The sequence below is a fragment of the Stenotrophomonas sp. RS-48 genome (genome assembly GCF_030053245.1).
GTDB classification, from domain to species: Bacteria; Pseudomonadota; Gammaproteobacteria; order Xanthomonadales; family Xanthomonadaceae; genus Stenotrophomonas; species Stenotrophomonas maltophilia_P.
Map to the genome: position 1 here is coordinate 1 of NZ_JASGBV010000082.1, position 55835 is coordinate 55835.

At 67.0% G+C, this 55835-nt stretch carries 53 protein-coding genes (1 of these 53 running past the window's edge); 18 read left to right on the forward strand and 35 right to left on the reverse strand.

The window, feature by feature from the left end:
• Positions 1-345 precede the first annotated feature (345 nt).
• The 5 genes from QMZ25_RS14595 to QMZ25_RS14615 all read left to right on the forward strand — a co-directional run bounded on the left by QMZ25_RS14595 (position 346) and on the right by QMZ25_RS14615 (position 6812).
• A complete protein-coding gene (locus tag QMZ25_RS14595) occupies positions 346-1845 on the forward strand; it encodes a S8 family serine peptidase (protein ID WP_283219853.1) in 1500 nt (499 codons plus the stop codon).
• Positions 1846-2130: 285 nt separating this feature from the next.
• A complete protein-coding gene (locus tag QMZ25_RS14600) occupies positions 2131-4140 on the forward strand; it encodes an alpha/beta fold hydrolase (RefSeq protein WP_283219854.1) in 2010 nt (669 codons plus the stop codon).
• Positions 4141-4265: 125 nt separating this feature from the next.
• Positions 4266-5138, forward strand: a complete 873-nt coding sequence (gene hchA, locus QMZ25_RS14605; RefSeq protein WP_283219855.1) for a glyoxalase III HchA — start codon at positions 4266-4268, stop codon at positions 5136-5138.
• Positions 5139-5143: 5 nt separating this feature from the next.
• Complete coding sequence (locus QMZ25_RS14610) at positions 5144-5848, forward strand: PA1136 family autoinducer-binding transcriptional regulator (protein WP_283219856.1); 705 nt, start codon at positions 5144-5146, stop codon at positions 5846-5848.
• A gap of 109 nt (positions 5849-5957) precedes the next feature.
• Positions 5958-6812, forward strand: coding sequence for an endonuclease/exonuclease/phosphatase family protein (locus QMZ25_RS14615; protein ID WP_065181299.1), 855 nt, complete (start codon positions 5958-5960; stop codon positions 6810-6812).
• Between the two features lie 18 nt (positions 6813-6830).
• Here QMZ25_RS14615 and QMZ25_RS14620 read toward each other — a convergent pair whose 3' ends face one another.
• The 7 genes from QMZ25_RS14620 to QMZ25_RS14650 all read right to left on the reverse strand — a co-directional run bounded on the left by QMZ25_RS14620 (position 6831) and on the right by QMZ25_RS14650 (position 15137).
• Positions 6831-7094 (reverse strand): hypothetical protein, encoded by a 264-nt coding sequence (locus QMZ25_RS14620; protein WP_053517461.1) that lies wholly within the window; start codon positions 7092-7094, stop codon positions 6831-6833.
• A 220-nt stretch (positions 7095-7314) separates the two neighbouring features.
• Complete coding sequence (locus QMZ25_RS14625) at positions 7315-8736, reverse strand: efflux transporter outer membrane subunit (RefSeq protein ID WP_053517459.1); 1422 nt, start codon at positions 8734-8736, stop codon at positions 7315-7317.
• Positions 8730-9467: an SDR family oxidoreductase gene (locus tag QMZ25_RS14630; protein WP_053517458.1), complete on the reverse strand. Its 738-nt coding sequence runs from the start codon at positions 9465-9467 to the stop codon at positions 8730-8732. Before QMZ25_RS14630 ends, QMZ25_RS14625 begins: the two co-directional genes overlap by 7 nt.
• Positions 9468-9531: 64 nt before the next feature.
• A complete protein-coding gene (locus QMZ25_RS14635; RefSeq protein WP_053517457.1) occupies positions 9532-12702 on the reverse strand; it encodes a multidrug efflux RND transporter permease subunit in 3171 nt (1056 codons plus the stop codon).
• 127 nt (positions 12703-12829) lie between these two features.
• Positions 12830-14053: an efflux RND transporter periplasmic adaptor subunit gene (locus tag QMZ25_RS14640; RefSeq protein WP_197600416.1), complete on the reverse strand. Its 1224-nt coding sequence runs from the start codon at positions 14051-14053 to the stop codon at positions 12830-12832.
• A gap of 89 nt (positions 14054-14142) precedes the next feature.
• Complete coding sequence (locus QMZ25_RS14645; RefSeq protein WP_053517454.1) at positions 14143-14913, reverse strand: SDR family NAD(P)-dependent oxidoreductase; 771 nt, start codon at positions 14911-14913, stop codon at positions 14143-14145.
• Entirely contained in the window at positions 14910-15137 is a 228-nt protein-coding gene (locus QMZ25_RS14650; protein WP_053517540.1) for a hypothetical protein, read from the reverse strand. Before QMZ25_RS14650 ends, QMZ25_RS14645 begins: the two co-directional genes overlap by 4 nt.
• Positions 15138-15284: 147 nt before the next feature.
• Between QMZ25_RS14650 and QMZ25_RS14655 the strand changes: the two genes are divergently transcribed.
• Positions 15285-16316 (forward strand): LysR family transcriptional regulator, encoded by a 1032-nt coding sequence (locus QMZ25_RS14655; protein ID WP_065174970.1) that lies wholly within the window; start codon positions 15285-15287, stop codon positions 16314-16316.
• Positions 16317-16334: 18 nt separating this feature from the next.
• Here the strand turns inward: QMZ25_RS14655 and QMZ25_RS14660 are convergent, their stop codons facing one another.
• Positions 16335-17231 carry a LysR family transcriptional regulator gene (locus QMZ25_RS14660; protein ID WP_053517329.1) on the reverse strand — a complete coding sequence of 299 codons (897 nt, stop codon included), beginning with the start codon at positions 17229-17231 and terminating at the stop codon, positions 16335-16337.
• A gap of 122 nt (positions 17232-17353) precedes the next feature.
• Here QMZ25_RS14660 and QMZ25_RS14665 point away from each other — a divergent pair, with 122 nt between their 5' ends.
• Positions 17354-18079 carry an SDR family oxidoreductase gene (locus QMZ25_RS14665; protein WP_111185460.1) on the forward strand — a complete coding sequence of 242 codons (726 nt, stop codon included), beginning with the start codon at positions 17354-17356 and terminating at the stop codon, positions 18077-18079.
• Between the two features lie 112 nt (positions 18080-18191).
• Here QMZ25_RS14665 and QMZ25_RS14670 read toward each other — a convergent pair whose 3' ends face one another.
• From QMZ25_RS14670 to QMZ25_RS14695, 6 genes are all read right to left on the reverse strand, one after another.
• Positions 18192-18887: an OmpA family protein gene (locus QMZ25_RS14670; RefSeq protein ID WP_053517326.1), complete on the reverse strand. Its 696-nt coding sequence runs from the start codon at positions 18885-18887 to the stop codon at positions 18192-18194.
• Between the two features lie 141 nt (positions 18888-19028).
• Positions 19029-20444: a deoxyribodipyrimidine photo-lyase gene (locus QMZ25_RS14675; protein ID WP_283219857.1), complete on the reverse strand. Its 1416-nt coding sequence runs from the start codon at positions 20442-20444 to the stop codon at positions 19029-19031.
• Between the two features lie 85 nt (positions 20445-20529).
• Entirely contained in the window at positions 20530-21150 is a 621-nt protein-coding gene (locus tag QMZ25_RS14680) for an inorganic diphosphatase (protein WP_065174967.1), read from the reverse strand.
• A gap of 10 nt (positions 21151-21160) precedes the next feature.
• Positions 21161-22525 (reverse strand): metallophosphoesterase family protein, encoded by a 1365-nt coding sequence (locus tag QMZ25_RS14685; RefSeq protein WP_283219858.1) that lies wholly within the window; start codon positions 22523-22525, stop codon positions 21161-21163.
• Entirely contained in the window at positions 22522-23634 is a 1113-nt protein-coding gene (locus tag QMZ25_RS14690; protein WP_283219859.1) for a phytase, read from the reverse strand. Before QMZ25_RS14690 ends, QMZ25_RS14685 begins: the two co-directional genes overlap by 4 nt.
• On the reverse strand, positions 23634-26195 hold the full coding sequence (locus tag QMZ25_RS14695) for a TonB-dependent receptor (RefSeq protein ID WP_283219860.1): 2562 nt from the start codon (positions 26193-26195) through the stop codon (positions 23634-23636). The genes QMZ25_RS14690 and QMZ25_RS14695 overlap by 1 nt, the downstream gene beginning before the upstream one ends.
• A 163-nt stretch (positions 26196-26358) precedes the next feature.
• Here QMZ25_RS14695 and upp point away from each other — a divergent pair, with 163 nt between their 5' ends.
• The gene (gene upp, locus QMZ25_RS14700; RefSeq protein WP_053517320.1) at positions 26359-26991 is read left to right on the forward strand and encodes a uracil phosphoribosyltransferase; all 633 of its coding nucleotides are present in this window, start codon (positions 26359-26361) and stop codon (positions 26989-26991) included.
• A 52-nt stretch (positions 26992-27043) separates the two neighbouring features.
• Here upp and QMZ25_RS14705 read toward each other — a convergent pair whose 3' ends face one another.
• The 6 genes from QMZ25_RS14705 to rsmD all read right to left on the reverse strand — a co-directional run bounded on the left by QMZ25_RS14705 (position 27044) and on the right by rsmD (position 31857).
• Positions 27044-27931 (reverse strand): MBL fold metallo-hydrolase, encoded by an 888-nt coding sequence (locus QMZ25_RS14705; protein ID WP_074901296.1) that lies wholly within the window; start codon positions 27929-27931, stop codon positions 27044-27046.
• A 120-nt stretch (positions 27932-28051) separates the two neighbouring features.
• Positions 28052-29782: a gamma-glutamyltransferase gene (gene ggt / locus QMZ25_RS14710; RefSeq protein ID WP_283219861.1), complete on the reverse strand. Its 1731-nt coding sequence runs from the start codon at positions 29780-29782 to the stop codon at positions 28052-28054.
• Positions 29779-30060 carry a YfhL family 4Fe-4S dicluster ferredoxin gene (locus QMZ25_RS14715; RefSeq protein ID WP_053517316.1) on the reverse strand — a complete coding sequence of 94 codons (282 nt, stop codon included), beginning with the start codon at positions 30058-30060 and terminating at the stop codon, positions 29779-29781. The genes ggt and QMZ25_RS14715 overlap by 4 nt, the downstream gene beginning before the upstream one ends.
• A gap of 132 nt (positions 30061-30192) precedes the next feature.
• On the reverse strand, positions 30193-30684 hold the full coding sequence (locus QMZ25_RS14720) for a hypothetical protein (protein ID WP_053517314.1): 492 nt from the start codon (positions 30682-30684) through the stop codon (positions 30193-30195).
• Between the two features lie 58 nt (positions 30685-30742).
• Complete coding sequence (coaD, locus tag QMZ25_RS14725) at positions 30743-31252, reverse strand: pantetheine-phosphate adenylyltransferase (protein WP_053517312.1); 510 nt, start codon at positions 31250-31252, stop codon at positions 30743-30745.
• A gap of 26 nt (positions 31253-31278) precedes the next feature.
• Positions 31279-31857 (reverse strand): 16S rRNA (guanine(966)-N(2))-methyltransferase RsmD, encoded by a 579-nt coding sequence (gene rsmD, locus QMZ25_RS14730; RefSeq protein ID WP_053517311.1) that lies wholly within the window; start codon positions 31855-31857, stop codon positions 31279-31281.
• 651 nt (positions 31858-32508) lie between these two features.
• On the opposite strand from rsmD, the gene htpG reads away from it, so the two are divergent.
• Positions 32509-34401, forward strand: a complete 1893-nt coding sequence (gene htpG, locus QMZ25_RS14735; protein WP_053517309.1) for a molecular chaperone HtpG — start codon at positions 32509-32511, stop codon at positions 34399-34401.
• A gap of 70 nt (positions 34402-34471) precedes the next feature.
• On the opposite strand, the gene QMZ25_RS14740 is transcribed toward htpG, so the two are convergent.
• Positions 34472-34771, reverse strand: coding sequence for a hypothetical protein (locus QMZ25_RS14740; RefSeq protein ID WP_283219862.1), 300 nt, complete (start codon positions 34769-34771; stop codon positions 34472-34474).
• Between the two features lie 129 nt (positions 34772-34900).
• Between QMZ25_RS14740 and ftsY the strand changes: the two genes are divergently transcribed.
• The 3 genes from ftsY to QMZ25_RS14755 are packed head-to-tail and all read left to right on the forward strand — an operon-like array spanning position 34901 to position 37582.
• Positions 34901-36202 carry a signal recognition particle-docking protein FtsY gene (ftsY, locus tag QMZ25_RS14745; protein WP_283219863.1) on the forward strand — a complete coding sequence of 434 codons (1302 nt, stop codon included), beginning with the start codon at positions 34901-34903 and terminating at the stop codon, positions 36200-36202.
• On the forward strand, positions 36195-37307 hold the full coding sequence (gene mutY / locus QMZ25_RS14750) for an A/G-specific adenine glycosylase (protein ID WP_283219864.1): 1113 nt from the start codon (positions 36195-36197) through the stop codon (positions 37305-37307). The genes ftsY and mutY overlap by 8 nt, the downstream gene beginning before the upstream one ends.
• A gap of 5 nt (positions 37308-37312) precedes the next feature.
• Positions 37313-37582: an oxidative damage protection protein gene (locus QMZ25_RS14755; protein WP_065174958.1), complete on the forward strand. Its 270-nt coding sequence runs from the start codon at positions 37313-37315 to the stop codon at positions 37580-37582.
• Positions 37583-37600: 18 nt separating this feature from the next.
• Here QMZ25_RS14755 and QMZ25_RS14760 read toward each other — a convergent pair whose 3' ends face one another.
• From QMZ25_RS14760 to QMZ25_RS14805, 10 genes are all read right to left on the reverse strand, one after another.
• Positions 37601-38050: a DUF6491 family protein gene (locus QMZ25_RS14760; RefSeq protein ID WP_053517332.1), complete on the reverse strand. Its 450-nt coding sequence runs from the start codon at positions 38048-38050 to the stop codon at positions 37601-37603.
• A gap of 107 nt (positions 38051-38157) precedes the next feature.
• Complete coding sequence (locus QMZ25_RS14765) at positions 38158-38976, reverse strand: ATP-binding cassette domain-containing protein (protein ID WP_065174957.1); 819 nt, start codon at positions 38974-38976, stop codon at positions 38158-38160.
• Positions 38969-40210 carry a lipoprotein-releasing ABC transporter permease subunit gene (locus QMZ25_RS14770; protein ID WP_065174956.1) on the reverse strand — a complete coding sequence of 414 codons (1242 nt, stop codon included), beginning with the start codon at positions 40208-40210 and terminating at the stop codon, positions 38969-38971. Before QMZ25_RS14770 ends, QMZ25_RS14765 begins: the two co-directional genes overlap by 8 nt.
• A gap of 23 nt (positions 40211-40233) precedes the next feature.
• On the reverse strand, positions 40234-40683 hold the full coding sequence (locus tag QMZ25_RS14775; protein WP_111185440.1) for a hypothetical protein: 450 nt from the start codon (positions 40681-40683) through the stop codon (positions 40234-40236).
• A complete protein-coding gene (locus QMZ25_RS14780; RefSeq protein ID WP_053517299.1) occupies positions 40634-40882 on the reverse strand; it encodes a succinate dehydrogenase assembly factor 2 in 249 nt (82 codons plus the stop codon). Before QMZ25_RS14780 ends, QMZ25_RS14775 begins: the two co-directional genes overlap by 50 nt.
• Before the next feature lie 90 nt (positions 40883-40972).
• Positions 40973-41758: a succinate dehydrogenase iron-sulfur subunit gene (locus tag QMZ25_RS14785; RefSeq protein WP_283219865.1), complete on the reverse strand. Its 786-nt coding sequence runs from the start codon at positions 41756-41758 to the stop codon at positions 40973-40975.
• 67 nt (positions 41759-41825) lie between these two features.
• On the reverse strand, positions 41826-43616 hold the full coding sequence (gene sdhA / locus QMZ25_RS14790; RefSeq protein ID WP_053517296.1) for a succinate dehydrogenase flavoprotein subunit: 1791 nt from the start codon (positions 43614-43616) through the stop codon (positions 41826-41828).
• A gap of 31 nt (positions 43617-43647) precedes the next feature.
• Positions 43648-44034, reverse strand: a complete 387-nt coding sequence (gene sdhD / locus QMZ25_RS14795; RefSeq protein ID WP_053517295.1) for a succinate dehydrogenase, hydrophobic membrane anchor protein — start codon at positions 44032-44034, stop codon at positions 43648-43650.
• The gene (sdhC, locus tag QMZ25_RS14800; RefSeq protein WP_004153151.1) at positions 44031-44423 is read right to left on the reverse strand and encodes a succinate dehydrogenase, cytochrome b556 subunit; all 393 of its coding nucleotides are present in this window, start codon (positions 44421-44423) and stop codon (positions 44031-44033) included. Before sdhC ends, sdhD begins: the two co-directional genes overlap by 4 nt.
• 56 nt (positions 44424-44479) lie before the next feature.
• Entirely contained in the window at positions 44480-44650 is a 171-nt protein-coding gene (locus QMZ25_RS14805) for a DUF1674 domain-containing protein (protein ID WP_074901279.1), read from the reverse strand.
• Positions 44651-44689: 39 nt separating this feature from the next.
• Between QMZ25_RS14805 and QMZ25_RS14810 the strand changes: the two genes are divergently transcribed.
• The gene (locus QMZ25_RS14810; RefSeq protein ID WP_283219866.1) at positions 44690-45562 is read left to right on the forward strand and encodes a folate-binding protein; all 873 of its coding nucleotides are present in this window, start codon (positions 44690-44692) and stop codon (positions 45560-45562) included.
• Between the two features lie 69 nt (positions 45563-45631).
• Here the strand turns inward: QMZ25_RS14810 and ugpC are convergent, their stop codons facing one another.
• The gene (gene ugpC, locus QMZ25_RS14815; protein ID WP_065181281.1) at positions 45632-46714 is read right to left on the reverse strand and encodes a sn-glycerol-3-phosphate ABC transporter ATP-binding protein UgpC; all 1083 of its coding nucleotides are present in this window, start codon (positions 46712-46714) and stop codon (positions 45632-45634) included.
• Positions 46715-47068: 354 nt separating this feature from the next.
• Here ugpC and zwf point away from each other — a divergent pair, with 354 nt between their 5' ends.
• From zwf to eda, 5 genes are all read left to right on the forward strand, one after another.
• The gene (gene zwf, locus QMZ25_RS14820) at positions 47069-48505 is read left to right on the forward strand and encodes a glucose-6-phosphate dehydrogenase (protein ID WP_345782739.1); all 1437 of its coding nucleotides are present in this window, start codon (positions 47069-47071) and stop codon (positions 48503-48505) included.
• Positions 48502-49509, forward strand: coding sequence for a glucokinase (gene glk / locus QMZ25_RS14825; protein ID WP_283219868.1), 1008 nt, complete (start codon positions 48502-48504; stop codon positions 49507-49509). The genes zwf and glk overlap by 4 nt, the downstream gene beginning before the upstream one ends.
• Positions 49506-50228 (forward strand): 6-phosphogluconolactonase, encoded by a 723-nt coding sequence (gene pgl, locus QMZ25_RS14830; protein ID WP_053517289.1) that lies wholly within the window; start codon positions 49506-49508, stop codon positions 50226-50228. Before glk ends, pgl begins: the two co-directional genes overlap by 4 nt.
• Before the next feature lie 58 nt (positions 50229-50286).
• The gene (gene edd / locus QMZ25_RS14835; RefSeq protein ID WP_065174951.1) at positions 50287-52203 is read left to right on the forward strand and encodes a phosphogluconate dehydratase; all 1917 of its coding nucleotides are present in this window, start codon (positions 50287-50289) and stop codon (positions 52201-52203) included.
• Positions 52204-52332: 129 nt separating this feature from the next.
• On the forward strand, positions 52333-52992 hold the full coding sequence (gene eda / locus QMZ25_RS14840; RefSeq protein ID WP_128989062.1) for a bifunctional 4-hydroxy-2-oxoglutarate aldolase/2-dehydro-3-deoxy-phosphogluconate aldolase: 660 nt from the start codon (positions 52333-52335) through the stop codon (positions 52990-52992).
• A gap of 107 nt (positions 52993-53099) precedes the next feature.
• On the opposite strand, the gene QMZ25_RS14845 is transcribed toward eda, so the two are convergent.
• The 3 genes from QMZ25_RS14845 to ispG all read right to left on the reverse strand — a co-directional run.
• A complete protein-coding gene (locus QMZ25_RS14845; RefSeq protein WP_065174949.1) occupies positions 53100-53747 on the reverse strand; it encodes a response regulator in 648 nt (215 codons plus the stop codon).
• Between the two features lie 201 nt (positions 53748-53948).
• Complete coding sequence (locus tag QMZ25_RS14850; protein ID WP_053517284.1) at positions 53949-54698, reverse strand: phosphatase PAP2 family protein; 750 nt, start codon at positions 54696-54698, stop codon at positions 53949-53951.
• A protein-coding gene (gene ispG, locus QMZ25_RS14855) for a flavodoxin-dependent (E)-4-hydroxy-3-methylbut-2-enyl-diphosphate synthase (protein ID WP_283219869.1) crosses the window boundary here: on the reverse strand, positions 54679-55835 show its 3' portion. 109 nt of this gene lie beyond the right edge of the window; 1157 of the gene's 1266 nt are visible here — the last part of the coding sequence; its start codon lies off the right edge, out of view; its stop codon occupies positions 54679-54681. Before ispG ends, QMZ25_RS14850 begins: the two co-directional genes overlap by 20 nt.

Consider the following 55835-nt stretch of genomic DNA (forward strand, 5'->3'; position numbering starts at 1 on the left):
CAACCGCCTGTACTATCAACAACTTAAATTCACATTGCGGTAGGGCCCACCTCCACCAACGAGCGGTCCTTCAAGGACCGGAGAAGCCCGGACATTCCCGCCAGAAGGGGATCTCCGGGCTTTTTTATTGCCTGCGGTACACACCGCTCGCCGCGCGTGTCGATCTCGACATCGGTAAATCAGTTCAGAAATTTCCTACCCCCGCACTGGGGGAGAACGGTCTGCGAAGCCGTTCGTTCAAGGTCGCCATCAGAAAGGAGACCGCGCGGACATACCCCCTTCATCTCGAGTCGAGCCCCCAGGGCACGACCGGCTCATCGCACCTTTCACAAAGGAACTGTATTCATGCGTACGTCGCTTCGGGTTTCCCTTGCCAGTGCCATCACCCTGGCCCTGGCCAGTGCCCCTGCCTTCGCCCAATCCACCGAACGGGTGTGGACGCGGGGCATGGACAACAACCAGCAGTACAGCAGTTTCATCGTCAAGTACCGCGATGGCAGCCGCAAACGCGTCTCTGCCGACACCGCCCAGGATGCGCTGAAACAGCGCTTGGGCGCGCAGCAGCGCAGCAAGCGCTCGGTGGGTGCGGCGCAGGCTGCGGCGGTGGCGCATCAGCGCCGCATGGGTGGCGGCGCCGATGTGATCAGGACAGACAAGGCACTGGATCGTCCGGAGGCCGAGATCCTGATGCAGCGCATCGCCGACGACCCGGACGTCGAATACGTGCAGCCGAACTTCATGATGAGTGCGTTCGCCACGCCCAACGATCCGCGTTACGCCGAACAGTGGCACTACAGCAATCCCGTCAGTGGCGCACGCGTGCCGGCGGCATGGGATCGCTCCACCGGCCAAGGGGTCGTGGTGGCGGTGATCGATTCGGGCTATCTCGACAACAACGACCTGCAGCCGAACCTGTTGCCAGGCTACGACATGATTTCCTCCACCCGGCCGTTCAGCAATCTGCAGTGCATCCTGGGCGGGCTGAATCCCGGTTGTGGCGGTTCCGACGATGGGGATGGCCGCGATGCGGATGCCTTCGATGCCTCGGGCATCGCGCACGGCACCCACGTTGCGGGAACCGTCGCGGCGGTAACCAACAACCAGATCGGCGTGGCCGGCGTGGCCTACAACGCGAAGGTTGTACCGGTACGCGTGCTGGGCAACCAGGGCAATGGCGGCTCGGATGACATCATCGACGGCATGCTCTGGAGCGCTGGCATCGCTGTGCCGGGTGTTCCCGCCAATGCCAACCCGGCCGAGGTCATCAATCTCAGCCTGGGCGGCCGTCGGCCCTGCTCGCCGGCCGAGCAGGATGCGATCGACGACATCACGGCCACCGGCACCCTCGTGGTGGTCGCGGCGGGCAACAGCAACCTCGATGTGTCCGAGTTCGCACCGGCGAACTGCAACGGCGTGATCGCGGTAGCCGCGAACGACCAGGGCGGGCGCCGCGCGTTCTACTCCAACTACGGTGCAGGCATCCATATCACCGCGCCCGGTGGCGAGACGTGGTCGTGCCGCGCCTCGGTGGGCGAGTTCCTGCCCCTGGCCACACCCCCGAACTCGACCAACTGCGCACCGACCCGCCAGCATCCGGCGCAGGGCGTTCTGTCCACGGTGGGCAACAATGCCTTTGACTTCATGTCCGGCACCTCGATGGCGGCACCGCACGTGGCCGGCGTCGTCGCGCTGATGCAGGCGGTGGCACCGGTGCCGAAGACCACCAGCCAGGTCAAGGACATCCTGCGCCGCACCGCCCATCCGATCGCGGCGGCCAACTGCCCGGGGGGTTGCGGTCCGGGCATCATCGACGCCGCAGAAGCTGTCAGGGAGGCCAGCAACTGAGGCCCGGGCGCAGCGGCCCGCCACAGCCGCTGCGCCATGCGTTGCCCGCCGGTCAGATCCACAGGCCACCTTCTCCCACATTCCCGGCACGAAACCCATGAACTGGTTCGACGGCATGGCCATCGGCTTCCTGCTCGGTGTCCTGGCATGTACTGCTGCGGTGGTCCTGGCAATCCGCAACAGCGATCTGGACGATTGACGACCGGCCGCTGAAGGAACCGGCGCACGCCGCTTCCGCCTTGACATACCTCCCGCTAGAGTGGCGCGACCGCGCAGGAGGATCGTATGGCAACCACGGGAATGGGCATCGTCGGCCGCACGGCTCTCGTCTTCACCCTGCTGCTGGCGCTGAGCGGCTGCGCCACCCTGCGCCAGTTCGGGCCCTCGGTGCAGGTCGCCTCGGTTACCCCCGGCCAGTACATCGCGCTCAAGCGCGGTGACATCCTCACCACCGGCAAGCTCAGCTCGGCCACCCTGGAAACCCTGCGCGTGGCCGGTCTGGACGAGGGTGTCTGCGCCAGGCCCGGTCCGCCCTGCATCGATGCAATGGAGGCCAGCATCGTCGTGCGCGAGGAAGACAAGCGCTCGGCCCTGGCCGAACTCTGGCTGCAGTACGCATTGACTCTGCCCGCCCCCAAGCGCGAGTACTCCGCCGAAGGCCGCGCCAAGGCCGTGGTCACCGAACTGGACGCCGGCTTCCAGCCGCGTCTGGATGCGTGGATGCAGGTTGCGAGGCAGGCCTACGCCTATCTGTTCTTCACCGAGCGCACCGCCAACCAGCGGGGTTTCGAGGATCGCCAGACGCAGGTGCGGGACTACTACAACCTGGCCGTGCAGGAAGCCTCCGTGCAGCTGTTCGAGGCCTACGCCACCGGCCGGGTGCACGGCGACACCAGCCGCTTCCAGCTGGGACGATGGACCTTTGTGCTGGCGCCATCAGACGACGGCTCGCCATTGGACGAGCGTACGCCGAGGGAGCTGGTTCCCGCCGCAGCGCTCTCGTTCACCGGCACCCTGCGCAGCGTGCATCGCCGGGATGGCTTCGGCGCCGAGCTGGTGGCGGTGATGGATGATCCCGGCAGCGACGTAGAGGCGCCTGCTGCCGCGGCCAGCGCCGCCGCGCCGGTACAACGCAGCTGGAGCGAAATGCCTTCGCCATCGATGTCGGTGCTGCTGCGGTTCTCCGGCGACAACCTGTGGGAAGTGCTGCACGACGACGAGCCGGAGGTGGAGATCCACGATCCCTACCAGGTTTCGGAAGTCACCCTGCATGGCCAGCAGGTGCCACTGGCGGCCAACTTCACGGCAGGCTACGCGCTGTGGCTCGCACGCTCCAACTTCAGCCGGCAATCGCTGCGCTCGCTTTTCGGGAGCAAGGGCGGCATCGATACGCCGCATCTGTACATGATGCAGCCCTACGACCCGAAGCGCCGTGTGCTGTTGATGATCCATGGCCTGGCAAGCAGCCCGGAGGCGTGGGTCAACGTCGCCAACGAGCTGATGCGCGACGATGAGATCCGCCGGGACTTCCAGGTGTGGCAGTTCTACTACCCGACCAACATGCCCATCGCGATGAGCCACGATGCGATCCGCCACATGCTGGCCGATGTGCTGCAGCACTTCGATCCCACCGGAAAGGCCGCGGCCTCGCATGACATGGTGCTGGTCGGGCACAGCATGGGCGGAGTGATCTCGCGGCTGATGGTGTCTTCGTCCGGCGACCATCTGGTCGAGACCCTGCTGGCAACCGCGCAGATGACGCCGGCACAGCGCGAGCTGCTGCGCACCCGCGGCGCGCCGGTGCTCACGTTCAAGCCGGAGCCGGAGATTTCACGGGTGGTATTCATTGCCACACCGCATCGCGGCACCGACGTCGCCGGCACCCGCCTCGGGCGCTGGATCGGCCGTCTGGTGCGGCTGCCACTGACCGTGCTGGAGGACGTGGCGACGATCGCCAACGACGGCCACGTCGATCGCGACGACGGCAAGCACGGCTACCAGATGAACAGCATCCAGAATCTCGACAAGGATGACCCCTTCGTCAAGGCCGTCGCCGATCTGCCGATGTCTCCGAGCGTGCGCTACCACTCCATCATCGCGCGCGCCAAAGCCGACGGACCGCTGGAGCAGACCAGCGACGGACTGGTGCCGTACTGGAGTTCGCACCTGCCGGGCGCCGAATCGGAGAAGGTGATCGTGTCCGGTCACAGCGTGCAGGAAGCCACGCCCGCCATCGTCGAGCTCAGGCGCATCCTGCATGAAGACATGCAGGCACACGACCGGCGCGATGAATAGCGCAGGCTGATCGCCGTTCCGCCACCAGCCGGGACGGCGGTTCAGCCGTTGCGGGAAATCCCTCATCGCACGTACGCACAGTGCCTCCTATGCTGGCCGCACCTCCCCGACAGCAGGCCAGCCACATGAACACCCAGGACCTCAGCCGCCAACCCCGTCCCGATCCGGCCGAGCGCGATGCCTTCTTTCCCTCGCCCTGGTCGCTCTCGCAGTTCACGTCACCCACCAGCAATCTGTCCGGCGCGGACTATGCCGACGCACGCCGGGATGGCCGCTGGAAGATACTGATGATCGGCGCCGATGAGCGCTACCTGCCGACCGCCAACGGCCACCTGTTCTCCACCGGCAATCACCCGGTCGAAACGCTGCTGCCGATGTATCACCTGGACAAGGCCGGCTTCGACTTCGATGTGGCAACCCTGTCCGGCAACGCCGTGAAGTTCGAATGGTGGGCGTTCCCCGGCGAGGACCGCGACATCGGCGGTCTGTACGAACGTTACCAGGCGCGGTTCCGCCAGCCGAAGGTGCTGGACGACATCGTGGCCTCGCTGGACGCGGCGTCGGACTATGCAGCCATCTTCATTCCGGGCGGGCATGGTGCACTGATCGGTCTGCCGGAGAGCCGCGCGGTCAGCAAGGCGCTGCACTGGGCGATGGCACAGCAGCGCTACATCATCACGCTCTGCCACGGCCCTGCAGCGCTGTTGGCTGCCAGGATCAATGAAGCGGGCGGTGATTCGCTGTTCCGTGGCTACCGCATCTGCGCCTTCCCCGATGCGATGGACCGGCAGACGCCGGACATCGGCTACATGCCCGGGCAACTGCCGTGGTTCTTCGGTGAAAAGCTCGCGCAGCAGGGCGTGCAGATCGTCAACGAGGGTATTGACGGCAGCGTGCTGCAGGATCGCCTGCTGCTGACAGGCGATAGTCCGTTGGCCGGCAATGCACTCGGCCAGTTGGCCGCACGCACCCTGCTGGACGCGCTGGCAGGTCGCTGAACACCGTGGCCGCGCTGGTGCCCATGCTGCTGGAACTGGAGCAGGCGCGTTCGATCGCCGGGATCGGCGCGCTGCTTCGCTCGATCGCCGCGCCCCTCGGCTACGATCGCGTGCTGGTGTTTGCGGCCGGCACCGGGCTGGAACGCGGCGCACACCGCGTGTACTGGATCGAGGGCGACTGGCTGGGCACAGGGCGTGAGACCGATCTTGCCCGCTACCTGCATGCCTGCCCGGTCAACCGCCACGTGCTCGACAGCGATGCCCCGTTCTTCTGGAGCAAGCGCGACGGCGCAAGGGGGGCCCGCTACCAGGTGGTCAGGCAGCCCCGCGGCGACGGCCTGCATGGCCTGCAGGTACCCGTGTTCGGAACCACGGGGCTAGAAGGGGCAATCAGTTTCGCCGGAACGATCATCGACGCTTCCGCGCCTGCCCGGCTGCTGCTGGAGTCTGCCGGCACAGCAGCATTCCGCGCTGCCCGCCGGCTGGCCGAAGCACCGGCCGAACGCCCCCTGGGCGAACTGAGCACGCGGGAACGCGAGGTTCTGCGCTGGGTCTCAGCCGGCCGGCGCCAGGCGGAGATCGCCGCCACGCTGGGGTTGTCCGCGCGCACCGTGGAGAACCACCTGCGCCGCGCGCGCCAGCGCCTGGGCGTTGCGACGACGGCGCAGGCCGTGCGCGCGGCCGCGCGACGCGGCGAGATCGAAGACTGAGCGTGCCCCCGTGCAGCCGCCAGGCCAATGACCCATCCCGGCATACCCTCCCCTGCCAATCCGTGCCATCCTTCATGGAATCGTTTACATGGAATGGAGGGATTCCACGATGCTGTCGCGTTTCCGTCGCCCTGCGCTGTGTGCGCTGCTGGCCTTCGCTCTTCCCGCCATCGCCTGGGCGGCGGCCCCTGCGCCGCTGAAGGTGATGTCCTTCAATGTCCGCACCCCGGCCGACACCGCGCCAGGCAAGCGCTGGCCGGATCGCCGCGATGCGATGGTCAAGGTCATCCTGGATGCCCGCCCGGCCGTCATCGGCACCCAGGAGCTGGTACAGGAACAGGCCGACTATCTCGCCGGCCACCTGCCCGGCTACGCGTGGTTCGGTGAAGGACGGCGCGGTGGCAGCGGCGATGAGCACATGGGCGTGTTCTACGACACGCGGGTGCTGGCCGTGGAGGAATCAGGCAACTTCTGGCTGTCCGATACACCGGAGGTCGCCGGCAGCATCACCTGGGGCAACCTGTACCCGCGCATGGTGACCTGGGCCCTGTTCCGTCGCCTTGACGATGGCCGCCGCTTCTACTTCATGGACACCCACCTGCCCTATCGCGACGAAGACGAACCGCGCCGGGTCAAGGGAGCCGAGCTGATCGGCAGGCGGGTGGCGACGCTGCCGCCGGATCTGCCGGTGGTGCTGACGGGCGACTTCAACAGTGAACCCGGGGGCGGAACCTACGCGACGCTCACCCGCGTTCTGCAGGACGCACGCACCCAGGTGGCGTCTCCCCAGGGGCCGCGCCTGACCTTCCATGATTTCACCGGCAAGGCCACCACGCAGCTGGACTGGGTATTGGTGAGAGGCTTCCGTGCGCGCAGCTTCCTGACCGATGACCGTCGCATCGACGGCGTGCTGCCCTCGGATCACTTCCCGCTGGTGGTCGAGCTGGACTGGCCCCGGCCCTGAGTCGGGTTGCCGCCGCGTTCACCGCGGCGGCTGCCGCGCCAACAGGCGATACAGCGCCTGGTGCTGATCGCGCGCCTGGCAGATGCGAGCGCCGATGGCCAGCAGCACGGCCACGCCGATCAGGCCCAGGCCCAGCATGGAGTCCGGCAGCCGTACGAAGCCGATGGCCGCGGCCAGCATCGCCAGCACCAGCAGAACGACCACCGCGACGGACAGTCCTGCACCGGGTGGTCCCGGATCGCCGAACAACATTCGTTGGGTATCCCGCTTGCCGTCCGTCATCGCCTGTCCTCTGATGGCCCGCCCCACTTGTTACACGGCAGAAGGCGCTTCCGGGAGAGTCAGAAGCGTCATGAATGTGACGGTGTCCACGGCTCACGCCGCGCTGCCCTGCCTGAGTTCGCAAAGTGTGGAGGACGGCATGGCAGGGCGGCAGGCGCCCGCCCATCGGTGGCCCTGACCGGAAACGAGGACGGAGGCCACTGCCTCCGTCCCCGTCCGGTCAATTCACCTGTGCCACGCTCGGCGCCTGCGGGGACTGGCCCCAACCACCCAGCGCCTTGTATACGCCGACTACGCTGACGTTGACCTCCGCCTCGGCGGCCGCCAGTGCATCATCGGCGGCCAGCTGGGTGCGCTGTGCGTCGAGCAGGGTCAGGAAGTCTTCCGAGCCCTCGCGATAGCGGATCTGCGCCAGCGACTCGGCTCGTCGTGCGGCCTGCGCCTGCTCCACCACGATCGCCAGCCGTGCCTGCTGCTTGGAGTAGCGTGTCAGCGCGTTCTCGGTGTCTTCCAGTGCCAGCAGCACCGTCTGCTCGTACTGCGCGGCAACGCCCTCGGCCTCGGCCTTGCTGGCACGCAGACGTGCGCGCACGGTTCCGAAATCGAAGGCTGCCCAGCTCAACGACGGCGTCAGCGACCAGGCCTTGTTGTTGCCGTTGACCAGGCCATTGGCGTCGCCGCCGAGGAAGCCGACGAAACCGGAAAGCGACAACCGCGGGAACAGATCGGCCGTTGCCACCCCCACCCGTGCCGTGGCGGCTGCCAGCCGCCGCTCGGCCGCACGCACGTCGGCACGCTGGCGCAGCAGCTCGCGGGTATCCCCCAGCGGCAACGGCTTGGCGAACGCCGGCACCTCATGCGGCGCGAGCATGTCGGCCAGTACTTCCGGGCGCTGGCCCAGCAGCACCGCCAGGCGATTGCGGGACTGCGTCTCGGCCACTTCCAGCAGGGGAATATCGGCCTCGATCGCCTTCAGCCGGGCACGGCTGCTCTGCACATCCAGCTCGCTGCCGGCACCCAGTTCCCAGCGCGCCTCGGTCAGCTTCTGCGTATCACGCAGATTGACCAGTGTGTGCTGGGCCACGGCGATGCGCTTCTGCGTGCCGCGCAGCTCGAAGTAGTTGCGTGCCACTTCGGCGGCAACCAGTACCTGCGCATCGGCCAGGTTGGCCTGCTCGGCCCCCAGATCGGCGCGTGCCGCTTCGGCAGCACGGCGCTTGCGGCCGAACAGATCCAGCTCCCAGCCCGCATCGAAGCCGAGCTGGTAGCTTTCACTGAACACCCGCTGCCCACCCAGCTGCGGATCGGGTTGCTTGCGGCGGTCGTAACTGCCGCCTGCGGTCACGTGCGGTGCCTGGTCGAAGCGGCTTTCGACGAACACCGCCCGCGCCTGGCTGACACGCGCCACGGCCACGCGCAGGTCAAGATTGCTCGACAGTGCGCCGTGCACCAGCTCTTCCAGCACCGGGTCATCGAACTGCGCCCACCAGCTGGCAACGGGCGATGTGGTGCTGAACACCGGCTGCTCCGCGCCCTGCAGGACGACAGGCTCCTGCTGGGGCGCCTTGTAATTGGGACCGACGGTGACACAGCCGGCCAGCACGAGGCTGGAAACGGCCACCGCCAGGGTGCGGATCACCATGGCAGCACCTCGCCCAGATAGGTGAAGCTGCCACTCGGGCCTTCAGGGCCGATCAGCGCCATCTGCACGCTGGAACGCGCACCTTCGGCGATCTCGATCTCGCCGTGGCCACCATTCATGTCGGTCTTGACGTAGCCCGGGTGCACGGTGTTCACCTTGATCGGCGAGCTGCGGAGCTCGTATGCCAGGGCCAGCGTCCAGCTGTTCACCGCCGCCTTGGAGGCGTTGTAGGCCGGAATCTTGAAGTCATAGATGCCCGAACCCGGGTCGGCGTGCAGGGTCTGCGAGCCGAGGATGCTGGACACGTTGACGATGCGCCCGGCCTTGGCCTGCTTCAGCAGCGGCAGGAACGCCTGGGTCACCGCCACCAGTGCATATACATTGGTGTCGAAGGTGCGACGCCACGTATCCAGCGACTGCTCCGACGGTGCCTGTGCCGGGTTCTCGATCATGATGCCGGCGTTGTTGACCAGGATGTCCAGCCGGCCGTGACGCTGGCGCACCTGCTCGACCGCGTCGGCGATGCTCGCAGCGTCGGTAACGTCCAGCTGCAGCGCTTCCACCGGCAGGCCTTCCGCCTGCAGCTTCAGTGCCTGCTCCACCGCCGTCTCACGCTTGCGGCCGGCCAGCAGCGTGTGCACGCCTTCCTTCGCCAGCTGACGCACGGTCTCGGCACCGATGCCACGGGTAGCGCCGGTAACCAGCGCGATCTTGTTCTGATGGGTGTTCATGGATTCATGCCTTTGGAGGGAGAAGCCGCCGCCGGTCATCGACCGGCGGCGACGGGGTTCCGTATCAGTGATGAATGGTGGGCTCGCCGTGCTGCACCAGCTGGCCACCGCCGTTGCGGGTGACGAACTTGCGCAGGGCGACGTAGAACACCGGGGTCAGGAACAGGCCGAACAGGGTGACGCCCAGCATGCCGGCGAACACCGTGATACCGGTCACCGAGCGCACCTCGGCACCCGCACCGTGCGAAAGCACCAGCGGCACGGTGCCGGCGATGAACGCGATGGAGGTCATCACGATCGGGCGCAGGCGCAGGCGGCAGGCTTCCAGCGCGGCCTCGACGATGCCCTTGCCGCCCATCTCCAGCTCACGGGCGAACTCGACGATCAGGATCGCGTTCTTGCATGCCAGGCCCATCAGCACCACCAGGCCCACCTGCACGAACACGTTGTTGTCGCCGCCGGTCAGCCATACGCCGAACAGAGCCGACAGCAGGGTCATCGGCACGATCAGGATCACCGCCAGCGGCAGCGACCAGCTCTCGTACAGCGCGGCCAGCACGAGGAAGGCCAGCATGATCGCCACCGGGAACACGATGAACGCGGCCTTGCCCTGGGTGGCCTGCTGGTAGCTCAGGTCGGTCCATTCGGTGGCCATGCCGACCGGCAGCACCTGCCCGGCGATCTCGGTCAGCTTGTTCATCGCTTCCGCCGAGGACAGCAGGCGCGGGTCGGCCTCGCCGGCCAGGTCCGCTGCCGGGTAGCCGTTGAAACGCAGCACCGGGTCCGGGCCGAACGTCTGCTTGATGGTCACCATCGAACCGATCGGCACCATCTCGCCGCGGTCGTTGCGGGTGCGCAGCTTGGCGATGTCCTCGACGCTCTCACGGAACGGGCCGTCCGCCTGGGCGATCACCTGCCAGGTGCGGCCGAACTGGTTGAAGTCGTTGACGTACGCCGAACCCAGGTAGGTCTGCAGCGTGTCGAACAGCTCGGTCAGCTGCACGCCCTGCGCCTTCGCTTTCACACGGTCCACTTCCGCATCCAGCTGCGGCACGTTGGCCTGGTAGCTGCTGATCGGGAAGGCCATGCCCGGAGTCTGTGCAACGGTCCCCTGCATCGCCTGCACGGCATTCTGCAGCGCGCCGTAGCCCAGGTTGCCGCGGTCCTCGATGAACATCTGGTAGCCATTGCCGTTGCCCAGGCCCAGGATCGGCGGCGGCATCATCGCGAACGCGAAGCCCTCCTGCAGGCCTGCGATCTTCTGGTTGATCTCGGCGTTGATCTCTGCCGCGGTCCGGCCATGACGCTCGTTGAACGGCTTGAGCGGAATGAACGCCACACCGGTGTTCGGGGTGTTGGTGAACTGCAGCGCGTTCAGGCCCGGGAACGAAATGGTATGCGCCACGCCGTCGGTTTCCTGGGCGATCTTGGCGACCTTGCGCAGCATTTCATCGGTACGTGCGATCGACGAACCTTCCGGCAGCTTCACGCCCGCGATCAGGTACAGCTTGTCCTGGGTCGGGATGAAGCCCGGCGGCACCAGCTTGAAGATCACACCGGTGCCGACCAGCAGGATCGCATAGACCACGAACACGGCGCCGCGACGGCCGAGGATGCGCGCCACACCGCGCTCGTACTTCTCCGAGCTGGACTTGAAGAAGCGGTTGAACGGGCGGAACACCCAGCCGAACAGGCGATCGATCAGACGGCTCGGGCCATCCTTCGGAGCGCCATGGGCCTTCAGCAGGCGGGCGGCCAGGGCCGGCGACAGGGTCAGCGAGTTGATCGCCGAGATCACCGTGGAAATGGCGATGGTGACAGCGAACTGCTTGTAGAACTGACCGGTGACGCCCGACAGGAACGCCATCGGCACGAACACCGCGCACAGCACCAGTGCGATCGCAACGATCGGGCCGGACACCTCACGCATGGCCTGGTGGGCGGCTGCGGTCGGCGACAGACCTTCTTCGATGTTGCGTTCAACGTTCTCCACCACCACGATCGCGTCGTCGACCACGATGCCGATCGCCAGCACCAGGCCGAACAGGCTCAGCGTGTTGATCGAGAAGCCCAGTACGTACAGCGCTGCGAAGGTACCGACCACCGACACCGGAACCGCGATCAGCGGAATGATCGACGCGCGCCAGGTCTGCAGGAACAGGATCACCACCAGAACCACCAGGGCGATCGCTTCAAGCAGGGTCGAGACCACCGCCTTGATCGAATCACGCACGAAGATGGTGGTGTCGTACACCGCTTCGTACTTCACGTCGGCGGGCATGGTCTTCTGCATCTCGTCCATCGTGGCGATGACCTTGTCGCGAATCTCCAGTGCATTCGCACCGGGCGACTGGAAGATGCCGATACCCACCGCATTCTTGCCGTCGAGCTGCGAGCGCAGGGTGTAGTCGCCAGCGCCCAGTTCCAGCCGGGCAACGTCGGACAGGCGCACGATCTCGCCGTCGACACCGCTCTTGAGCACGATGTCGCCGAACTCCTGCTCGCTGCGCAGGCGGCCCTGGGCATTGATCAGGGTCAGGAACTGGCTGTTCGGCAGCGGCTCGGCGCCGAGCTGACCCGCAGAGACCTGCACGTTCTGCTCACGCATGGCACGCACCACGTCGCTGGCCGTCAGGCCGCGCGAAGCAACCTTGTCCGGGTCCAGCCATGCGCGCATGGCGTAGTCACCACCACCGAAGATCTGCGCGTCGCCCACGCCGGGAATGCGTGCCAGCGCGTCCTTGACGTGCAGGCGGGCGTAGTTGCGCAGGTACAGGGTGTCGTACTTGCCATTGGGCGACGTCAGATGCACGACCATCAGGAAGGTGGGCGACTGCTTCTGCGTGGTCACGCCCTGCCGGCGTACGTCCTCGGGCAGGCGGGCCTGCGCCTGCGCCACACGGTTCTGCACCTTCACCGCCGCCGCGTCCGGATCAGTGCCCGGGCGGAAGGTGACGGTCATCTGCAGCACGCCGTCGGAACCGGCGACCGACTTGAGGTACATCATGCCCTCGACGCCGTTGATCGCCTCTTCAAGCGGCGTGGCGACGGTTTCGGCGATGACCTTGGGATTGGCGCCCGGATAGACCGTGCGCACGACCACCGACGGCGGCACCACTTCCGGGTACTCGCTGATCGGCAGGATCGGAATCGTGATCAGGCCTGCGGCGAAGATCACGATCGACAGTACCGCCGCGAAGATCGGCCTGTCGATGAAGAAACGGGAAAAGTCCATGGAGGAATTCCTGGGAAATGCCGCCGGCGGGCAACAGCCACCCTGCCCCTCGCCGATATGACGAAGGCAGGGAAGGCCGCCGCTGGCGCCGGCAGCTAAGCGGAAACTCGGATCAGGAGACGGCGGATCAGCGGTTCAGCGCAGCAGTGGCATCACGGCCTGGTGCGGCGGTCGCAGCCGGTTGCATCGCCACCGCCTTGGCCTGCACCGGCATGCCCGGCATGAAGACCTTCTGCACGCCATCGATGATGACCTTGTCGCCTGCGGACAGGCCCTGCTCGACGATGCGCAGGCCTTCCGCCGTGCGGCCAAGGCGGATGTCGCGGCGCTGGGCCTTGCCATCCTTGTCGACCACGTACACGTACTTGCGATCCTGGTCGGTCAGCACAGCCTTGTCGTCGATCAGCATCGCCTGGAACTGGCCACTGCCCAGCAGCTGCACACGGGCGAACAGCCCCGGGGTGAACTGCCGGTCGGCATTGTCCAGCAGCGCACGCACGCGGATGGTGCCGGTGCTGCGTGCGACCTGGTTGTCGAGGAAGTCGACCTTGCCCGCGTGCGGGTAGCCTTCTTCACCCGACAGGCCAACCTTCACCGGCAGGTCGCTGTCGCGCTCGCTCGGGCGCTCGCCCTTGCGTGCCATCTGCGCGTAACGCAGGAAAGTGCTTTCGTCGGCATCGAAGTAGACGAACACGGTGTCCAGCGAGACCAGCGTGGTCAGCACGCTGGCGCTGTCGCCGGCGGTGACCAGGTTGCCCGCGGTGACCATCGCGCGGCCGGCACGGCCGTCGATCGGCGCACGCACCTTGGTGAACTCCAGGTTGAGCCGGGCAGCATCCAGTGCCGCCTGCGCGGCCTGCACGGCTGCGCCGGACTGGTCTGCCGCAGCGCGACGCTGCTCGGCGGTCTCGGTGGAGATCGCCTGCTGCTCGGCCAGGCGCTTGGCCCGCTCCGATTCACTGCGGGCCAGGGTTGCCTGGGTGCGGGCGCGGGCCAGTTCAGCGGCGGCGCGATCGTACTCGGCCTGGTAGCTGCGCGCGTCGATGGTGAAGAGCACATCGCCCTTCTTCACTTCCTGGCCTTCGACGTAGTTGACCTTGTCGATGTAGCCGGACACGCGCGGACGCAGTTCAACGCTCTGCACCGCCTCGATGCGGCCGCTGAACTCGTCCCATTGGCTGATCTGCTTGACCAGCACCGGGGCTGCGCTGACCTGCGGCGGGGGCGGTGCACCGGCTTCTTCGGCATGGCCGCCACTGCAGGCAGCGAGCACCGCCGCGGCGAGGATCGACACGCCGACCATCGCAATGCGATGGCCGAAACGATGTGGGGTGGTTTTGGGGGAAGTCATGGCATGCATCCGTACGGAGGGGTGGTACAGCTAATGAGAATGGCTATCAGAAAGTGCGGCGTATGCTGCAACCTAAACCAAGGTCAAGGTCAAGCGACACCGACGGCGTCGCGCCACGGTGGTGGAACTTCCAGTCGCAGCAGGCCCCGTGGCAGTTCCGCATCGCTGCTGTCGCAGCGAACGATGGCGCGGTTGTCGCGGCAGCCATCAAGCAGCGACACCACGCGCCGGCCGACCAGCAGCGAGCTCGGCCACTCGATGCATGCGTTGGCGGCGTTGGCCGGCGTACACACCGGGCTGCACACCTCCAGCATCTGCGCACGGACACCAACCGCCTGTGCTTCCTGGTGCACCACCTGCGCGTACATGCGCAGGGCGGCGGTGGTGATCGAGGTCTCGCCGTAGCCGGCCCAGGGCTTGAGACCGGCAGGGCTGCCGATCATCACGTAGCGCCGCGCATGCACGTTGTCACGCAGCAGCGGCAGCAGGTGGCGTACCGCATGCACATGGGGCATCAGGTCGGCCTGCAGTGCGCCGAGCAGTTCGTCGCCCTTGCGGTCCATCACCCGGCCACGGTTGTAAGGACCGCCCATGGCCGCGATCACCGCCGCCAACGGCCGCGGGCGCTGCGCGACGCGCTCGGCCAGGACCTGCGCCGAACCGTCGTCTGCCAGTGAACCGAGCATGGTCTGCAGGCCGGGCTCATCGGCGAACTGCGCTTCCAGCGACGCCAGCCGTCCTGGATCGCGGCCGACCACCAGCACCGGGCTGCCGGCTTCCAGCAGCGCACCGACCACGCCCTGGCCGACCGCACCGGTTCCGCCGAGGACCAGGACTTCGGGCATCAGAATCCCATTCACGGGACATTTCCTCCCAAATCCGGGATAGTCCCGATTCGGCGCAGTCGATCGCTCTTCTGCGGCGCCAAGCGGATGGCACCGCCACGCTGCTGCCGCATGGGCGCGGTAAACTCACGGAAATCCTTGTGCACCAAGGAACTCGGGCGGATCTCAACGGTCATCGCCAGATCCAGGGCGTTCTGGCCGGCATGCCGGAAACGGGCAAGAATGTTGCGCAGGCTCATGGCGGGGGGACTCCATTTCACGAATGGCGCCACGATAGACCTCAAACCTTTACTTGATTAGTCCTGATTAAGGGGAATAATCATCCCGTTCCCGGTCCAATCGATCTGTCACGATTGTCCCACCCCCGACGTCCAGGACTCCCGACCATGTCCCACGATCTCAATGAAACGCTGATCTTCGTCAAAGTGGTCGAGCAGGGCAGCTTCATCGCAGCTGCCAAAGCGCTCGGCCTGCCCAAGACCACTGTCAGCCGCAAGGTGCAGGAGCTGGAGACACGGCTGGGCGCGCGCCTGCTGCACCGGACCACGCGCCGTCTTGGCCTGACCGAGGCGGGCTCGATCTACCACGAGCACTGCCAGCGCATCGCGCGCGAGCTGGAAGAAGCCGAGAGCGCGGTCAGCCAGCTGCAGTCCGGCCCACGCGGCTGGCTGCGTTTCACTGTGCCCTACTCCATCGGCATCACCTGGATCGCGCCGTTGCTGGGCCAGTTCCATGCGCAGTACCCGGAAATCCGCCTGGACATGCACATGGGCAACGAGAAGCTCGACCTGATCGCCGGTGAAGCCGATCTGGCCCTGCGCGTCGGCGCCCTGCCCGATTCCAACCTGGTCGCACGCAAGCTCGGCAGCCTGCGCACGCAGGTGTTCGCCAGCCCAGCCTACATCGAGCGCTACGGCGAACCACTGCACCCGGAAGAGCTTCAGTTCCATCGCATCCTGGCCATGCGCAAGCCCTACCACACTGGCAATTCACCGCGCTTTACCTGGCAGCTGGGCGAGAACGGAGGGGAACTGCGTGACTTCCCGGTGACGCCGCTGATGACGGCCAACGACATGTCCGCGCTCAACGGCGCGCTGGTGTGCGGTGAAGGCCTGCTGCTGACCGGCGATGTGATGGCCAAGCCGTTCGTCGAGTCAGGCATGGTCCGTCGCGTGCTTGCCGGGTGGACAGGTCCGGAGGTGGATTTCAACGCGGTCTTTGCCGGCGGCCGCCTGGTCTCGCCGAAGGTGCGCGCATTCGTCGACTTCTTGGTGGAGAAGCTCAACTTCGACGCCAATTACATGCTGGCGCAGTGCCCTGGCGCGAAGCTGGCGCGGCAGCAGCAGGAGCAGGAAGATGCCGCGCTTGAGATCAGCGGCAAGCGGATCCTGGAGAAGGTGGCCGCGCCGGCGGCGTGAAGCGGGGCCTGCCCGGCGTCATGCGGCGCGCTGTTCCAGCAGATGCTCGATCAGTGCCCGCAGCTTCGGCTCGGCCTGGCGCCGGCTGGGGTAATACAGGAAGAACCCTGCGAACCACGGACAGTACGGCTCCAGCACGCTGACCAGTTCCCCACGCTGCAGCCACGGGCGCCATGTGTCCTCCATGCCGAAGGCCAGCCCGGCGCCCGCCAATGCCAGGCGGGTCATCGTGGCCATGTCATTGCTGGTGATCTCCGGCTGCACATCGACGCTGAACTCGCGTCCGCGCTCTTCGAATTCCCAGCGATAGGGCGCCTTGCGTGGTGCGGCGCGCCAGCCGATGCAACGGTGCCCGGGCAGCTCGCGCGGGTGCCTGGGCATGCCGTGCTGCTGCCCATACCGCGGAGTGCACACCACCACCTGCCGCTGCCGGCCGGACACCGGAATCGCCACCATGTCCTGGGCGATCACCTCGCCCAGACGCACGCCCGCGTCGAAACCCGCCTCGACAATGTCGAACTCCTCATCGGTCACCGTGATGTCCAGCTGCAGCTCCGGGTGCCGGGCGGCGAAGCTGGCCAGCAGGGGACCGGCCAGGAAATGCTCGGCAATGGAGGACACGGCCAGGCGCAGCTGGCCCTTGAGGGTGCTGCCGCGACGTAGCGTGGACTCCACGGCGCTGCCCAGCTCAGCCAGGGCGGGTCTGACCGCCGCAAGCAGCGCCTGGCCGGCATCGGTGAGGTTGACGCTGCGGGTGGTGCGCAGCACCAGAGCGACACCGAGCGACTGTTCCAACCGGGCGATGGTCTGGCTGACGGCCGACCGGGTCACGCCCAGTTGCTGGGCCGCCGCGGTGAAGCTGCTGCAGTCGGCTACCCGCTGGAACACCGCGAGGGCATTGAGATCGACGGACATTGGTTAGCGGATCTATACAAGGTAGTCAGCAGTCGCCATCTTATCGCGACGAAGCAGGCCGTCTACCGTGACTGCACCGGGCACGACCCGGCATTTCCCCCTAGCCCTTCCGGAGACCTGCCATGAGCCATTCCCGAACCATCCTGATCACCGGTGCCTCCAGCGGCATCGGCGCCGGCATCGCCCGCTCGCTGGCGCAGCCCGGCGCGCGCCTGGTGCTGGGCGCGCGCCGCCTCGAACGGTTGCAGGCACTGGCGGATGAACTGCGCCAGCACGGCGCCGACGTACGCGTGCATGCGCTGGACGTGACACAGCGCGCGCAGGTCGAAGCGTTCGCCGCTTCGGCCCTGGAGCAGTTCGGCGCCCTCGATGTGATCGTCAACAATGCCGGTGTGATGCCACTGTCGCCGATGGCATCGCTGAAGGTGGACGAATGGGACCGGATGATCGACGTCAACATCCGCGGTGTACTGCACGGGATCGCGGCCGTGTTGCCCCATATGCGCGCACGCGGCCGCGGACAGATCATCAACATCGCGTCCATCGGCGCGCTGTCGGTCGTACCGACCGCTGCGGTCTACTGCGCCACCAAGCACGCGGTACGCGCCATCTCGGAGGGCCTGCGCCAGGAACACCGCGAGCTGCGGGTCACCTGCATCCACCCCGGCGTGGTGGAAAGCGAGCTTGCGGACAGCATCACCGACCCGGTCGCCGCCGAAATGATGGTCGGCTATCGCGCCATCGCCCTGCAGCCGGATGCGATCGGGCGCGCGGTGCGGTTCGCCATCGAGCAGCCCGACGACGTGGACGTGAACGAGATCGTGGTGCGGCCGACGGCCGCAGCATGACCCGGCCGCCGTTCCTGCGGTAGGCGCCGCGCATCGCCGCCAACGAAAATGCCGCCTGCAAGGGCGGCATTCCCGTTCCGGCTGCGCCGGACCTGCACGCACGCGCCGCGCGTTACTGCTGCAGCGGAATCACGCGGATTTCAACACGGCGGTTCTTGGCACGGCCGGCATCGGTGCTGTTGTCGGCAATCGGGTACGCCTTGCCGGCGCCCAGCGTTTCGATACGCACGCTCTGCACGCCCTGCCCGATCAGGTACTGGGCGACCGAATCGGCGCGCTCCTTGGACAGGCGGTTGTTGACCGCATCGCTGCCGATGCTGTCGGTATGGCCGACCACTTCGATCATGGTCTGGTTGTAATCACGCAGGGTGCCGGCCACGCCGTTGAGCGCGCCGTAGAACTGCGGCTTCAGTGCCGACTTGCCGAAATCGAAGGTGATGCCGTCGGGCAGGTTCAGCATGATGTTGTCGCCTTGGCGCTGCACATCGATGCCGGTGTTGGCAGTGCGCTCGCGCAGCGCGCGTTCCTGGCGATCCTGGTACTGGCCCACGGCCGCGCCACTGAGCGCGCCGATGCCTGCACCGATCAGCGCGTGCTGGCGGCGCTCGGTCGCACTGTCGCCGCTGAGCAGGCCGGCGGCCACGCCAATGGCGGTACCGATCAGCGCGTTGCGACCCGTCCGGTTCTGCTGCTCGGTCGGGTTGCCGTACTGATCGCTCTGCACGTAGGAACCGCCGGTGGCGCAGGCCGACAGGACGGCCGCGCTCATCAGGGCCAGTGCGACATTGCGGGTGGTGTTGCGGATCATGATGGTCTCCTTGGTTTCCGGTCGGGCCGGCGGCTTGCGGGCCGCACAGAGGATAAACAGCAGGACGCGATGCCGGGATGATGAACACGCCGCTAGACAGGCCCTTGTTCAGCTAGCTGTCTGGAACCCCGCGACGGCGCTTTACCCCGCTCCCGACTGGCGGTAGGCGGCGAGCGCTGCATCCCGGCCGGCGGCCAGATCCACAAGAGGGCTGCGCGGATACTCCGGCGCGTGCTCGGCCAGCCACTGCGGATGCTGCCACGGCGCGAAGCGCGCCTTCACCGGCAGCGCCGCCAGTTCCGGTACCCAGCGGGTGATGTAGCGCGCCTGAGGATCGAACTTTTCGGCCTGGGTGACCGGATTGAATACGCGGAAGTAAGGCGCTGCATCCGCACCGGTACCGGCCACCCACTGCCAGCCCATCGTGTTGTTGGCCAGGTCGGCATCGACCAGTGTGTCCCAGAACCAGCGTGCGCCATGCAGCCAGTGCGCGCGCAGGTGCTTGCACAGGTAGCTGGCGACGATCATCCGCACCCGGTTGTGCATGTAGCCGGTATGCCACAGCTCGCGCAGGCCGGCATCCACGATCGGTACACCGGTGTTGCCGCGCTGCCAGTCATGCAGCTGGCCGGCGCTGGGCGTGGCCCACGGAAAGCGGTCGAAGCGCGGGTTGAGGTTGCCGGTGGGGGTCTCCGGAAAGTGATGCAGCAGGTGGTAGGCGAAGTCACGCCAGCCCAGTTGCCGCAGGTAGCCGTCGATGTCGGCGTCGGTACCGGTGCTGCGCAGCCCTTCCAGCGCATGGGCGATGCGCCAGGGCGCGATCTCGCCGAAGTGCAGGTGCGGTGACAGCCGCGAGGTGCCGACCCGGTCCGGCAGGTCGCGCTGCGCGCGATAGCCTCGCAGCGCCCCGTCCTCGAACACCGAAAGCGCCTCCAGTGCGCCGGCCTCTCCCGGCTGCCAGTGCTCCCAGAAGCCCTCGTCCCAGCCGAGCGCCGGTGCCAGCCCGAGCGCCTGCAGCGACTCGCCTTCGACGGCATGCGCCGCCAGTGCCGCGGGCGCCGCCTGCAGCCCGGGCAGGCGCCAGTGACTGAGCACGTTGCGCCAGTACGGGGTGAACACCTTGTACGGCTGCCCCTGCTGGGTGGCGATATCCCACGGCTCGAACAGCAGACTGCCGTTGCAGCTCTGCGCATCGATGCCCTGCTCGCGCAGCGTGCGCTTGATGGAGGCATCACGTGGCTGGGTGGCGGGCTCGTACTTGCGGTTCCAGTACACCGCCGTGGCACCGGTCCGTGCGATCAGTGCCTGCAGCACCGGCAGGCTGTCGCCGATCTGCAGCACCAGGGAAGAACCGCGGCCACGCAGATCCGCATCCAGCGCGGCAAGCGAGCGATGACGCCAGGCGTTGGATGCCGCTCCCGGCGCCCACTCGCCTTCTTCGTGCGGCGCGTGGATGTACACAGGGACCACATCGTGCCCCGCATCCAGTGCGGCCTGCAGGGCCGGATTGTCCTGCAGCCGCAGGTCGCGACGGAACCAGACCAACGCTACCGACACGTGCACCGCCTTTGCTGTGGAAGGCGGCCATGATAGCCAGCACAGGTGAAGACCGCGCAGGGGTGCAACGCCGTCCGCAGCCGGACTACTTCCCGGCGTCGAAACGCTGCATGGCTTCGCGGATCAGCGTACGCGCCTCGGCCGCGTTGCCCCAGCCCTGCAGCTGCACCGGGTTGCGTCCGGCTGGCAGATCCTTGTACACGCGGAAGAACGCCTCGATGCGCTGCCGCTCGATCTCCGGCAGATCGGCCAGATCGCGGACGCCTGCATAGCTCGGATCAACCTTGTCGGTCGGCACGCCGATGACCTTCTCGTCATGTTCGCCGCCATCGATCATCTTCAGATAGCCGATCGGGCGGAAGCGGATGATCACGCCGGGGTGCAGGGGTTCACGGGTCAGCACCAGCGCGTCCAACGGATCGTTGTCGCCCGCCAGCGTGCGCGGCATCGAACCATAGTTGGCCGGATAGGCCACCGGCATCGACTGGAAGCGGTCGACGTGGACCAGCCCGTCGTCCTTGATCTCATACTTGGTGAAGCTGCCAGCGGGAATTTCCACGGCCAGGTTCACCTCCTGCGGTGCCTGCTGCGGCTGGGCCGCCAGGAACGGATGCAGCACCGCATCAGCGGCGGCCACCGCACCGGCCAGCAACAGCAGAGCGGCACCGATGGCAGCAAGAGGAACGATGCGTCGGGGCATGGTCATCGGCGTCTCCTTATTCCCAGCAACGGTCGGCGCGACCCTTGGCAGTCTGCGCGCGCGGGCAGTCGCGTGGCGTGATGCGGCCTTCGGTCAGCTCCGTGCGCTGCTTGCCCCCGCTGGCGTCACGGTGCAGCTCGAAAGCATCGTACAGCTGCCCGGTCACCGTGCGCGCCTCATAGCGCAGGTGCTGCGGATCGATGCGCAGCACCTGGAACAGCTGGGTGTCCTCGGCCACCGGGGCCATCGTCCTTCGGGCTTCATCGGAAAGACGGTACTGCTTCGGTCCCGCCACGGTCACCACGTACTGCGGTGTGGCGGCCTGTCCTTCGCCACGGCGGCCATAGGTGTGGTCGTGCCCCTGCAGCACCAGATCCACCTGGTGACGACGCACCACCGGCAGCAGCACGTCACGCAATGCGGCGTTCTCGCGGCCTTCGCGCGGCGAGTAGAAGGGCTGGTGCAGCATTACGATGGTCCACGGCTGCGGATTGCCGGACAGCACCTTGTCCAGCCAGTGTGCCTGGGCCTGGGCGGTGCCGAGATCGAGTGCCGAGGTTCCATCAAGCACCGCCACGCGCACGCCCTGCGCATCGAACCAGTAGCTGGTCTGCTGCGCGGCAGCGGCGCCATTGCCCGGCAGTGCGAAGGTCACCGGCCAGTGCCGGCCCAGCACACGGCGTTCCTGCGGAGTGTCCTCGAACTCCTCGAAATACTCGTGATTGCCGATGGCAGGCGCCACCAGTGTTTCCTGCGCCAGCCAGGCGGTGGCAGCGAACCATTCGCCCCATTCACTGTCGTCCACACCGTCGCCGCCGCTGACCAGATCACCCGCGAACAGGCTCAGGCGAGCATCTGGTGCCGCCTTCTGCGCGGCCCGGATCACGCGGCTGACGTGACTGAGATTCTTGTTCTGGGTATCGCCGAAGTACAGCAGCGTCAGCGGCTGCCCGGCGGTGGCCAGCGTGCGCAGCTGGTTCCATGCACTCCAGCCCGCCTTGCCCTGCACGCGGTAGATGTATGCGGTATCCGGCTGCAGGCCATCGATGTCAACGCGGTGATGGTGAGACAGGCCGTTCTCGGTCTGCAGCGCCTGCGTGGTCGCGCGCAGCGCGCGAATACCTTCGATGGCCGGCGAATCGCCGGCACGCGCGATCTCCAGCAGTGGCGCCTGTACGCTGCCATCCGTACGCCAGGCCACGGCGAATCCGTGGCTGGGGTCGGCCGAGGGCGAGGCAACGATACGATCCGGCAGTGGCGATGCCGCATAGTGGCGGCTGCCCGCCGGCACCTGCGTGTTGGGTTCGGCCGCCGCGGTGACCAGCAGAGGCAGGGCCAGCAGCAGGCTGGCGACGAACGCGCGCGTGCTGTGCCGCCTCATGCGCCACACTCCAGCGGCAGCGCCAGCTGCCTGGCAATGCTTTCCCAGTCAAAGGCGACCACGCCCTGATCGTCATGCACCGCATACAGCGCACCGTGCGGGAACCGCGTGCTGGGCTGCTGCATCAGCCAGATGCCATCGGTGTTGGCCACGGTATTGCCCTGGAAGGCACCGACCGGCTTCAGCGTGTGCCGATCGAACAGATGGAACACGCTGCGCTGCTTGCCCTGCTCGGTGGTGATCCACCAGCCGTCCTTGCCGCAGGTCCGCAGGGTCACCCCTTCGGCCTGCGCCTTGAACACGTCACGGCCGAAGGTGGTGCCGGTGAAGCGGCCTGCCAGCGTATAGACCTTGAACTCGCTGGCGTAGCTCTCATCCTCTTCGGCAATCAGCAGACGGTCGTTGTCCGGATCGCCCCAGATCGATTCGACCACGCGCAGCGCACCGGCCTCACTGGTGTCGCCGATGTCGGCGATGCGCTTCGCGTCGATCTTCGCGCCGTCGCGGGAAACGTGGTACTGGCGCACGCGCTTGTCCAGTTCCGCCAGCGGCGGCAGGATGTCGCGGCCCTGTGCGTCCTCGCCGTTGTCCCAGGAGTCCGTGACGTAGACGCTGTAGCCGTCCGCCCTGCGATCGACCCACAGCCCGTAGGGTTTGCGCAGATCTTCGGCAGCGAACGTCGCCAGCGGTGTGAAGTCCGGCAGGGACAGGACCTGGACCCGGTGATTGTCGCGTTCCACGATCCACAACAGGTCGTCGGTCACGGCGATGCCATTGGGGCGATCGAACTGTCCAAGGCCGGTACCGGTGGCACCGACGTCGCGCAGGTGACGGCCGGTGCTGCCGTCATACACCACCAGTTTGTCGGTGGCCTTGGCGGTGGCGATCAGCCAGATCTGCCCGTCCGGCGTGCGCCAGGTTGCGGGCGAATCGATGTTGTCGGCGGGCGTGAGTGGCGACACGAACGCCTCGGCAACGGTGGCCACCGTGCGCGCCGGAGGCGTCGGCGACGCCGCATGTGCTGCCGGCGCACGGTCGGCCGCTGGCGTGCAGCCCACGACCAGCGCGGTTGCGATCGCTGCCACGAGCCCCGGAATGTGCCGCCCCATCACAGCGCCACCTTCAGGCCCAGCGCGTAGGTGCGGCCATATTCTTCCATCTGCAGCGTGCGCGAGCGCGTGCCCTGGTACAGCTCCAACGGCTTGTCCAGCAGGTTCTGCGCCTCGAAGTACAGGCTGACGCGCGGGCTGAACCGATAATCCAGCGAGAAGTCGAGCTGCGTGTTGGGTGCCACGTAGATGTCGAATGCACGGCCCTTGCCGATGCTGTCCAGATATTCGCTGCGGTACACCGCAGCCAGGCGGGTGCTCAGTCCATATTTCTCGTAGCCGACATGCGCGCTGTACACGTGCTTGGAGGCACGCGGCAGCGTGAAGTCCTCGCCGGCACGGTCCGCGATGCCGGCATCGAATTCGGTATCCAGCCAGGTGCCGCTGGCCCCGACCAGAAGACCGTCGAAGCCTGCCGGCAGGAAGGCCAGCTGCTGCTGCCAGTTGAACTCGGCGCCGCGTACCGTGGCCTTGCGGCCATTGATCGGCTGGGTCACGTCGAAGCCGTCGTAGTCCGGATCATTGGTACGCACGGTTTCCACGATATAGCCGTCGATGGACTTGTGGAACAGGCCAAGCGAAACGATGCCGGTGCTGCCGATGTACTTTTCCACCGACAGGTCGATGTTCTTCGACTCGTACGGATCCAGCTCGGGATTGCCCAGCCGCACTTCCTCGTCGCCGCGGCTGTAGCCCACACGGGGCGAAACGTCGCCGAAGGACGGGCGCGAGACGGTCTTGTTGGCCGAGGCGCGCAGCACCCAGTCATCGGCTGCGTCGTAGCGCAGATGCAGGCCCGGCAGCACATTGGTGTAGCTGTTGTTGGCCACGCGCGGGGTGACGGTGAAGCTGCGCCCGTTGGCCGCCACCTCGACCTGGTTGCCCACCGCCCTGAAACGGGTGTTCTCCACGCGTGCGCCGCCGATGATGCGCAGCGCGCCGATATCCCAGGTCCCCATCGCATAGCTGGCGAAGATGTCTTCGCTGGCCACATAGTCCTCTTCCAGCGATGCCAGGGCATTGGCGCCGGCATCCTGCGGCCGGGCGCTGTACTGGCTGCCATTGGCCGCCCAGTACGCCCGCATCGCCGCCGAATCCATGCCATCGCCCAGGTTGCCATGGCGATGCTCGGGGGCCGACGTGGTCCAGCTCGAAAGTGCCACCTTCGGGCCCACCCGCAGCTCACGCTCGTCGGTATTGACATCGCGGTCGCGCCAGCGGCCCAGCAGGCCGAACTTCAGGCTGCTGCTGTCGCCGTCGAAGCGTACGTTGACCTGCGCGCTGTGCTCCTTGTCGTTGACCTGCTTGGGCGAAAGCACGAAGCGGTCGAAGGCGTAGTTGCCGTTGTCCAGCCACTGCGGGTTGTCGAAACTGTAGGTCGGCAGCCGGCTGCGCTGGTCCAGGGTGCCGTTGAAGTCATCACCATCCAGTGTGAACCGCGCCTCCATCTCGTCGTTCACCCGCTCCTCGGTGCGGGTGTAGCCGATACGGTAATCGACCACCGCGCTGGTCAGCCGGTTCTCGCCACCGAGGCTGGCTGCGAAGGTGTTCTCCTTCTTGGTGCGGTAACGCATGCGCTTGTCGATCGCATCGCCCGGCATGTCATCCAGCCGGTACTGGTCGGTGCCGGTGCGCACCATGTCGGCATCGTCGAAATTGAAGATCACCCGCTGGCGGGTCTCGGCATCGTCGAACTGGCTGTACAACGTGCGCAGGTAGTACTTGCTGTCTTCATTCGGGCGCCAGTCCAGGTTGAGGTTGGCGCCGATGCGCTTGCGCTCGATCTCGTACTTGCGGTGCTGCAGGTTGATCGCGGTGACATCCCCCGGTGCAGCATCATCCTCGCCGTCGTACTCCACTTCGGTGTTGTCCGATTCAAACCTGCGCTTCTGGTAGTTCACGCCCAGCGCGATGCCGAACGTATCGGCGAACACTTCGCTGTAGTTGAAGGCGGCCTTCGGGCTGGTTTCGCCCGAGAGCTGCTGGTGGCTGCCCTCGATCTTGGCACGCAGGCTGCGCCCGTCGCGATCGAATGCCGAGGCCGATTCGACCAGGACCGCACCGCCGATCGCGTCGCCGGGCATGTCCGGCGTTGGCGACTTGACCACGCGCAGCCGCTCGGTGGAGTCGGAGGGAATGACATCCAGCGGTGCAGCGCGGCTGGAGTCCTCCGGCGTACCCACGGCGATTCCATCGACGCTGACGCTGTTGAGGTTGGCGTCCAGGCCCCGGATGACCACGAAACGGCCTTCGCCCTGGTCGCGGGTGACGCTGATGCCGGGTAGACGCTGCAGCGATTCGGCCACGTTCTTGTCCGGATACTGGCCAAGGGCGTCGGAAGACACGGCGTCTTCGATCGCGTCGCTGCTGCGCTTCAGATCGACCGCGCGGATCTGCGATTCGAGCTGCGCACGCACCTCGACGCGGTCCAGGTCGATCGCATCGACCGCCGCTGCCCCCGTGGCGGCGACCGTCTGCTGCGCGGCGGCCTGCAGCGGAGCGCTGGCCCCCATCGCCAGGGTCAGCGTGATGGCAACGGCCAACGGAGTCTTGATATGCACTGGGAATCCCCATTCCTGTTAAGAATGGGTCTGGACGGTATGTCCGCAAGGTTGCATGGCCATGACAGACGCCCTCGATCCGCGCCCGCTGGCTGCGCTCCGTTTGGGGTTCCGCACCCCGATCCGGCAGAATGATCGCCTCTCCCTTCCCCCTTTTCCGACCATGAAGATCGTCGAAGTGCGCCACCCGCTGGTGCAGCACAAGATCGGCCTGATGCGCAACGCCGCGCTCAGCACCAAGGATTTCCGCGAACTGGCCAACGAGCTGGGCACGCTGCTGGCCTATGAGGCCACCGCTGACCTGGACACCGAGCCGCACACCCTGCCCGGCTGGGCCGGTCCGGTGACCGTGCAGCGCATCGCTGGCGCCAAGATCACCGTGGTGCCGATCCTGCGCGCCGGCCTGGGCATGCTCAGCGGCGTACTGTCGCTGATCCCTGCCGCCCGCGTGAGTGTGGTCGGCCTGCAGCGCGATGAGGAAACCCTGCAGCCGGTGCCGTACTTCGAGCGCCTCACCGGGCGCCTGGAAGAGCGCGATGCGCTGATCCTGGACCCGATGCTGGCCACGGGCGGCACCCTGATCGCCACCATCGACATGCTCAAGCGGGCCGGTGCGCGACGCATCAAGGGCATTTTCCTGGTCGCCGCTCCGGAGGGCATCGACGCGGTCAAGGCAGCGCATCCGGATGTGGAGATCTACACGGCGGCAATCGACGCCCAGCTCAACGAAAAGGGCTACATCCTGCCGGGCCTCGGCGACGCGGGCGACCGCATCTTCGGCACCCGCGTCGGCTGACCGGTGCGGCGGGGTCAGATCCCTTTCGCAGAAAGGGCTCCGACCCCGGCACTCACCCCAGTGCGCGCGCCTTCAGTTCACCCTGCTCGTGCAGGGTCACGAAACGCCCCTTGTCGTCGCGACCCAGCTGGGCCAGTGCGACCTGCGGGTCGTGGGTAAAGAACAGATGCACGTTGCGCGCCAGCTTGTCCTCCAGGAACTGCCGCTTCTCGTCGATCAGCAGTTCCGCGTTGCGGTCATATCCCATGGTGATCGGCACGTGCACCCACGAGCGCCCCGGAATCAGGTCAGCGCAGAACACCACGCCACCGCGAGCGACCTCGCCTGCATGCCCATGGCCGACGATCTCGGCCAGCATCAGCCCCGGCGTATGCCCATCGCTGTAGCTGAAACGCACGCTGCGCCCCAGCGCCCTGGAGAACTCGCCGTCGACCACTTCCAGGCGCCCACTGGCCTGCAGCAGCCCGGGCAGCTCCGGGATGAAACTGGCGCGGTCGCGCGGGTGCGGCTGAAGTGCGCGCTGCCAGTGCTGTGCACCGACCACATAGGTGGCATTGGGAAACAGCAGTTCGGGCTCGCGCCCCTCGCTCCATGCTGCCAGCAGGCCGCCGGCGTGGTCGAAGTGCAGGTGGCTGAGGACCACCACGTCGATGTCCTCGTGTTCGAAGCCCGCCTCACGCAGCGAATCGATCAGCACGTGCTGGCTTTCCTGCACGCCATAGCGCTCGCGCATGCGCGGATCGAAGAACGCGCCGATGCCGGTTTCAAACAGGACCGTCTTGCCTTCCAGCGGGCTGGCCAACAGCGCGCGGCATGCCAGCTCGATACGGTTCAGCTCATCCGGTGCCGCCCATTTTTCCCACAACGCACGGGGTGCGTTGCCGAACATCGCACCGCCGTCGAGGCGCTGCGAGTTACCACGAATCGACCAGAGTTTCATGCGCCGATTATCGTCGGCAGGCCGTTAAATAATCGCTAGAAAGAAACTGCAGCGCCCTGCCGTTGCGGGCAGGGCGCTGCGGCTCACCGTCGGCCGGATGGGACCCGGCGAGCCCGACCGTTACCTGCCGGGCACCACCTGGGCGCTGCCGACCGGGTTGCGCGGATCGCTGCCGCCGAACAACCGGTTGCTCCTGCGATCCCATTCCACCGTCTGCAGATTGCCCCAGACGTGGCTGGAGCCGCGACCACCGGCGGCGACATTCCCCGGCAGATCGATCTTGTGGCCCATCGCCTGCAGCTGCTTCACGGTGGCCGCGTCGAACGCGTTGTCTTCGGCCTCGATCAGGTCCGGCAGCCACTGGTGGTGGTAGCGCGGCAGCGCCGCGACCTGCTGCGCGTCCAGGCCGGCGTCGTAACCAAGGATGCCCAGCAGCACCATGGTGATGATGCGGCTGCCGCCGGGGGTGCCCAGCACCACGACCTTGTCGGCGTTCTCCATGAAGGTCGGCGTCATCGAGCTGAGCATGCGCTTGCCCGGCTTCGGTGCGTTGGCCTCGTAGCCCATCACGCCGAACGCATTGGGCGTGCCCGGCTTCAGCGCGAAATCATCCATCTCGTTGTTCAGCAGCACACCGGTGCCCTTGGGTATCAGGCCCGAGCCGTACAGCAGGTTGACGGTCTGGGTGGCGCCGACGCGGTTGCCATCACGGTCGATGATCGAGAAATGGGTGGTCTCGTCGTCCTCCAGTGGCGTCGGATTGCCCGACAGCAGGTCGCTGGGCGTGGCCTTCTCCGGATGGATGGTGGCACGCAGGCCCTGCGCGTAATCCTTGCTGGTCAGCACTTTCTGCGGGATCTGCACGAAGTCCGGATCGCCCAGGAAGAACGTGCGGTCGCGGTAGGCACGCCGCATCGATTCGACTACCAGATGGGCGCGGTGCGCCGGATCCATCTGCTTGATGTCCCAGCCTTCCAGGATCTGCAGCATGCTGGCCAGGGCGATGCCACCGGACGACGGCGGCGGCGCCGTGGTGATCTTCCAGCCGTTGTAGTCGAAGACGATCGGCTCGCGCTGCTTCACCCGGTAGCCGGCCAGCTCCTCGGCGGTCCAGCGGCCACCGGCCTGCTTCACCCCGGCCAGCAGCAGCTTGCCGGTCTGGCCCTTGTAGAAGCCATCGAAGCCACCCGCCGCCAGCCGCTCCAGTGTCTGCGCCAGTTCCGGCTGCCGGAACACATCACCGGTGGCGATCGGCCTGCCGTTGCGCAGGTACACCTCGCGGGTCCCGGGGTAACGCTCCATCACCTCGCGGCGCGAGGCATAGCCCTTGGCCATCCGCTCGTACACCGGGAAGCCGTCGCGGGCGATGCGGATGGCCGGTTGCAGCGAAACCGCCAGGGGCAGCCTGCCGTGCCGGGCCGAAAGCTCCACCAGCGCCGCAGGTAGGCCGGGGATACCCGCCGACCAGGCGCCGTTGACCGAGCGGTCGCGGTCCAGGTTGCCCTTCCCGTCAAGGAAGGCCTGCGGCGTGGCGGCGGCCGGCGCGGTCTCGCGCGCATCCAGCATCACGTCCTTGCCGGTGGCCGCGTCATGCAGCAGGAAGAAGCCGCCACCGCCCAGGCCGGAACTGATCGGCTCGACCACCGCCAGCGTCGAGGACACCGCCACTGCGGCGTCGAACGCGTTGCCTCCCTGCGCAAGGATGTCCACGCCGGCCTGGGTGGCCAGCGCGTGGCCGCTGGCAATCGCAGCGCCATCGGGACGTTCGGCACGGGCCGGCGCATCGGCCCAGGCAAGCGGGCTCAGCAACAGGCCGAGCAGCAGTACGGGACGGACGAGCAGCGTCTTCATTCGGATGGGGGCTCCGCGTAGAGTTCGGGATGATCGTGCTGCAGCCGGCGCAGTTTGGCCAGCAGCTGGTCTTCCGTTTCCACGATCTCCGGGTCCGGATCGATGCATTCGACCGGGCAGACGACCACGCACTGTGGCTCGTCGAAATGGCCCACGCACTCGGTACAACGGGCGGGGTCGATCACGTAGATGGTTTCACCCATCGCAATGGCCTGGTTCGGGCAGGCCGGCTCGCAGACGTCGCAGTTGACGCAGAGCTCATTGATTTTCAGCGACATGGCGATACTCCTCGCCCGCGCCTTGGGACAAAGGACCGGCCAGCGCGGGCGCGCGGGCCGGTCAGGTCATCGGTGGCGCCCGCTACAGGCGCCACCCGGGCCACGTTGCAACGTGGCCGCCACGGCTCGGTCTTACTTGGCTTCGACGAAAATGTACTCGGCACCGGTCGGCTGCACGGCCGCCTGCACGCGGGCGTTGTCGGCCGACTGGCCGATGAAGACGACGCGCACGCCCTTCATCGAATCCGGCGACACGTCCTTGAACACGGCCTGGATCATGTCCGCCATCTTGCCCGAGGCCGACGAACCGAAGGCCAACATGTTGCCCGGCTGCACGCCACGGGCCACGGCCTGGGTCGCGCTCTCGGTCTGGCGCTCGTACTTGGCCTGGAAGTCCGGGTCCGATTCCGGCGAGAGGTAGTACAGGAACGGGCTGTTGGAGATGTTGCCCATGTTCTGGATGGCGACTTCCTGCAGGTACTTCTTCCAGCCTGCGTCGTCGTCCTTGGACGGGGCGACCAGCGCCTGCTTGGCTTCGTCGACCGGAGCGGCCTCTTCCTTCTTGCAGGCGGTGAAGGCCAGGGCCAACGAGGCGATCAGCATCGCGCGCATGGTGGTGTTCATGGTTTCCTCCCGGAATGGTGCGTGGTGTTGTACGTAAGGGGTGCGGGTACGGCGGGGCTTATGACTGGGTCGATTTCGCCTCGCGGACCCTGCGCAGGGCTTCAAGCACCGCGGCCGGCACGAAGCCGGACACGTCGCCGCCCAGGCGCGCGATCTCGCGGACCAGCGAAGACGAAATGAAGCTGTGCTGCTCGGCCGGCGTCAGGAACAGGGTCTCGACTTCCGGGATCAGGTGGCGGTTCATGCTCGCCATCTGGAACTCGTATTCAAAGTCCGACACCGCGCGCAGGCCGCGCAGCAGGACCCCGCCCTGGACGGAGCGTACGAAATGGGCCAGCAGGGTATCGAACCCGCAGACCTCGACGTTGCCATGGTGGCCCAGGGCATCCCGGGCCAGCTGCACGCGCAGTTCCAGCGGCAGGGTCGGCCCCTTGGACGGGCTCTGCGCCACGCCGACCACGACCTTTTCAAACAGCGGCGCGGCCCGGTTCACCAGGTCGATATGACCGTTGGTGATCGGATCGAACGTGCCGGGGTAGACGGCAATGCGGCGGTTGGCCACGGTCATGGGCGGTTGCAGATGTTCAGATGAAGTCAAAGTGTAGCAGCGGCGCGGCGGTACAGGGCAAAGCGCACCTCACGGGTGCCGCCCTCGCGGTGCAGCAGCCAGTCCGGCGGCAGCACCGGGACGTGACCGGCCGGCGACTCCAGGTAGAGCCAGGCGTCGGCTGCCAGATGCCGCGGCAGCTGGGCCAGCACGTCCTGCCAGAGGCCATCGGCGAACGGCGGGTCGATGAACACCAGATCCGCCTGCTGCGCGGGCGCGCCCTGCAGCCAGCGCAGGGCATCGGCCTGGACCACGGTGATCTGCGCGCTGGCCTGCAGCTTGGCGACGGCGGCCGACAGATTGCGGCCGAGCTGGGCATCGCGCTCGACCAGGGTGGCGTGAGCGGCGCCGCGCGAGACGGCTTCCAGGCCCAGCGCGCCGCTGCCGGCAAACAGGTCCAGCACGCGGGCCCCGGCCAGTCGGGGCATCAGCCAGTTGAACAGGGTCTCGCGCACACGGTCACTGCTGGGCCGCAGGCCCGGCAGGTTCGGCACCGGCAGGCGGGTATTGCGCCAGCGCCCGCCGATGATGCGAACCTGGCCGTCATTGCCTCCACGGCCGCTCATCGGGGCCACCGGCGAAGGGTGTTCGAGAATTTCAGCATGAGCGGGATTGTAGTTCGGCCGGGCGGCGCCCGGCACCCGCAGAAGCCAGAGCAACGGCTGGAGCAACGGCTGGAGCAACGGCAAAGGCTGGTTTCCTGGGGGTTGGCGGGGTGGGTCAGGTTGTGGGGGACGCCGTGAACCCATCCCTGGGGGCTTGGCCGCGGCATCCATGCCGCGGACACCCCCACAACCTGATCCACCCCGCCTTCGACCGTTTCCTGCGATCTGTCGGAACGGCTCTTGGGGTCAGATCCGTTTTCCTGTGGAAAACGGATCTGACCCTGGCTTGGATCTCGAGATCTGAGAGATTTCATCCACGCACGGCGTGGATCTAGTGGCCACCGGCCAACTGTCGAAGGCGGGGCACTGTGGGTTCGCGGGGTGTGAGCCGCATGGATGCGGCGACCAAGCCTCCATGGACGGATTCACGGCGCCCCCGCGAACCCACAGTGCCCCGCCATCCCACGGAGTGCCCGCTCTTGCTTTGGCTCTGGCCTCTGCGGGTGCAGGGCGCCGCCCTGCCCGACCAACCCCCTTGATTTCGGGACAATCACCCCTACCCCTTGGCGAGGCCGCACGCGCTGGCGCGGCACTGCACACGGAGCCCTATCGATGACCGAGACGACCCAGACCGAAACCCTTGGCTTCCAGACCGAAGTCAAGCAGCTGCTGCAGCTGATGATCCACTCGCTGTACTCCAACAAGGAGATCTTCCTGCGCGAGCTGGTGTCCAATGCCGCCGACGCGGCCGACAAGCTGCGCTTCGAGGCGCTGACCCAGCCGTCCCTGCTGGAAGACGACAGCGACCTGCGCGTGCGCGTCAGTTTCGACCCGGCCGCCCACACCATCACCATCGAGGACAACGGCATCGGCATGAGCCGCGCCGAGGCCATCGCCCACCTCGGCACCATTGCCAAGTCCGGTACCGGCGACTTCCTGCGCCAGCTGTCCGGCGACCAGAAGAAGGACTCGCAGCTGATCGGCCAGTTCGGTGTCGGCTTCTACAGCGCGTTCATCGTCGCCGACGAAGTCGAAGTCACCTCGCGGCGGGCCGGCCTGGCCAGCAGCGAAGGCGTGCGCTGGACCTCGCGCGGCGAAGGCGACTTCGACGTCGCGACCCTCGACAAGCCCGAGCGCGGCACCCGCATCGTGCTGCACCTGAAGGACGGCGAACACGACTTTGCCGATGGCTGGCGCCTGCGCAGCATCCTCAAGAAGTACTCCGACCACATCGGTCTGCCGATCCAGATGCCGAAGGAAGGGGGTGAAGAGGGCGCGGCGGTCGAATGGGAAACCGTCAACCGTGCCAGCGCGCTGTGGACCCGTCCGCGCACCGAGATCAGCGACGCCGAGTACAGCGAGTTCTACAAGCACGTGGCACACGACCACAGCGATCCGCTGGCGTGGAGCCATAACAAGGTCGAAGGCAAGCTGGAGTACACCTCGCTGCTGTACGTGCCGGGCCGTGCACCGTTCGATCTGTATCACCGCGATGCGCCCAAGGGCTTGAAGCTGTATGTCCAGCGGGTGTTCGTGATGGACCAGGCCGAGCAGTTCCTGCCGCTGTACCTGCGCTTCATCAAGGGCGTGGTCGATTCCAACGACCTGTCGCTGAACGTCTCGCGCGAGATCCTGCAGTCCGGCCCGGTCATCGATTCGATGAAGGCCGCGCTGACCAAGCGCTCGCTGGACATGCTGGAGAAGCTGGCAACCGACAAGCCCGAGCAGTACGCCACGTTCTGGAAGGAATTCGGCCAGGTGCTGAAGGAAGGACCGGCCGAGGACTACAACAACCGCGAGAAGGTGGCCGGCCTGCTGCGCTTCGCCTCCACCCGTGGCGAGGGCGATGCCCAGACCGTCTCGCTGGCCGACTACATCGGTCGCATGGCCGAAGGCCAGGACAAGATCTACTACCTGACCGGCGAGAGCTACAGCCAGGTCCGCAACAGCCCGCACCTGGAAGTGTTCCGCAAGAAAGGCGTGGAAGTGCTGCTGCTGACCGACCGCATCGACGAATGGCTGATGGGTTACCTGACCGACTTCGACGGCAAGGGCTTTGTCGACATCGCCCGTGGCGACCTCGACCTCGGCGCGCTGGAGACCGAGTCGGACAAGCAGGAACAGGAAGCGGCGGCCAAGGACAAGCAGGCCCTGATCGAGCGGCTGAAGGCGGTGCTTGGCGACGACGTGGCCGAAGTCCGCGTGTCGCACCGGCTGACCGATTCGCCAGCGGTGCTGGCCATCGGTGAACAGGATCTGGGGCTGCAGATGCGCCAGATCCTGGAAGCCAGCGGCCAGAAGGTGCCTGACAGCAAGCCGGTGCTGGAGATCAATCCGGGGCACCCGTTGATCGCCAAGCTCGATGGCGAGGCCGACGGTGATCGTTTCGATGATCTCGGCCGCGTGCTGTTCGACCAGGCCGCGCTCGCGGCCGGCGACAGCCTGAAGGACCCGGGCGCCTACGTTGCGCGCCTGAACAAGCTGCTGCTGGAACTGTCGGCCTGACACGCTGGGTGGTCGCCGGGCATGGCCCGGCGCTGCCCGGCGCTGGCTGTCATCTGCCAGGCCGGGCTGCTCAGGCCCGGCGATCCAGCAGCGACCCCAGCATCTGGTCCTGGCGGCGGACCAGCGAAGCGTTGGCGGCGAAGGCCACCACCTCCGCGTTTGCCGCCAGCAGATCAGCCAGCGGCGCGGCGGGATCGGCGCCGGCAGCGGTCACCCGGGTCTGCACCCCACCCTGCTCCACCGCCGCGCGCTGCACCTGCAGGCGCGGTGCATCGGCTGTCGCCAGGTTGGCCACGTTGTGCGCGGCCACCTGCACGCCTTGCCCTGCTGCCCGCATGCCGCTCCAGGCCGTTGCCATCAGGTTGTCCATGGCGGTCTCCGGGCCGCCCGGTGCAGCCCTCCGAAGCCATTAGCGGCTGCCCGGCCGCGACCTTGAGTCCACATCGGGCAGACGGGCCCGGGTGGTAGCATATCCCTCTGATTTCAGCGCCTTTTGCCAATGCTCAGTTTTTTCCGCCGCAAGAAGCCCCAGGACGCCGCCACACCGGACGCGCCCAAGACCCAGCACTACTCGGCTGAAGAGCTGGCGGCGGCATTCCCGTCGGCCGCGCCCGTCGAGGACACCACGGTCGTAGCCGACGCCCCGCCAGCCGTGGCTCCGGCTGAGGCGGTGCCCGTCCCAGCGCCGCCCGCCGCTGCCCCGGCGTCCCCGCCGGCGCCGGCAGCGACCGAACGCGTCCTGGCACCGGAAGACTTCGAGGCCGAGGCACGTGCCGCCGCAGCCGTGCTCGCCCCGCTGGCTCCGGTGATCCCCGCACAGCAGCCCTCCGCACCGGCCGCCGACCTGCCGGTGCTGGTGGATGCCGCACCGGCCCCCGCCGGCAAGTCCGGCTGGCGCGAACGCCTGCGCAACAGCGTCATCGCGCGCAGCTTTGGCGGCCTGTTCTCGCGCAATCCCAAGCTCGACGATGACCTGCTGGACGAACTGGAAACCGCGCTGATCACCGCCGATGTCGGCGTCGGTGCGACCACCGAGCTGGTCGAAGGCCTGCGCAGACGCATGAAGGCACGTGAGTTCGCCGATGCCAACGCACTGCTGGGCGCACTGCGTGCCGACCTGATCGCGATCCTGCGGCCGGTCGCCAGGCCACTGGTGATCGATCGCAACGCCAGGCCCTTCGTGGTGCTGACCGTTGGCGTCAACGGTGTCGGCAAGACCACCACCATCGGCAAGCTGGCCAAGCGCTTCAAGGACGACGGGCACAGCCTGATGCTGGCCGCCGGCGATACCTTCCGTGCCGCTGCCGTGGCCCAGCTGCAGGCCTGGGGCGAGCGCAACGGCGTGGCCGTGGTGGCCCAGGGCCAGAACGCCGACGCCGCCTCGGTGGCCTACGACGCGCTGCAGGCCGGCAAGGCGCGCGGCACGTCGGTGCTGATTGCCGATACCGCCGGCCGCCTGCATACCCAGTCCGGCCTGATGAACGAGCTGGGCAAGATCCGTCGTGTGCTCGGCAAGATCGATCCCGCTGCGCCGCACGAGGTGCTGATGGTGATCGACGGCACCACCGGCCAGAACGCGCTGTCGCAGCTGCGCCAGTTCAACGCCGCGGTGAACGTGACCGGCCTGGTGGTGACCAAGCTGGACGGCACCGCAAAGGGCGGCGTGGTGTTCGCACTGGCCCGCGAGTTCGGCATTCCGATCCGTTTCGCCGGCATCGGTGAACGCCCGGAAGATCTGCGTGAATTCGATCCGGAAGCCTTCGTCGACGCGCTGCTGCCCGAAGCGCTTGGCAGTGCCTGAGGCCACCGTCGTGCCTGCGGGCGACCCGTTCGTCGCCCGCCTGCTGCACTGGTTCGACGACCACGGCCGCCACGACCTGCCCTGGCAGCATCCGCGCAGCCCCTATCGGGTCTGGTTGTCGGAGATCATGCTGCAGCAGACCCAGGTGGCCACGGTCATCCCCTACTTCCAGCGGTTCCTGCAGCATTTCCCGACCCTGCCCGCGCTGGCCGCGGCCAGCAACGATGCAGTGATGGCGCAGTGGGCCGGGCTGGGCTACTACGCCCGTGCGCGCAACCTGCATGCGGCGGCCCAGCGCTGCGTGGAACTGCATGAGGGCGAACTGCCGCGTGATTTCGACGCGCTGCATGCGCTGCCCGGCATCGGCCGCAGCACCGCAGGCGCGATCCTCAGCCAGGCCTGGAACGACCGGTTTCCGATCCTCGACGGCAACGTCAAGCGCGTGCTCAGCCGGTATCACGGCATCGAAGGCTTCCCCGGCCTGCCAGCCATCGAAAAGCAGTTGTGGGCCATCGCCGAAGCGCACGCGGCCCAGGTGCCGGATGGCCGGATGGCCGACTACACGCAGGCGCAGATGGACCTCGGTGCCACCGTGTGCAGCCGCGCCAGGCCCGCCTGCGTGATCTGCCCGCAGCAGCAGGACTGCGTGGCGCGCCGCGAAGGCCGGACCGCCGAGCTGCCCACGCCGAAGCCCGGCAAGGCCCTGCCCGAACGCGAAGCCGTGGCCCTGCTGCTGCGCGATGCCCAGCAGCGCGTGCTGCTGCAGAAGCGACCGGAGACCGGCATCTGGGCGCAACTGTGGACCCTGCCGCAGGCCGACGCCGGTGAAGCGCTGCAGGACTGGTTCGATGCACACGTGGACGGCTCGCTGGAAGATGCCGACGAGCTGCCGGTGCTGCAGCACACCTTCAGCCACTACAGGCTGCACCTGCAGATCCTGTCGCGACAGGTGCGCGGCCTGCGCGTGGAAGAATCCTCGCTGCGCTGGGTCACCGCCGACGAACTGCCGGCGCTGGGCTTGCCGGCTCCCATCCGCAAGCTGCTCGATGGCACCGCGATCAAACCGCCACAACGCAGATCCAAGAAACCCCGCAACCACGAGTGAGTGCCATGCCCCGAACCGTCTTCTGCCAGTATGAACAACGCGATGCCGAGGGCCTGGACTTCGTGCCCTATCCGGGCGAACTGGGCCAGCGCATCTTCAACCACATCGGCAAACAGGCCTGGGCGGCATGGCTGGCGCACCAGACCATGCTGATCAACGAGAACCGCCTGTCACCGCGCGACCCGAAGCACCGCGCGTTCCTGGAAGGGGAACTGGTCAAGTTCCTGTTCGAGAAGGACGCGGAGAAGCCCGCCGGCTTCATCCCGGAAGCCTGATCCGGAGATGGCGCCGGCCTAGTTCGCCGGCTCCTCGCGCTCCTGCACCTGCGCCTGCCGCAGCTCCTGTTCCGAAGCACGCAGCGCCTTCACGTCAAGCTTGCGGATGCTGCTGATGAAGCACGGCAGGCGCGGGCCTCCGGTCGGGTCACGGACCAACACCTTGTCGAAGCGGGCCGACACGCGGTTCATGCGGCTGGTCAGGCCGATGGCGGTCGCAAACGACAGATCCTGGCAGGGGCCGTTCAATTCCAGCAGGTAGGCCTCGCTGGGCCGGGTCCATACCGCCAGTGCACTGTCGCCCAGTTCGGTCCAGCCGTTGAGGCTGCCGAAGAACTGCATGTCATTCTGCGGTGCGCCGGCGTGCGCCCGGTACAGGTCCAGCCGCTCGGCACTGCTCAGGCGGCCGGTGGTCGCACACGCGGCCAGGGCAAGGCAGAGCCCTGCGATCACAAGCGGGGTCTTCATGTCGATCTCCACGGGGAACCGGGGGCCATCATGCGCCTGCCCGGGTATGGGCGGCGAGAATCCCGGCGCCACCGTTCAGGCGCCGGGAGGTGCACGTTGCCGGCCGCTCAGACGTCGGCGTGGGCCAGCTCGTGCAGGCGCCCTTCGCGCAGCTCCAGCACCCGGTCCAGGCGCCGCGCCAGACCGCGGTCGTGGGTGACCAGCACCAGGCTGGTATGGCGGGCACGATTGAGTTCGAGCATCAGGTCGAACACGGTGCCGGCCGTGCGATCGTCCAGGTTTCCGGTCGGCTCGTCGCCCAGCACGCAGGCCGGATGGTTCACCAGCGCGCGCGCCACCGCCGCACGCTGGCGCTCGCCACCGGAAAGCTCGCCCGGTTTGTGGTCCAGGCGATGGCCCAGCCCGACCGACTCCAGCAGCAGGGTCGCGCGCGCGGCCGCCTCCTCCACTTCAGGACGACCACGGACGAAGGCGGTGGCCCCGTTGACGATGCTGGCCAGCGCCGTCCCCACCACGCCCAGGCCGGCGAACATCGCCCGCTGTGACATCGGCGAATGCGAGCGGGACAGCAGCAGCGGCATCATCACGTTTTCCAGCGCGGTGAATTCCGGCAGCAGGTGATGGAACTGGTAGACAAAGCCCAGCGCCTGGTTGCGCAGCAGGCCACGTGCGGTATCCGACAGCGCCGACATGCGTTGGCCGGCCACGTACACCTCGCCGGCACTGGGTACGTCCAGTCCCCCCAGCAGGTGCAGCAGCGTGCTCTTGCCTGCACCGGACGCGCCGATGATGGCCACGGTTTCACCCGCGGTGACGGTCAGGTTCAGGCCGTCGAATACCGGGGTCTGCATGCGCCCTTCGGCATAGATCTTGCCGAGGTGCTCGGCGCGGATCACTTCCTGGCCGCGGTCAAAGGCTTCATTCATAGCGCAGGGCCTCCGCCGGCTGGGTGCGTGCCGCCCGCCAGGCGGGATACAGGGTGGCCAGGAAGCTCATCAGCAGTGCGACCACGGTGATCACCACCACGTCGCCGGTCTGCATGTCCGTCGGCAGGCCGGTGATGTAGTACACGTCTTCCGGCAGCAGCTTGACGTTGAACACGCGCTCGATGGCACCGAGGATGCGTTCCAGGTTGAAGGTCAGGGTGATGCCGCCGATCAGTCCGGCCAGCGTGCCGAAGATGCCGATCAACGAGCCCTGCACCATGAACACCTGCATCACCCCGGCCGGGGTCAGGCCAAGCGTGCGCAGGATGGCGATGTCCGCCTGCTTGTCGGTGACCAGCATCACCTGCGAGGACACCAGATTGAACGCGCCCATGGCGATGATCAGCGACAGCAGGATGCCCATCACCACTTTCTCCATGCGCAGCGAGTGGTAGAGATTGGCGTTCTGCTGGGTCCAGTCACTCACGCGATAGGCGCCGCCGAGGTTCTGCGCAAGGTCCACGCCGACTTCCAGCGAGCGGTCCATGTCGTGCAGCTTCAGGCGCACGCCGGTCGCGCCATCGGCGCGCAGTACGCGCTCGAGATCCTTCATGTTGGCGAAGCCGACGCCGCGGTCGACCTCGTTGTAGCCGGCCTCGAAAATACCGCTGACGGTGAAGCGTTTCATCCGCGGAACGGCGCCTGCAGGTGTGCCCTGCACTTCGGCGAAGGTCACCAGCACCTGGTCGCCGACATCGACGCCCAGCCAGATCGCCAGTTCCTTGCCCAGCAGCAGATTGAAGCTGCCGGGTTTCAGGCTGTCGTAGCTGCCCTTGACCACCTTCTGGTCGATCACCGACACCTTCGGCTCCAGTGCCGGGTCGATACCCTGGATGATCGCACCCTGCACGCGCGGGCCGCTGATCATCGACTGGATCTCGATATAGGGTGCGGCGCCCGCCACGCGCGGGTCCTTGTTGGCCACGTCCACCACGCGCATCCAGTCCGGCATGGGCTCGCCGTCGCGACTGATGGTGGTATGCGCCGTCATCTGCAGCAGGCGGCTGCGGATTTCCTTCTGGAAGCCGCTCATCACCGCCAGGGTGGTGATCAGCACCGTAACGCCGAGCGCGATGCCCAGGATCGATGCCATCGAAATGAAGGAGATGAAGCCGTTGCGGCGTTTGGCGCGCAGGTAGCGCAGGCCGATGGCCACGGGAATGGGTTTGAACATGCAGGCACGCCGGACGATTCAGCCTATGGTGCCATCGACCGGGCTCGACGGGAAACGGCGCGTGCGGCGACGGCCAGTCGCAGTTCACGTCGCTGCCCGGCATCGAGCACATCCGGCCAGAACAGCAGGCGCCGCTGCCGCCGCCCCTGGCGCCCATGCAGCAACAGCCACGGGCCGCGGATCACCAGCTGTGGAGCGTCCAGCGCCTGGCCTGCCACCTGCAGCGGAGCGGGCAACGCCGGCAGGCACACCCTCACCTTCGGCCGGCGCAGGCGCCAGAAGAGCTCGGCCAGGCCCAGCGCCCAGACCAGCAGTACGACGGGAACCAGGGCGTCTCGGGGCAGATCCGAAGCGCGCAGCAGCCAGGGGGCGGCGAGCAGTACCGCCAGCTGGGCACCCGCCTGCAGCCGTGAAGGGCGCCACTCAAGGCTTGAGGGCGCGGATCCTGTCCATGAGCGGGATGGCGTGCGCATGCGGGCAGACCTCGTAGCCCATGAACCAGCGCCACAATTTATCGTCCTCACAGTCGAGCAGGAACAGGAAAACCTCGCGCTCTTCGGTCGGCGCAGCGCTCCATTCGCGGTCGAGGTAACGTTCGAACAGCTGGTCCAGTTCGCGCATGCCACGCCGGCAGCGCCAGCGCAGCTTCTTCAGCAGGGTCTCTTCATCCATTGCAGGCCTCCAGATACAGCGAAGCCACGCATGGCGTGGCTCGGCTGGGGTGCGTGCGGCCGCCGTCGATGCGGCCGCATGCGGGATGGATCAGGCGCGACGCTCCATCATGAGCTTCTTGATCTCGGCAATCGCCAGCGCCGGGTTCAGGCCCTTCGGGCAGGTGCGGGCGCAGTTCATGATGGTGTGGCAGCGGTACAGCTTGAACGGATCTTCCAGATCGTCCAGGCGCGCACCGGTGTCCTCATCGCGCGAGTCGATGATCCAGCGGTAGGCCTGCAGCAGGATCGCCGGACCCAGGTAACGCTCGCCGTTCCACCAGTAGCTCGGGCAGCTGGTCGAGCAGCAGGCGCACAGGATGCACTCGTACAGGCCATCGAGCTTCTTGCGGTCTTCCGGCGACTGCAGGCGCTCGCGATCCGGCGGCGCCGGGGTCTGCGTGCGGATCCACGGCTTGATCGAGGCGTACTGCGCGTAGAAGTGGGTCAGATCCGGCACCAGATCCTTGACCACGTTCATGTGCGGCAGCGGGTAGATCGGCACTTCCTTCTTGCCGCAGTCCGCGATGGCGCGGGTGCAGGCCAGCGTGTTGGTGCCGTCGATGTTCATCGCGCACGAACCGCAGATGCCTTCGCGGCAGGAGCGACGGAAGGTCAGGGTCGGATCGATCTCGTTCTTGATCTTGATCAGCGCGTCCAGGACCATCGGGCCGCAGGCGTCCAGATCGACCTCATAGGTATCGGTGCGCGGATTGCTGTCGTCATCCGGACTCCAGCGGTAGATCTTGAAGGTACGCACGTTCTTGCCGCCGTTCTTGACGGGGAAGTGCTGGCCCCTCGTGATCTTGGAATTCTTGGGGAGTGAAAACTCGGCCATGGCTGCTCTCGTTGGCTCAGGCGGCCCGCGCCCTCAAGGCGCGGATTGCATGGTAGGCGGGGTCGGATCAGTACACGCGCGGCTTCGGCGGCACCACGGACACGTCATCGGTCAACGTGTACATGTGCACCGGACGGTAGTCGAAGCTGCACTTGCCCTTCTCGTCGACGCTGACCAGGGTGTGCTTCTGCCAGTTGACGTCGTCGCGGTCCGGGAAGTCCTCGTGCGCATGCGCGCCGCGGCTTTCCTTGCGCTGTTCGGCCGAGTTGATCGTCGCCACCGCGTTGAGCAGCAGGTTGTTCAGCTCGTAGGTCTCGATCAGGTCCGAGTTCCACACCAGCGAACGGTCCGAGACCTTCACGTCCTGGAACGAATCGAAGATCTTGTCCATCTTCTCGCAGCCTTCCTTCAGCGTCTGGCTGGTGCGGAAGACGGCCGCGTCGGCCTGCATGGTGCGCTGCATGCGGTCGCGGATGACCGAGGTCGGGGTATCGCCGTTGGCGTGGCGCAGCTTGTCCAGCAGGCCCAGCGCCTTGTCGCAGGCATCGGCCGGCAGCGGCTTGTGCGCCGCGCCCGGCTTGATGGTCTCGGCACAGCGGTTGGCCACCGCGCGGCCGAACACCACCAGATCCAGCAGCGAGTTTGAGCCCAGGCGGTTGGCGCCGTGCACGGACACGCAGGCGGCTTCGCCGATGGCGTACAGGCCCGGCACCACGGCATCGGGGTTGTCGCCGACCTTGCGCACCACTTCACCGTGGTAGTTGGTCGGGATGCCACCCATGTTGTAGTGCACGGTCGGGATGACCGGGATCGGCTGCTTGTGCACGTCGACGCCGGCGAAGATGCGGGCGCTCTCGGCGATGCCCGGCAGCTTGTCATCGATCACGCCCGGGCCCAGGTGGGTCAGGTCGAGCAGGATGTGATCCTTGTGCTCGCCGACACCGCGGCCTTCGCGGATCTCGATGGTCATCGAACGGCTGACCACGTCGCGCGATGCCAGATCCTTGTAATGCGGTGCATAGCGCTCCATGAAGCGCTCGCCGCTGCTGTTGCGCAGGATGCCACCTTCACCGCGGACACCCTCGGTGATCAGGCAGCCGGCGCCGTAGATGCCGGTCGGGTGGAACTGCACGAATTCCATGTCCTGCATGGCGATGCCGGCACGCATGGCCAGGCCGCCACCGTCGCCGGTGCAGGTATGCGCGGAAGTTGCGCTGAAATAGGCTCGGCCGTAGCCGCCGGTGGCCAGTACCACGCCCTGGGCGCGGAACAGGTGCAGCGTGCCGTCGGACATGTCCAGGGCCAGCACGCCGCGGCAGACGCCTTCGTCGTCGAAGATCAGGTCGAGCGCGAAGTACTCGATCATGAAGCGCGCGTCGTGCTTCAGCGACTGCTGGTACAGCGTATGCAGCATCGCGTGGCCGGTACGGTCGGCCGCCGCGCAGGTGCGCTGCGCCGCCGGGCCTTCGCCGTACTTGGTGGTCATGCCACCGAACGGGCGCTGGTAGATCTTGCCTTCGGCGGTACGCGAGAACGGCACGCCGTAGTGCTCGAGCTCGATGATGGCCGGAATGGCCTCACGGCACATGTATTCGATGGCGTCCTGGTCGCCCAGCCAGTCCGACCCCTTGATGGTGTCGAAGAAGTGGTAACGCCAGTCGTCCTCACCCATGTTGCCGAGCGCGGCGGAGATACCGCCCTGGGCGGCGACGGTGTGCGAACGGGTCGGGAAGACCTTGGTCAGGCACACGGTCTGCAGGCCCTTGGCGGCCAGGCCGAACGTGGCACGCAGGCCGGCGCCGCCGGCGCCCACCACGACCATGTCGTACTTGTGTTCGGTGATCTTGTAAGCGGACATCTAGTCTGGATTCCTGTGTAGGTGCCTGGGCTCAGGCAACGCCGAGGGCGATGCGGCCCACCGCGAACACACTGACGATCATGCCGAGCACGGCGACGAACTTCACCGCGGTCTGCAGCACCAGGGCCAGCAGCGATTCGTGGATGTAATCTTCCAGCACGACCTGCATGCCGAGCTGTGCGTGCCAGAACATGGCGATCAGCAGGCCGATCAGCGGCACCGCGTTCCACGGCTTGGCGATGGCAGCAGTGGCAGTCGCGTAGTCGGAACCCAGCAGGCCCAGCACGAAGACCAGGAACCAGATCCCCAGCACCACCAGGGCGGCGGCGGTCAGGCGCTGGTGCACGAAGTGCTCGGTGCCGGTCTTGGCCGAACCCAGGCCACGCACGTTCTTCAGCGGAGTACGGAACTTGCTCACGCGGCACCTCCAAACATCACGTAGGCCCACACCAGCAGGGTGATCACCAGGCTGCCGATGACCGACAGCCAGCTGCTGCGGATGAAGGCGGGGATGCTGAAGCCGATGGCGAAGTCCTGCACCACATGGCGGATGCCATTGCACAGGTGATAGGCGAACGACCATGTCCACGCGAACAGGAACACGCGGCCATACCAGGCCCCGGCATGGCCGGTGAAGCAGTTCCACGAATCGGGCCCCATCATCAGGGCCAGCAGGCCCGCAGCGATGATGAGGGCACCAACAGACAGAAAGACGCCAGTGGCTCGATGCAGGATCGAGGTGGCCATCTGAATCTGCCAGCGATACACCTGAAGGTGCGGGGAAAGTGGGCGTTGTCTGGTCGCCATTCGCTGGGCTCGTTGTCTCGGCTGGGCGGCACGCGGCCGCGTTGGCTCAATGCTGATCAGAAATCGATGCAGCGTCCGTTTTTCTCCCAATCGCCATACCGCACCGGATCGAGTCCGCCGCGGCCGCCGAATTCCTCTGCCTTTTCCTGTTCCACGGGCACGGGTGCCGCAGGGACCAGCGGGGCTTCAGTTTCGTCGTCGGGAGTGGGGGTTGTTTGGCCTATCATGGTCGGTCTCGCAACGCACAAATTTTAGACCTCGTTCACGTGCCTGACAACCTGCCCCCTGCTTTCGTCGGATATCCACGCCTTCCGGGCCACCAGCTGGTGAGCCTGCAGGGCGTGGACGCAGCTGCCTTCGCCCACGCCCAGTTCAGCAGCGATGTCCTCGCTCTGCCCCAGCAGCACTGGCAGTGGAGCGCCTGGCTGAGTGCCAAGGGCCGCACCCTGGCGGTGTTCCAGCTGCTCCGGCTGGCTGAGGATCACGTGATGCTGGTGTTCGCCGATGGCGACGCGGATGCGACTGCGTCGCAACTGCAGCGTTTCGTGTTCCGCCGCAAGGTCAAGGTGCAGCTGCGCGACGATCTGGCCGTGGCCGGCGCGTTCACCGCACCGGAAGCGGCTACCGGCGCGGCGATCGCCGCCAATGCAGGCGGTTGGGAGCTGGACCTGGGCAGCGACGCGCTGCCGCGCGCGCTGCGCATCGGTGCCGCTGACACCTTCCCGGCCGGTGGGCCGGACGACGACGCGGCCTTTGTATTGGCCTGGCGCCAGGCTGACCTGCGGTATGGCCTGCCCCGGCTGGAGGAGAGCCAGCGCGAGGTGTGGACGCCGCAGCAGTTGGGGCTGGACCGTCTGAACGGCTACAGCGTGAAGAAAGGCTGCTACCCGGGCCAGGAAATCGTCGCCCGCACCCACTTCCTCGGCAAGGCCAAGCGCGCGGTGCAGCTGCTGCACACCCATGCGCCGGCGCAGGCCGGTGACGGCGTGCAGCAGGACGGCGCGGCACTGGGCACGATCGCCAGCGTGGCCGGCGATCTCGCGCTGGCGGTGCTGCCGCTTGAAACGAGCGACGCAGCGCTGCAGGTCGGCGATGCGCCCGCGCAGCGGATTCCACTGCTGGATGGCCTGGCGCGCTGAGGCTGCGCCCCATCCACGCAGGGCGGGGATCTGCCGATGACGCCGGGCATGGCCCGGCGCCACCGAGTCTTACAGGCGCTCGCCGGTTTCCGCGTTGAAGAAGTGCAGGCCCTGCGGATGGATCGCCACGCGGATGTCCTCGCCCACGGCCGGCAGCGCCTGCGGCGCCACCCGCATGGTCAGTGCATGCTGGCCGCTGCTGAGGTTGACGAAGATCTCGTTGCCGACCGGCTCGATGCCCTCGATGCGCGCGGTGAACGCATGCGCGTCGTCGCCCGTGGCGGGCTGCAGGTGCTCCGGGCGCACGCCGACGTTGATCGGCTTCTGCAGCCATGCGGGGTCGATCGTGGCCTGGCCCAGCGGCGCGCGCCACTCACCCTCGACCACCGTCACGCCGCCCGCATCGCCCTGCAATGTCCCGCGCAGCACGTTCATCGCCGGGCTGCCGAGGAAACCGGCCACGAACAGGTTGGCCGGGCGGTCATACAGCGCCATCGGCGTATCGATCTGCTGGATGATGCCGTCCTTGAGCACCACGATGCGCTGGCCCAGCGTCATCGCTTCGACCTGGTCGTGCGTGACATAGATCATGGTCGTACCCAGCTTGCGGTGCAGCTGCGCGATCTCGGTACGCACGCTGTGGCGCAGCTTGGCATCGAGATTGGACAGCGGCTCGTCGAGCAGGAACACCGCAGGTTCGCGCACCAGCGCGCGCCCCAGCGCAACACGCTGGCGCTGGCCACCTGACATCGCCTTGGGCAGCTTGTCCATCATCTCGGTCAAGCCAAGCGTCTGCGCCGCTTCGGCAATCCGCCTGTCGATGGTCGCCTTGTCGTGGCCACGCAGCTTCAGGCCGAACGCCAGGTTCTCGGCCACGGTCATGTGCGGGTAAAGCGCATAACTCTGGAACACCATGGCGATGTCGCGATCCTTCGGTGCCACATCGTTGACCACGCGGTCACCGATGCTCAGCGTGCCACCGCTGATCTCCTCCAGGCCTGCCACCATCCGCAGCAGGGTCGACTTACCACAGCCGGAAGGACCGACCAGCACCATCAGTTCGCCATCGGCGACCTCGAAAGTGGCGTCCTTCACCGCAACCTGGCCGTTGTCGTAGACCTTGCGCACACCCTGCAACTGCACTTTTGCCATATCACCTGATCCGGTCTGCCCGACGCCGGGCTGTCTTTTGGGACTGCCTCGGCCCTCCCGATGGCAGCAATGATTGCGCGACTGCCGCATGACGGCGAGCACTGCAATCGAATACAGTTGCCCATTCTGCCATGTAAACGTTTTCACGTGGCACTATCCGATGGTCGGTGCGCACCGACCTGCGTCGGCGGACAATGGAACGTTCGCCGGTGCGGTGGTTTCGCATGGAACGGCCTGCTGGTATCCCCTGCAGATCGCGTTCCTCGAACCTCGGACAGGCAGTTGCGCGGATGTCCCCCGAACCCAGCCATGAAGCGATTGACAACGATGTCACCCGGATCTGAAACTCGAGCGATGCACGACACCCTCTTCCTGTTCGGTGCCACAGGTGATCTGGCCCAGCGCTATCTGTTCCCTTCGCTGCTGCGCCTGCTTGGCGATGGTCTGCTGCCGGAGGATTTCCGCATCCGTGCGCTGGCCCTGTCCGGCCATGACACCGAGGCCTTCCATGACATCCTGCGCCCGCGTCTGCAGCAGGCCATGCCGATGGCCTCGCAGGACGACATCGCCGCGCTGCTGCGCCGCATCGACTACCGTTCGGTGGACCTGCGCGATGTCGACTCGGTCGCCGCCGCCGTCTCCGACCTGGTGGACCGCAGGTGCGTGAGCTACCTGGCCATTCCGCCGGGCCTGTACATCTCCACCTGCGAAGGCCTGGCCAAGGGGGGCGCCCTCGCCGCACCGGCCCGGCTGATGCTGGAGAAACCGATCGGCAGCGACAGCGAAAGTGCCGAAGAGATCATCAGCACCATCGGCCAGTGGATCGACGAAGACCGCGTGTTCCGCCTGGATCACTATCTGGGCAAGGCTGCGGTGCAGAACCTGATCGCCCTGCGCTTCGGCAACACCCTGCTGGAGGCGGTGTGGAACCGCAACTACATCGAGTCGGTGCACATCCTGGTCGCAGAGAGCGAAGGCGTGGACGGCCGCGACGCGTACTACGCACGCTCCGGCGCCCTGCGTGACATGGTGCAGAGCCATATCCTGCAGCTGCTGTGCCTGGTGGCGATGGAACCGCCGGCGTCGCTCGAAGCCGACCGCATCCGCGACGAGAAGGTCAAGGTGCTGCGCTCCCTGCGCCCCCTCGACGCCCAGCATGCCGCCCGCGACAGCGTGCGCGGCCGCTATACCGCCGGCACCATCAACGGCCAGCCGGCACAGGCCTATCAGCCGCCGGAAGGCAGCGACGTGGAAACCTTCGCCGGCGTCACCGCGCACATCGACAACTGGCGCTGGTCCGGCGTTCCCTTCCATCTGGTCACCGGCAAGCGCCTGCCCGAGCGCACCACCCGCGTGGTGGTGACCCTCAAGCCGGTCACCCATTGGCTGTTCGAGCGCCCGCAGCGCGCGCAGGCCGCACCCAATCGCCTGGTGTTCCAGCTGCAGCCGCAGGAAAACATCGAGCTGGGCCTGATGAGCAGCCTGGCCGGTCCGGAATGGGGCGCGCTGGAACTGCATCCGCTGGAACTGGAGCTGTCGGTGCCGACGGGACTGCACCGCCGCATCGCTTACGAGCGCCTTTTCCTGGACGCCTTCAACGGCAACCATGCGCTGTTCGTGCGCGACGACGAAGTGCGCGCCGCCTGGGCGTGGATCGACAGCGTCGCCGATGCCTGGAAGGCAGCCGGCCTGCCGCTCCAGCCTTACCCTGCTGGCCAGTGGGGTCCGGCGGATGCCAGCGACTTCCTGCCACAGGGCGTGGATGCGCCGGACACCGGAGCTTCGGCATGAGTGGCAGCTCGCAGCCGGTTCTGGTCGCCGACATCGGCGGCACCAATGCCCGCTTCGCACTGGCCGACACTTCGCTGGATGCGCCCCTGCAGAAGGACAGCATCCGCGAGTTCGCAGTCGCCGAGTTCCCGTCGCTGGGCGATGCCGCCCGCCACTACCTTGAGCAGGCCGGGGCCAGCGCGCGCCGCGGCGTGTTTGCCGTGGCCGGCCGCGTCGATGGCGACGAGGCACGCATCACCAACCATCCGTGGGTGATCTCGCGCAGCCGCACCGCAGCGATGCTCGGCTTCGACGAGCTGCACCTGATCAACGACTTCGCCGCACAGGCGATGGCCGTCGCCCTGTTGCAACCGCAGGATGTGGTGCAGATCGGCGGTGCGCACTGGACGCCGGCCGCGCTGGGCCAGCCACGCAACTACGGAGTGATCGGCCCCGGCACGGGCCTCGGCGTCGGTGGCCTGGTGGTGCGCCACGGCCGCAGCTACCCGCTGGAAACCGAAGGCGGTCACGTCAGCTTCCCGCCGGGCACGCCGGAAGAAGTGCGGATCCTGGAGATCCTGTCCGAGCAGTTCGGCCGCGTGTCCAACGAGCGTCTCATCTGCGGTCCCGGCCTGGTCAACATCCATCGTGCGGTCTGTGAGATGGCCGGTGTCGACCCGGGCCATCTGCAGCCGGCCGACGTCACCGCCCGTGCCGCGCTCGGCGATCCGCAGGCGATGCGCACCGTGGATGTGTTCTGCGCAGTGTTCGGCGCCATCGCCGGCGACCTGGTGCTGATCCAGGGTGCCTGGGATGGCGTGTTCCTGACCGGCGGCCTGGTGCCCAAAATGCTGGATTCGCTGCAGCACTCCGGCTTCCGCCAGCGCTTCGAGCACAAGGGCCGGTTTTCCTCGATCATGGCGCGGGTGCCTTCGCTGGCGATCATGCACCCCTGCCCCGGCCTGCTGGGCGCTGCCGCCTATGCAGCCGATGCCGAACGTGACGCTCCGGGAGTTGCCGCATGAGCCCTGTCTTCCAGGACGACCGCATCGATTTTGTCAGTCACGGCGATGCCGATGGCTGGATCGAAGCGGTGGCCACCGAAATGGCACAGACCATCAACCGTGACATCAACGAAGTCGGCCGCGCACGCATCCTGCTGTCCGGTGGCACCACGCCGGCGCCGGTGTACCAGGCGCTGGCAGAAATGGAAGTGCACTGGGACCGCGTGGAAGTGAGCCTGGCCGATGAGCGCTGGCTGTCGCCGCAGGATCGCGACAGCAATGCCTGGCTGGTACGCGAGCACCTGCTCAAGCGCGCCGAAGGTGCACATTTCGACCCGCTGGTGCGCATCGGCAAGCCGCTTCCGGAATGCGTGTACACCGCCAATCTGCAGGCACAGCACAGCCAGCCGCCCAGCCTGGTCGCGCTCGGCATGGGCAATGATGGCCACACGGCCTCGTTGTTCCCCGGCTCGAAGGACCTGGCCCGCGCGCTGGAAAGCCCCCTGCCCTATGCCGCACTGGATGCGACCGGCTGCCCGGGCGCCAACCAGTGGCCGCTGCGGATCACGCTGACCCCGCACGGCCTGCGCCAGTGCCGCCAGCGCCTGCTGCTGCTGCGCGGCAAGCAGAAGCTGCAGGTGCTGCGGCAGGCGCTGGACAGCAACAATGCCCAGCAGTACCCGATCCTCAACGCAATCCACCTGGAAGGCGCGCGCCTGCGCGTCCACTGGGCAGATTGATGTCGGTGGCGGCATATCGCCGCCGCCCACCTCTCGCCACCTCGAACGCCGGTAGCCAATGAGCCTCCATCCGCAACTGCAAGCCATCACCGACCGCGTCATCCGTCGCAGCGCTGCCTCGCGCGCGGCCTACCTGGCCGCTGTCGACGCCGCCCTGCGCGAAGGCCCCTTCCGCAGCCGCCTGAGCTGCGGCAATCTCGCCCATGGTTTCGCTGCCTGCGGCGGCACCGACAAGAGCCGCCTGCGCGGCGGCGTGACGCCGAACCTGGGCATCATCACCGCCTATAACGACATGTTGTCGGCCCACCAGCCGTTCGAGACCTATCCGGAGCAGATCCGCGGGATCGCCCGTGAACTGGGCGCCACCGCGCAGGTGGCCGGCGGTGTGCCGGCGATGTGCGACGGCGTCACCCAGGGCCGCGGCGGCATGGAACTGTCGCTGTTCTCGCGCGATGTGATCGCGCAGGCCACCGCGATCGGCCTCAGCCATGACATGTTCGATACCACGGTCTACCTTGGCGTGTGCGACAAGATCGTGCCCGGCCTGCTGATCGGCGCGCTCGCGTTCGGCCACCTGCCGGCGGTGTTCATTCCGGCCGGCCCGATGACGCCGGGCATTCCGAACAAGCAGAAGGCCGAGGTGCGCGAACGCTATGCGGCCGGCGAAGCCACCCGCGAAGAACTGCTGGAGGCCGAGTCGGCCTCCTACCATGGCGCAGGCACCTGCACCTTCTACGGTACCGCCAACTCCAACCAGGTACTGCTGGAAGCGATGGGCGTGCAGCTGCCAGGCGCATCCTTCGTCAACCCGGGCACTGCGCTGCGCGATGCGCTCACCCGCGAGGCCACCGAGCGTGCGCTGGAGATCACCGCGCTGGGTGAGGATTTCCGTCCGCTCGGCCGGATCATCGACGAGCGCGCGATCATCAACGCCGTCATCGCCCTGATGGCCACCGGCGGCTCGACCAACCACACCATCCACTGGATCGCGGTCGCGCGTGCCGCCGGCATCGTGCTGACCTGGGACGACTTCGACGAGCTGTCGCAGCTGATTCCCCTGCTGGCTCGCGTCTATCCGAATGGCGACGCCGACGTGAACCGCTTCGCGGCGGCCGGCGGCCCGGCTTTCGTGTTCGGCGAATTGATCAGGGCCGGGCTGATGCACGGCGACCTGGTCAGTGTGGCGCGCGGCGGCATGGCCGATTACGCCCGCGAACCGCAGCTGCGTGACGGCACCCTGGTCTATCTGCCCGGGCTGGAGCGCAGTGCCGACGAGGAGGTGGTGCGCGGCGTCGACGCTCCGTTCGAGAGCCAGGGTGGCCTGCGCCTGCTGCGCGGCAACCTGGGCCGGTCGTTGATCAAACTGTCGGCGGTGAAGCCGCAATACCGTTCGATCGAAGCACCGGCCGTTGTCGTTGATGCGCCCCAGGTGCTCAACAAGCTGCATGCTGCCGGGCTGCTTCCCCAGGATTTCGTGGCGGTGGTGCGCTACCAGGGCCCGCGCGCGAACGGCATGCCGGAGCTGCATTCGCTGGCGCCGCTGCTGGGCCTTCTGCAGAACCAGGGCCGACGCGTTGCGCTGGTCACCGATGGCCGGTTGTCCGGGGCGTCGGGCAAGATCCCGGCAGCGATCCATGTCACGCCGGAAGCCGCGCGTGGGGGTCCGCTGGCGAAAGTCCGCGAAGGCGACATCATCCGCCTGGATGGCGAGGCGGGCACGCTGGACGTCCTGGTGGACGCTGCGGAATGGGCAGCACGCACTCAGGCCCCGAACACCGCGCCCGCGGCGAATGATCTGGGCCGCAACCTGTTCGCGATCAACCGTCGTGTGGTCGGGCCGGCCGATCAGGGCGCCATTTCGATTTCGTGCGGGCCGGCAGCGGCCGATGGCGGGCCGTGGGATTACGACGCCGAGTACGAACTGGGACACGATGCGGCGGCGGCGGCAGCGCCGCATGAGGCGAAGGACGCCTGAGGGTTGAAGAGCGCTGCGGGTGTGTTGCGGCGGCGAGTGTGCTGGTGGCGGCGTCACACTTTCCGGCGCATCAACGCCGCGAAGTGATCACTGAAAATCAAATTCGGAAGCAAAGGCAGAAGCAGAGCTATGGGTATCGAACAACATCAGCTGAAGGCGGCGGAGCTGTTGCATGCGGCGGGCATCCTGCCGGTGGTGACGATTCATACGCTGGACCAGGCCCGTGCGGTGAGTGCGGCGCTGCTGGAAGGCGGTCTGCCAGCGATCGAGCTGACGTTGCGCACGCCGGTGGCGATGGAGGCGTTGGCCATGCTCAAGCGCGAACTGCCGGACGTGGTGGTGGGTGCCGGTACGGTGCTGACCGTTGAGCAGATGCAGCAGTCGATTGATGCCGGCGCGGACTTCCTGGTGACCCCGGGTACGCCGCCCGCGCTGGCCGATGCGCTGGCCGCTGCGCCGCTGCCGGTGGTGCCCGGTGCGGCGACGCCGACCGAGCTGCTGTCGCTGCATGCGCGCGGATTCCGGGTGTGCAAGCTGTTCCCGGCCACGGCGGTCGGCGGCCTGGCGATGATCAAGGGCGTGGCCGGTCCAATTGCCGATCTGAAGCTGTGCCCGACCGGCGGCATCACGGAAAACACCGCCGCCGAGTACCTCGAGCAGAAGAACGTCGTCTGCATCGGTGGCTCATGGATGGTGCCCGGCAACTGGATTGCGGACGGCGACTGGGACAAGGTGCGCGCCAGCGCCATGCAGGCGGCGGCCATCGTCAAGCGCGTGCGCGGCACCTGAGCGCCCGATGGGTGAGCGCGGGGCCGACGCTTGGCCCCGCGACCGCGGGCCGGAACTGGAAGACAGATTCCGGGCGCGCGACGCACCTCAGCCGTTGGCTGAAACCCTCACAGCGGCCGTGCCGGATCCACCAGCCCGTACTGGCTGGCCATGCGCGCCAGCGCGATGTTGTCATGGATACCCATCTTCTCGAACAGGCGTGCCTTGTGCGTGTTGACGGTCTTGGCGCTGAGGCTGAGGCGGCGCGCGATGTCTTCCTGGCGCAATCCCTGGGTCAGCAGCAGCGCCACTTCCAGCTCGCGCGGAGACAGGGTGTCGAACGGCGAACCATTCCCCTCCACCGTCGACAGCGCCAGATTCTGCGCGATGCTGGTGCCCAGGTAGCGGCGCCCGCCTGCCACGTCGCGCACCGCGCGCAGCAGTTCCTGGGCGTCGCAGCCCTTGCCGATGTACCCGGCCGCGCCGGCTTCCAGCAGCCGCTTCGGCAGCGGGCCATCCTCCAGGACGGACACGATCACCACGCGCGTGCTGCGATGGCCGCGCACGATGCGCTCGGTCACTTCCATGCCGCTGACACCCGGCAGGTGCAGGTCGCACAGCACCACGTCCGGCTGCAGCTGGCGGATCTCGCGCAGCGCGTCCTCGCCGGTCTCGGCCTCGCCCACCACCTCGATGTCGGTCTCACCCGACAGGATCATCTTCATCCCGGTGCGGACCAGTGCGTGGTCGTCCACCAGGTAGACTCGAATCGTCATTCACGTACCTCTTCGAATGCGGCCATTGCGGGTCAAGCTAGGCAGGGTGCCGAACCCTCGCAAGCGCGGTCGAAGTGCATACCGGGCAAGAGTGCCGGGTTGATCACAGTCTCACGCATTGTGCTTACCCCCTGTCTTGCAGAACCCACTGCAACGAAACAGCTCATCTATCACGTAGACGCCCGCGAAGAGCCATCCACGTCACTCCCCCTGTGTTGATGCTTCGCTGGCCGTCGATGGCGGCGAATCGCGGCGTCGCCAGGGATGCCGACGACTGAACATGACCAGGTAGCACCCTACCACCCAAACCAGTGCTGCACACCATCCGGCCAGGATATCCGACGGGTAATGGACCCCGAGATAGACCCGGGACACGCTGACCAGCAAGCTGAACGCAGGGGCCAGCACCAGCACCGGCCAGCGCCAGCGGGTATTCCAGGCCAGAAGTACCAGGGTTGCCGCCAGGGTCATCGACCCCATGGCGTGGCCGCTGGGGAAACTGAACGTCGATTCCGGTGCGATGGACTCCCACAGGCTGGGGCGGTCCCGCTGGAAGAACCGCTTGCTGCCCATGTTCAACAGTGCCGATCCGAGGAAACTGACGGCCACGAAGGTGGCCTCGCGCCAGCGGCGGTAGCCCAGCAGTGCCGCGACGATCAGCACATCGGCGGGAATCAGGAACCACTCGTAACCCAGCCGGGACAGCAGCACGAAGAACCGGTCCAGCCACGGCGAATGCAGGCCGTGCATCTGCCACAGCAGCGGCGCGTCGAAATGGAACGATTCAAACTCATGCACCTCGTCGGCCAGCGCGACGAAGCCGGCCAGCGGCAACAGCACGCCGGCGAACAGCAGGACCAGGCGCCACGCATTGCGCGCCATCCAGTGACGGAAGCCGGAGGCCGGCTCCGGCGCGGCAAGGATCGCGGGCTTATCCTGCGCTTCGGACATAGGTTCGTTCGACGTAATCGTCGATCAGGGCGACGAATTCCTGGGCGATGTTCTCGCCACGCAGGGTCACCTTCTTCTCGCCATCGACGAACACCGGCGCCGACGGCGCCTCCCCGGTTCCCGGCAGCGAGATGCCGATGTTGGCGTGCCGCGATTCTCCCGGGCCGTTGACCACGCAGCCCATCACCGCCAGGGTCATGTTTTCCGCCCCCGGGTGCTGCACTTTCCACAGCGGCATCTTCTCGCGCACGTGGTTCTGCACCACCTTGGCCAGCTCCTGGAAGAACTCGGAGGTGGTGCGGCCGCATCCCGGGCAGGCCGTCACCAGCGGCGTGAACGCGCGCTGGCCGGTGGTCTGCAGCAGCTCCTGGGCGACGATCACTTCCTGCGTCCGCGACTGGCCCGGCTCGGGCGTCAGCGAGATGCGGATGGTGTCGCCGATACCTTCCTGCAGCAGCACGCTCAGCGCCGCTGCCGACGCAACGATGCCCTTGCTGCCGATGCCGGCTTCGGTCAGGCCCAGATGCAGCGCGAACTCCGAACGCTGTGCCAGGTCACGGTAGACCGCGATCAGCTCCTGCACGCCACTGACCTTGGCCGACAGCACGATGCGGTCGCGCGGCAGGCCCAGCTCCACGGCCTGTTCGGCCGAATCCAGCGCTGACCGGATCAGTGCCTCGCGCAGGACACGTCCGGCGTCCCAGGGCTGCTCGCGCTCGTTGTTCTCATCCATCAGCCTGGCCGCCAGCGCCTGGTCCAGCGAGCCCCAGTTGGCGCCGATGCGCACCGGCTTGTTGTAGCGGATGGCGAACTCGATCAACTGCGCGAACTGCAGGTCCTTCTTCTTGCCGAAGCCCACATTGCCCGGATTGATGCGGTACTTGGCCAGTGCTTCGGCACACGCCGGTTCGGCGGTCAGCAACTGATGGCCGTTGTAGTGGAAATCACCGATCAGCGGCACGTCGATGCCCATCATCGCCAGCTTGTCGACGATGCGCGGGATCGCGGCCGCGGCCTCGACGGTGTTGACGGTCAAGCGCACCATTTCCGAACCGGCGCGCCAGAGCTCGGCGACCTGCTTCACGCTGGAGGCCACGTCGGAGGTGTCGGTATTCGTCATCGACTGCACCACCACCG

What these genes read in the sequence shown, in the direction of transcription:
- QMZ25_RS14845 (WP_065174949.1), bottom strand. Translation starts at nt 53,747, where the DNA reads ATGACGATTCGAGTCTACCTGGTGGACGACCACGCACTGGTCCGCACC.
- QMZ25_RS14720 (WP_053517314.1), bottom strand. Translation starts at nt 30,684, where the DNA reads ATGAACACCACCATGCGCGCGATGCTGATCGCCTCGTTGGCCCTGGCC.
- eda (WP_128989062.1), top strand. Translation starts at nt 52,333, where the DNA reads ATGGGTATCGAACAACATCAGCTGAAGGCGGCGGAGCTGTTGCATGCG.
- QMZ25_RS14690 (WP_283219859.1), bottom strand. Translation starts at nt 23,634, where the DNA reads ATGGGGCGGCACATTCCGGGGCTCGTGGCAGCGATCGCAACCGCGCTG.
- ugpC (WP_065181281.1), bottom strand. Translation starts at nt 46,714, where the DNA reads ATGGCAAAAGTGCAGTTGCAGGGTGTGCGCAAGGTCTACGACAACGGC.
- QMZ25_RS14615 (WP_065181299.1), top strand. Translation starts at nt 5,958, where the DNA reads ATGCTGTCGCGTTTCCGTCGCCCTGCGCTGTGTGCGCTGCTGGCCTTC.
- QMZ25_RS14770 (WP_065174956.1), bottom strand. Translation starts at nt 40,210, where the DNA reads ATGTTCAAACCCATTCCCGTGGCCATCGGCCTGCGCTACCTGCGCGCC.
- rsmD (WP_053517311.1), bottom strand. Translation starts at nt 31,857, where the DNA reads ATGAGCGGCCGTGGAGGCAATGACGGCCAGGTTCGCATCATCGGCGGG.
- QMZ25_RS14740 (WP_283219862.1), bottom strand. Translation starts at nt 34,771, where the DNA reads ATGGACAACCTGATGGCAACGGCCTGGAGCGGCATGCGGGCAGCAGGG.
- QMZ25_RS14685 (WP_283219858.1), bottom strand. Translation starts at nt 22,525, where the DNA reads ATGAGGCGGCACAGCACGCGCGCGTTCGTCGCCAGCCTGCTGCTGGCC.
- QMZ25_RS14805 (WP_074901279.1), bottom strand. Translation starts at nt 44,650, where the DNA reads ATGATAGGCCAAACAACCCCCACTCCCGACGACGAAACTGAAGCCCCG.
- htpG (WP_053517309.1), top strand. Translation starts at nt 32,509, where the DNA reads ATGACCGAGACGACCCAGACCGAAACCCTTGGCTTCCAGACCGAAGTC.
- edd (WP_065174951.1), top strand. Translation starts at nt 50,287, where the DNA reads ATGAGCCTCCATCCGCAACTGCAAGCCATCACCGACCGCGTCATCCGT.
- QMZ25_RS14705 (WP_074901296.1), bottom strand. Translation starts at nt 27,931, where the DNA reads ATGAAACTCTGGTCGATTCGTGGTAACTCGCAGCGCCTCGACGGCGGT.
- QMZ25_RS14680 (WP_065174967.1), bottom strand. Translation starts at nt 21,150, where the DNA reads ATGACCATGCCCCGACGCATCGTTCCTCTTGCTGCCATCGGTGCCGCT.
- glk (WP_283219868.1), top strand. Translation starts at nt 48,502, where the DNA reads ATGAGTGGCAGCTCGCAGCCGGTTCTGGTCGCCGACATCGGCGGCACC.
- QMZ25_RS14625 (WP_053517459.1), bottom strand. Translation starts at nt 8,736, where the DNA reads ATGGTGATCCGCACCCTGGCGGTGGCCGTTTCCAGCCTCGTGCTGGCC.
- QMZ25_RS14850 (WP_053517284.1), bottom strand. Translation starts at nt 54,698, where the DNA reads ATGTCCGAAGCGCAGGATAAGCCCGCGATCCTTGCCGCGCCGGAGCCG.
- upp (WP_053517320.1), top strand. Translation starts at nt 26,359, where the DNA reads ATGAAGATCGTCGAAGTGCGCCACCCGCTGGTGCAGCACAAGATCGGC.
- QMZ25_RS14775 (WP_111185440.1), bottom strand. Translation starts at nt 40,683, where the DNA reads ATGCGCACGCCATCCCGCTCATGGACAGGATCCGCGCCCTCAAGCCTT.
- QMZ25_RS14630 (WP_053517458.1), bottom strand. Translation starts at nt 9,467, where the DNA reads ATGAACACCCATCAGAACAAGATCGCGCTGGTTACCGGCGCTACCCGT.
- pgl (WP_053517289.1), top strand. Translation starts at nt 49,506, where the DNA reads ATGAGCCCTGTCTTCCAGGACGACCGCATCGATTTTGTCAGTCACGGC.
- QMZ25_RS14765 (WP_065174957.1), bottom strand. Translation starts at nt 38,976, where the DNA reads ATGAATGAAGCCTTTGACCGCGGCCAGGAAGTGATCCGCGCCGAGCAC.
- QMZ25_RS14595 (WP_283219853.1), top strand. Translation starts at nt 346, where the DNA reads ATGCGTACGTCGCTTCGGGTTTCCCTTGCCAGTGCCATCACCCTGGCC.
- QMZ25_RS14780 (WP_053517299.1), bottom strand. Translation starts at nt 40,882, where the DNA reads ATGGATGAAGAGACCCTGCTGAAGAAGCTGCGCTGGCGCTGCCGGCGT.
- QMZ25_RS14620 (WP_053517461.1), bottom strand. Translation starts at nt 7,094, where the DNA reads ATGACGGACGGCAAGCGGGATACCCAACGAATGTTGTTCGGCGATCCG.
- QMZ25_RS14650 (WP_053517540.1), bottom strand. Translation starts at nt 15,137, where the DNA reads ATGAGCCTGCGCAACATTCTTGCCCGTTTCCGGCATGCCGGCCAGAAC.
- QMZ25_RS14755 (WP_065174958.1), top strand. Translation starts at nt 37,313, where the DNA reads ATGCCCCGAACCGTCTTCTGCCAGTATGAACAACGCGATGCCGAGGGC.
- QMZ25_RS14635 (WP_053517457.1), bottom strand. Translation starts at nt 12,702, where the DNA reads ATGGACTTTTCCCGTTTCTTCATCGACAGGCCGATCTTCGCGGCGGTA.
- hchA (WP_283219855.1), top strand. Translation starts at nt 4,266, where the DNA reads ATGAACACCCAGGACCTCAGCCGCCAACCCCGTCCCGATCCGGCCGAG.
- QMZ25_RS14655 (WP_065174970.1), top strand. Translation starts at nt 15,285, where the DNA reads ATGTCCCACGATCTCAATGAAACGCTGATCTTCGTCAAAGTGGTCGAG.
- sdhC (WP_004153151.1), bottom strand. Translation starts at nt 44,423, where the DNA reads ATGGCGACCAGACAACGCCCACTTTCCCCGCACCTTCAGGTGTATCGC.
- zwf (WP_345782739.1), top strand. Translation starts at nt 47,069, where the DNA reads ATGCACGACACCCTCTTCCTGTTCGGTGCCACAGGTGATCTGGCCCAG.
- QMZ25_RS14670 (WP_053517326.1), bottom strand. Translation starts at nt 18,887, where the DNA reads ATGATCCGCAACACCACCCGCAATGTCGCACTGGCCCTGATGAGCGCG.
- QMZ25_RS14640 (WP_197600416.1), bottom strand. Translation starts at nt 14,053, where the DNA reads ATGACTTCCCCCAAAACCACCCCACATCGTTTCGGCCATCGCATTGCG.
- QMZ25_RS14600 (WP_283219854.1), top strand. Translation starts at nt 2,131, where the DNA reads ATGGCAACCACGGGAATGGGCATCGTCGGCCGCACGGCTCTCGTCTTC.
- QMZ25_RS14660 (WP_053517329.1), bottom strand. Translation starts at nt 17,231, where the DNA reads ATGTCCGTCGATCTCAATGCCCTCGCGGTGTTCCAGCGGGTAGCCGAC.
- QMZ25_RS14665 (WP_111185460.1), top strand. Translation starts at nt 17,354, where the DNA reads ATGAGCCATTCCCGAACCATCCTGATCACCGGTGCCTCCAGCGGCATC.
- sdhA (WP_053517296.1), bottom strand. Translation starts at nt 43,616, where the DNA reads ATGTCCGCTTACAAGATCACCGAACACAAGTACGACATGGTCGTGGTG.
- ggt (WP_283219861.1), bottom strand. Translation starts at nt 29,782, where the DNA reads ATGAAGACGCTGCTCGTCCGTCCCGTACTGCTGCTCGGCCTGTTGCTG.
- QMZ25_RS14715 (WP_053517316.1), bottom strand. Translation starts at nt 30,060, where the DNA reads ATGTCGCTGAAAATCAATGAGCTCTGCGTCAACTGCGACGTCTGCGAG.
- QMZ25_RS14785 (WP_283219865.1), bottom strand. Translation starts at nt 41,758, where the DNA reads ATGGCCGAGTTTTCACTCCCCAAGAATTCCAAGATCACGAGGGGCCAG.
- coaD (WP_053517312.1), bottom strand. Translation starts at nt 31,252, where the DNA reads ATGACCGTGGCCAACCGCCGCATTGCCGTCTACCCCGGCACGTTCGAT.
- QMZ25_RS14760 (WP_053517332.1), bottom strand. Translation starts at nt 38,050, where the DNA reads ATGAAGACCCCGCTTGTGATCGCAGGGCTCTGCCTTGCCCTGGCCGCG.
- ftsY (WP_283219863.1), top strand. Translation starts at nt 34,901, where the DNA reads ATGCTCAGTTTTTTCCGCCGCAAGAAGCCCCAGGACGCCGCCACACCG.